The organism is Paenibacillus sp. SJS-P3 (genome assembly GCF_056711585.1).
The window spans coordinates 2,411,916-2,469,586 of the sequence record NZ_CM160043.1; the positions used below are offsets into that span (position 1 = coordinate 2,411,916).

At 51.1% G+C, this 57,671-nt stretch carries 47 protein-coding genes and 1 pseudogene (1 of these 48 only partly in view); 36 read left to right on the forward strand and 12 right to left on the reverse strand.

Annotated elements, in window-relative coordinates; translation table 11 throughout:
- Positions 1-581: 581 nt before the first annotated feature.
- The 4 genes from AC06G8_RS11095 (at position 582) to AC06G8_RS11110 (ending at position 5,402) form a co-directional block, all read left to right on the forward strand.
- Positions 582-1,190, forward strand: a complete 609-nt coding sequence (locus tag AC06G8_RS11095) for an SDR family oxidoreductase (RefSeq protein WP_447664011.1) — start codon at positions 582-584, stop codon at positions 1,188-1,190.
- 18 nt (positions 1,191-1,208) lie between these two features.
- On the forward strand, positions 1,209-2,213 hold the full coding sequence (locus AC06G8_RS11100) for a glycosyltransferase family 61 protein (RefSeq protein ID WP_447664012.1): 1,005 nt from the start codon (positions 1,209-1,211) through the stop codon (positions 2,211-2,213).
- A gap of 32 nt (positions 2,214-2,245) precedes the next feature.
- Entirely contained in the window at positions 2,246-3,490 is a 1,245-nt protein-coding gene (locus AC06G8_RS11105; protein ID WP_447664013.1) for a glycosyltransferase family 4 protein, read from the forward strand.
- Between the two features lie 280 nt (positions 3,491-3,770).
- Positions 3,771-5,402: a glycosyltransferase gene (locus tag AC06G8_RS11110; protein WP_480285305.1), complete on the forward strand. Its 1,632-nt coding sequence runs from the start codon at positions 3,771-3,773 to the stop codon at positions 5,400-5,402.
- 446 nt (positions 5,403-5,848) lie between these two features.
- On the opposite strand, the gene AC06G8_RS11115 is transcribed toward AC06G8_RS11110, so the two are convergent.
- Positions 5,849-7,033 carry a glycosyltransferase family 4 protein gene (locus AC06G8_RS11115; RefSeq protein ID WP_480285306.1) on the reverse strand — a complete coding sequence of 395 codons (1,185 nt, stop codon included), beginning with the start codon at positions 7,031-7,033 and terminating at the stop codon, positions 5,849-5,851.
- A gap of 249 nt (positions 7,034-7,282) precedes the next feature.
- Here AC06G8_RS11115 and AC06G8_RS11120 point away from each other — a divergent pair, with 249 nt between their 5' ends.
- From AC06G8_RS11120 to AC06G8_RS11185, 14 genes are all read left to right on the forward strand, one after another.
- A complete protein-coding gene (locus AC06G8_RS11120; protein ID WP_480285307.1) occupies positions 7,283-8,560 on the forward strand; it encodes a nucleotide sugar dehydrogenase in 1,278 nt (425 codons plus the stop codon).
- Positions 8,561-8,588: 28 nt separating this feature from the next.
- The gene (locus AC06G8_RS11125; RefSeq protein ID WP_480285308.1) at positions 8,589-9,557 is read left to right on the forward strand and encodes an NAD-dependent epimerase/dehydratase family protein; all 969 of its coding nucleotides are present in this window, start codon (positions 8,589-8,591) and stop codon (positions 9,555-9,557) included.
- Between the two features lie 42 nt (positions 9,558-9,599).
- Positions 9,600-10,766 (forward strand): glycosyltransferase family 2 protein, encoded by a 1,167-nt coding sequence (locus tag AC06G8_RS11130; RefSeq protein ID WP_480285309.1) that lies wholly within the window; start codon positions 9,600-9,602, stop codon positions 10,764-10,766.
- A 13-nt stretch (positions 10,767-10,779) separates the two neighbouring features.
- The gene (locus AC06G8_RS11135; protein WP_480285310.1) at positions 10,780-11,508 is read left to right on the forward strand and encodes a GT-D fold domain-containing protein; all 729 of its coding nucleotides are present in this window, start codon (positions 10,780-10,782) and stop codon (positions 11,506-11,508) included.
- A gap of 6 nt (positions 11,509-11,514) precedes the next feature.
- Positions 11,515-12,309 (forward strand): glycosyltransferase family 2 protein, encoded by a 795-nt coding sequence (locus AC06G8_RS11140; protein ID WP_447664019.1) that lies wholly within the window; start codon positions 11,515-11,517, stop codon positions 12,307-12,309.
- 20 nt (positions 12,310-12,329) lie between these two features.
- Positions 12,330-13,343 carry a UDP-glucose 4-epimerase GalE gene (gene galE / locus AC06G8_RS11145; RefSeq protein ID WP_480285311.1) on the forward strand — a complete coding sequence of 338 codons (1,014 nt, stop codon included), beginning with the start codon at positions 12,330-12,332 and terminating at the stop codon, positions 13,341-13,343.
- 13 nt (positions 13,344-13,356) lie between these two features.
- A complete protein-coding gene (locus AC06G8_RS11150; RefSeq protein WP_480285312.1) occupies positions 13,357-14,124 on the forward strand; it encodes a GT-D fold domain-containing glycosyltransferase in 768 nt (255 codons plus the stop codon).
- Between the two features lie 528 nt (positions 14,125-14,652).
- Entirely contained in the window at positions 14,653-15,642 is a 990-nt protein-coding gene (locus AC06G8_RS11155) for an aldo/keto reductase (RefSeq protein WP_480285313.1), read from the forward strand.
- 46 nt (positions 15,643-15,688) lie between these two features.
- The gene (locus tag AC06G8_RS11160; protein WP_447664023.1) at positions 15,689-16,087 is read left to right on the forward strand and encodes a MerR family transcriptional regulator; all 399 of its coding nucleotides are present in this window, start codon (positions 15,689-15,691) and stop codon (positions 16,085-16,087) included.
- 259 nt (positions 16,088-16,346) lie between these two features.
- Complete coding sequence (locus tag AC06G8_RS11165) at positions 16,347-17,198, forward strand: aldo/keto reductase (RefSeq protein ID WP_480285314.1); 852 nt, start codon at positions 16,347-16,349, stop codon at positions 17,196-17,198.
- Positions 17,199-17,412: 214 nt separating this feature from the next.
- A complete protein-coding gene (locus AC06G8_RS11170; protein ID WP_480285315.1) occupies positions 17,413-17,895 on the forward strand; it encodes a nuclear transport factor 2 family protein in 483 nt (160 codons plus the stop codon).
- Between the two features lie 12 nt (positions 17,896-17,907).
- Positions 17,908-18,246 carry a hypothetical protein gene (locus AC06G8_RS11175; RefSeq protein ID WP_480285316.1) on the forward strand — a complete coding sequence of 113 codons (339 nt, stop codon included), beginning with the start codon at positions 17,908-17,910 and terminating at the stop codon, positions 18,244-18,246.
- Between the two features lie 15 nt (positions 18,247-18,261).
- Positions 18,262-19,101, forward strand: coding sequence for an SDR family oxidoreductase (locus AC06G8_RS11180; RefSeq protein ID WP_480285317.1), 840 nt, complete (start codon positions 18,262-18,264; stop codon positions 19,099-19,101).
- Positions 19,102-19,774: 673 nt separating this feature from the next.
- Positions 19,775-20,476 (forward strand): hypothetical protein, encoded by a 702-nt coding sequence (locus AC06G8_RS11185; protein WP_480285318.1) that lies wholly within the window; start codon positions 19,775-19,777, stop codon positions 20,474-20,476.
- A gap of 1,029 nt (positions 20,477-21,505) precedes the next feature.
- Here AC06G8_RS11185 and AC06G8_RS11190 read toward each other — a convergent pair.
- Positions 21,506-22,777 carry an IS110 family RNA-guided transposase gene (locus tag AC06G8_RS11190; RefSeq protein WP_480285319.1) on the reverse strand — a complete coding sequence of 424 codons (1,272 nt, stop codon included), beginning with the start codon at positions 22,775-22,777 and terminating at the stop codon, positions 21,506-21,508.
- Positions 22,778-24,195: 1,418 nt separating this feature from the next.
- On the opposite strand from AC06G8_RS11190, the gene AC06G8_RS11195 reads away from it, so the two are divergent.
- The 3 genes from AC06G8_RS11195 to AC06G8_RS11205 all read left to right on the forward strand — a co-directional run bounded on the left by AC06G8_RS11195 (position 24,196) and on the right by AC06G8_RS11205 (position 29,864).
- A complete protein-coding gene (locus AC06G8_RS11195; protein WP_480285320.1) occupies positions 24,196-25,626 on the forward strand; it encodes an ApeA N-terminal domain 1-containing protein in 1,431 nt (476 codons plus the stop codon).
- A 381-nt stretch (positions 25,627-26,007) separates the two neighbouring features.
- Positions 26,008-28,011: an AAA family ATPase gene (locus AC06G8_RS11200; RefSeq protein ID WP_480285321.1), complete on the forward strand. Its 2,004-nt coding sequence runs from the start codon at positions 26,008-26,010 to the stop codon at positions 28,009-28,011.
- A gap of 146 nt (positions 28,012-28,157) precedes the next feature.
- The gene (locus AC06G8_RS11205; protein ID WP_480285322.1) at positions 28,158-29,864 is read left to right on the forward strand and encodes a hypothetical protein; all 1,707 of its coding nucleotides are present in this window, start codon (positions 28,158-28,160) and stop codon (positions 29,862-29,864) included.
- Between the two features lie 949 nt (positions 29,865-30,813).
- Here the strand turns inward: AC06G8_RS11205 and AC06G8_RS11210 are convergent.
- Entirely contained in the window at positions 30,814-31,356 is a 543-nt protein-coding gene (locus AC06G8_RS11210) for a GNAT family N-acetyltransferase (protein WP_447664030.1), read from the reverse strand.
- 76 nt (positions 31,357-31,432) lie between these two features.
- Positions 31,433-31,816 (reverse strand): VOC family protein, encoded by a 384-nt coding sequence (locus tag AC06G8_RS11215; protein ID WP_447664031.1) that lies wholly within the window; start codon positions 31,814-31,816, stop codon positions 31,433-31,435.
- A gap of 310 nt (positions 31,817-32,126) precedes the next feature.
- On the opposite strand from AC06G8_RS11215, the gene AC06G8_RS11220 reads away from it, so the two are divergent.
- Positions 32,127-32,309, forward strand: a complete 183-nt coding sequence (locus AC06G8_RS11220; RefSeq protein ID WP_480285323.1) for a hypothetical protein — start codon at positions 32,127-32,129, stop codon at positions 32,307-32,309.
- Between the two features lie 202 nt (positions 32,310-32,511).
- Here AC06G8_RS11220 and AC06G8_RS11225 read toward each other — a convergent pair.
- Positions 32,512-33,184: pseudogene (locus AC06G8_RS11225) on the reverse strand (SDR family NAD(P)-dependent oxidoreductase).
- Between the two features lie 379 nt (positions 33,185-33,563).
- Between AC06G8_RS11225 and AC06G8_RS11230 the strand changes: the two are divergent.
- Positions 33,564-34,376 (forward strand): serine/threonine protein kinase, encoded by an 813-nt coding sequence (locus AC06G8_RS11230; RefSeq protein ID WP_480285324.1) that lies wholly within the window; start codon positions 33,564-33,566, stop codon positions 34,374-34,376.
- Between the two features lie 471 nt (positions 34,377-34,847).
- On the opposite strand, the gene AC06G8_RS11235 is transcribed toward AC06G8_RS11230, so the two are convergent.
- Positions 34,848-35,624, reverse strand: a complete 777-nt coding sequence (locus tag AC06G8_RS11235) for a phytanoyl-CoA dioxygenase family protein (protein ID WP_480285325.1) — start codon at positions 35,622-35,624, stop codon at positions 34,848-34,850.
- 139 nt (positions 35,625-35,763) lie between these two features.
- Here AC06G8_RS11235 and AC06G8_RS11240 point away from each other — a divergent pair, with 139 nt between their 5' ends.
- Positions 35,764-36,651, forward strand: coding sequence for a helix-turn-helix domain-containing protein (locus AC06G8_RS11240; RefSeq protein ID WP_480285326.1), 888 nt, complete (start codon positions 35,764-35,766; stop codon positions 36,649-36,651).
- A gap of 79 nt (positions 36,652-36,730) precedes the next feature.
- Here the strand turns inward: AC06G8_RS11240 and AC06G8_RS11245 are convergent, their stop codons facing one another.
- The gene (locus AC06G8_RS11245) at positions 36,731-37,612 is read right to left on the reverse strand and encodes a helix-turn-helix domain-containing protein (protein WP_480285327.1); all 882 of its coding nucleotides are present in this window, start codon (positions 37,610-37,612) and stop codon (positions 36,731-36,733) included.
- A 145-nt stretch (positions 37,613-37,757) separates the two neighbouring features.
- On the opposite strand from AC06G8_RS11245, the gene AC06G8_RS11250 reads away from it, so the two are divergent.
- The 5 genes from AC06G8_RS11250 (at position 37,758) to AC06G8_RS11270 (ending at position 44,331) form a co-directional block, all read left to right on the forward strand.
- The gene (locus AC06G8_RS11250) at positions 37,758-40,679 is read left to right on the forward strand and encodes a family 78 glycoside hydrolase catalytic domain (RefSeq protein WP_480285328.1); all 2,922 of its coding nucleotides are present in this window, start codon (positions 37,758-37,760) and stop codon (positions 40,677-40,679) included.
- Positions 40,680-41,392: 713 nt separating this feature from the next.
- On the forward strand, positions 41,393-42,268 hold the full coding sequence (locus tag AC06G8_RS11255) for an ABC transporter permease subunit (RefSeq protein ID WP_480285329.1): 876 nt from the start codon (positions 41,393-41,395) through the stop codon (positions 42,266-42,268).
- A complete protein-coding gene (locus AC06G8_RS11260) occupies positions 42,265-43,185 on the forward strand; it encodes an ABC transporter permease (RefSeq protein WP_480285330.1) in 921 nt (306 codons plus the stop codon). Before AC06G8_RS11255 ends, AC06G8_RS11260 begins: the two co-directional genes overlap by 4 nt.
- 231 nt (positions 43,186-43,416) lie before the next feature.
- On the forward strand, positions 43,417-44,070 hold the full coding sequence (locus AC06G8_RS11265; protein WP_480285331.1) for a C40 family peptidase: 654 nt from the start codon (positions 43,417-43,419) through the stop codon (positions 44,068-44,070).
- Positions 44,071-44,145: 75 nt separating this feature from the next.
- A complete protein-coding gene (locus tag AC06G8_RS11270; protein WP_480285332.1) occupies positions 44,146-44,331 on the forward strand; it encodes an alanine racemase C-terminal domain-containing protein in 186 nt (61 codons plus the stop codon).
- A gap of 11 nt (positions 44,332-44,342) precedes the next feature.
- Here the strand turns inward: AC06G8_RS11270 and AC06G8_RS11275 are convergent, their stop codons facing one another.
- Together AC06G8_RS11275 and AC06G8_RS11280 are read right to left on the reverse strand one after the other, a co-directional pair.
- Positions 44,343-44,843, reverse strand: coding sequence for a DinB family protein (locus tag AC06G8_RS11275; protein ID WP_480285333.1), 501 nt, complete (start codon positions 44,841-44,843; stop codon positions 44,343-44,345).
- A gap of 167 nt (positions 44,844-45,010) precedes the next feature.
- Positions 45,011-46,420: a HEAT repeat domain-containing protein gene (locus tag AC06G8_RS11280; RefSeq protein WP_480285334.1), complete on the reverse strand. Its 1,410-nt coding sequence runs from the start codon at positions 46,418-46,420 to the stop codon at positions 45,011-45,013.
- 112 nt (positions 46,421-46,532) lie between these two features.
- On the opposite strand from AC06G8_RS11280, the gene AC06G8_RS11285 reads away from it, so the two are divergent.
- The gene (locus tag AC06G8_RS11285) at positions 46,533-47,363 is read left to right on the forward strand and encodes an AraC family transcriptional regulator (protein ID WP_480285335.1); all 831 of its coding nucleotides are present in this window, start codon (positions 46,533-46,535) and stop codon (positions 47,361-47,363) included.
- 77 nt (positions 47,364-47,440) lie between these two features.
- On the opposite strand, the gene pepF is transcribed toward AC06G8_RS11285, so the two are convergent.
- A complete protein-coding gene (pepF, locus tag AC06G8_RS11290) occupies positions 47,441-49,240 on the reverse strand; it encodes an oligoendopeptidase F (RefSeq protein ID WP_480285336.1) in 1,800 nt (599 codons plus the stop codon).
- Positions 49,241-49,414: 174 nt separating this feature from the next.
- Between pepF and AC06G8_RS11295 the strand changes: the two genes are divergently transcribed.
- Both AC06G8_RS11295 and AC06G8_RS11300 read left to right on the forward strand, forming a co-directional pair.
- Entirely contained in the window at positions 49,415-50,068 is a 654-nt protein-coding gene (locus AC06G8_RS11295; RefSeq protein WP_480285337.1) for a TetR/AcrR family transcriptional regulator, read from the forward strand.
- Positions 50,065-51,342, forward strand: coding sequence for an MFS transporter (locus tag AC06G8_RS11300; protein WP_480285338.1), 1,278 nt, complete (start codon positions 50,065-50,067; stop codon positions 51,340-51,342). The genes AC06G8_RS11295 and AC06G8_RS11300 overlap by 4 nt, the downstream gene beginning before the upstream one ends.
- A 218-nt stretch (positions 51,343-51,560) precedes the next feature.
- On the opposite strand, the gene AC06G8_RS11305 is transcribed toward AC06G8_RS11300, so the two are convergent.
- Positions 51,561-53,423 carry a beta-L-arabinofuranosidase domain-containing protein gene (locus AC06G8_RS11305; RefSeq protein ID WP_480285339.1) on the reverse strand — a complete coding sequence of 621 codons (1,863 nt, stop codon included), beginning with the start codon at positions 53,421-53,423 and terminating at the stop codon, positions 51,561-51,563.
- A 176-nt stretch (positions 53,424-53,599) separates the two neighbouring features.
- On the opposite strand from AC06G8_RS11305, the gene AC06G8_RS11310 reads away from it, so the two are divergent.
- Positions 53,600-54,475 (forward strand): helix-turn-helix transcriptional regulator, encoded by an 876-nt coding sequence (locus AC06G8_RS11310; protein WP_480285340.1) that lies wholly within the window; start codon positions 53,600-53,602, stop codon positions 54,473-54,475.
- A gap of 92 nt (positions 54,476-54,567) precedes the next feature.
- Here the strand turns inward: AC06G8_RS11310 and AC06G8_RS11315 are convergent, their stop codons facing one another.
- On the reverse strand, positions 54,568-55,362 hold the full coding sequence (locus tag AC06G8_RS11315; RefSeq protein ID WP_480285341.1) for a helix-turn-helix domain-containing protein: 795 nt from the start codon (positions 55,360-55,362) through the stop codon (positions 54,568-54,570).
- 134 nt (positions 55,363-55,496) lie between these two features.
- On the opposite strand from AC06G8_RS11315, the gene AC06G8_RS11320 reads away from it, so the two are divergent.
- The 3 genes from AC06G8_RS11320 to AC06G8_RS11330 all read left to right on the forward strand — a co-directional run.
- Positions 55,497-55,853 carry a DUF6171 family protein gene (locus tag AC06G8_RS11320; RefSeq protein ID WP_480285342.1) on the forward strand — a complete coding sequence of 119 codons (357 nt, stop codon included), beginning with the start codon at positions 55,497-55,499 and terminating at the stop codon, positions 55,851-55,853.
- A 13-nt stretch (positions 55,854-55,866) separates the two neighbouring features.
- On the forward strand, positions 55,867-57,351 hold the full coding sequence (locus tag AC06G8_RS11325) for an alpha-N-arabinofuranosidase (RefSeq protein WP_480285343.1): 1,485 nt from the start codon (positions 55,867-55,869) through the stop codon (positions 57,349-57,351).
- Positions 57,352-57,474: 123 nt separating this feature from the next.
- Positions 57,475-57,671, forward strand: the 5' end (the start) of a protein-coding gene (locus tag AC06G8_RS11330; protein ID WP_480285344.1) for a hypothetical protein. The gene runs 280 nt beyond the window's last position; the window shows 197 of its 477 coding nt (coding positions 1-197); its start codon is at positions 57,475-57,477; its stop codon lies off the right edge, out of view.

Below are 57,671 nucleotides of genomic sequence, written 5' to 3' on the forward strand. Positions count from 1 at the left end.
CAAAACGAGCTGAAGCAGGAGGCGCCGCTGATCGATTCGTTCAATCTGTACCGGTACAGCGAGCTCTGCTGCACGCTGCTCCACGTACCTCCGGAGGCTTTCACTCCCATTTCTCGACGGGTCAATGCCCTTTCATTCCTTCGTTACGCCAACAGCAGCTCGACGATTGGGCAAAAACAAAAAAGTAATCCCATAATAGAGGGTGCCCTCGCCATTTTCATGGCTTCTGGGACACCCTCTTTTCGTGCGTTACCGGTACGGGTAAAAGCCAATTTTTAACGGTGAAGGTAATCGTCCACTACTCAACCGAAATGGATGCATATCATAGTAGCATGGTATTATCTGAGATCCTATCTCGAGAGAGAAGGAGTTAGGCAATGAAAGGCATCATCTTAGCTTAAAATGTCCGATGCCGGCATCCATGATATATACTCGTCACCGGCAAAGGACGGCTGGGATATAGAGTACTTACGGGATGGTGGACCGACGCTAGAACGCAGCTGTCGCTGCTTGATGACGGACTTCGGCTGTCAGGGAATGTGAAAGTGTAATAGCTTCCGAGTGAAGGAGGAAAGGGACGAATGAACATCTTTATTACGGGTGCCGGCGGGCATCTCGGACGAGATCTGCTCCGTGTTCTCGAACCAACGTTTGCGTGTACGGCTTTTAGCTGGCAGGAACTCGACATCTGCGACCTGCGGGCAGTGCAGAAGATGGTTGGTGATGTGAAGCCCGACGTTGTTATTAATGCGATGACCTACTCCAATGTGGATCAGGCCGAGGAGGCTGTTGAGGAGGCTTACCGGATCAATGCGCTCGCAGTCAGCAATTTGGCAATTGCCGCGGAGTCAGCTGGTGCGAAGCTGGTGCATGTCAGTACGGATTATAGGTTTGACGGTACCAAGGGAGTGCTAAATAGCGATATGGATCGGACCAATCTCAATATTTATGGCAAATCGAATCTGCTAGGGGAGCAGTTCGTGAAGGCGGTTTGTCCCCGGCATTTCATTGTACGCTCACTCGCCGAGAATCAGGAGACGATTAAGGCGGTTGATGATCAAGTCGGCCACCTGGCGTATACGGTTGGCTTAGCGGAGTACATCGGAAGGTTAATCACGACGGAGCGGTATGGAACCTACCAAGTTTCCAACAGCGGCATTCTCGAACGTACGGGATTCGTCCAAGTCTGAGAGGGGGTATTCCGTTTGATGAACAGGCCAACGGATTATTATTATTGGATGAAAGATTGGGCAGTCAGCTCGGGCTACGCTTTATCGGATGTATACTGCGAGGTCGCTGTGAATGCCCAGTTCCCAACCTTTGTAGCTGCGATTCCCCGGGGCAGGGTGTACGGTAACAGCGGAACCGTGATTTCTCCTAATAATGTGTTGATTTGGGAGGTCTCCTATGATTGGAGCAATGATCCTCACAAACATCCGGTGTTTCTCACTCAAACGTTACCGCCGGTCGAATATATGCAGGGGAATATTGCAGTCCTTACGAAAATCGGCTCATCCAACTACTATCACTGGATGCATGACGTCTTGCCCCGGATCTATCTGCTGTCCTGCAGCAGGATACCCGTAGATAAATACATCGTGAGTAAAGATTTGCAGCCCTTCCAGTATGAAACGCTCGGGATGCTTGGCATCACGGCTGACCGCTTGATTTACAGCGATAATCAATTTCATATCGAAGCGGAACGGTTAATTGTGCCATCAATCGGATTCGGACAGAAATGGGTCAATCATTTCTTAAGAAGCGAATTTCTCTCTCAGGAGCCAAGGCCTTCAAGAAGATTGTATATAAGCCGCGGACACTCGGTCGGAAGAACCTTAACGAATGAAGACGAGGTCATTCAGGTCCTGCAATCCTATGGGTTTGAGACCATCTATCCGGAGGACTTGCCGGTCAAAGAACAAATCAAGCTGTTCTCGGAAGCCGAATACGTCATTTCGCCTACCGGAAGCGCGTTGACGAATCTCACCTTCTGCAGCTCACAAACCAAGGTGCTTGAATTTTTTTCTCCCAATTTCATTGTCCATGATATTAAGCGAATATGCGATTACGGTGGGCTGCAGCATGTTGCCTATACCGGAATCGGCTCCCGGCCTCCCAGCTATGAAGGGATTCCGTGGTATTGGGCGGGTCTTGACAACATATACGTTTCGATCCCTGACCTTAACCACTTATGTAAACAGATGGGCTTATAGAGAATCGCACCGGAAAGGAAGAAAAGAAAGCCATGAAAATACTGCTGGCCACCTTTTGGGGTTTGCCTCATGTTGGGGGAGTGGATCTCTATATTCGGCAGCTGAAGCTGGGGCTGGAACAACGCGGCCACCAGGTGGATATTCTGTGCAGGTATCCTGATGGCAGCGGCTATTCCATCTTGAACAAACGTCGGCATTTACCGAGAAAATCAGTAAAATCCTTAGTGGAGTCGAACGTGAAGGCGTATTTCCAGGAGAGCCTGTCCGGTTTGGATCCGATCATTCTGGATGCGGAGACGGAGAAGTATTGCTATGAGCTGGGGGCGGCTTATTTAGGCGTGGATTCTTATGACCTCATCCATGCGCAGGATGTCATCTCCGCACGGGCATTGTTTCGGATCAAGAGTCCGCAAACCGCGTTGGTTACCACCATCCACGGGCATCTGGCAGGCGAATGGTTTCTTACGTTGCTCAGACAGGGGGACCTGGAGAACCCGGAACGCAAGGAGCGGCTGTGGCAATATGCCGTCATGCGCGAACAGCTCGGTTTGAATGCAGACGCGGCTACTCTGCCGACACAGTGGATGAAACAGATGTTGGTTGACGAATTTGCCATTCCCCGGGATCGGTTAACGGTCGTTCCTAACGGTATCGATATTCGAGGCTTCACGGACCAGCTGCACGGCGAAAGCGATATGCGTCCTGCTTCAGGGAAAAAGGTCATCATTTGTCCAGCACGCTTTGATGTCATCAAAGGTCATAAGTATCTGATACGGGCGCTCGCCAAATTAAGACGGGAGAGAGATGACTGGGTATGCTGGCTTGTTGGCAGCGGCGGGCTGGAATTCAATTTCCGCGAGCTCGTGAAGTTGCATGGCATCGAGGCAGACGTTGCGTTTCTGGGGACGCGCAGAGATGTTCCGGCACTGCTTCGGCAATCCGATATATTTGTCCTTCCAAGCTTGCAGGATAATCACCCGTACGCGGTCATGGAAGCACAAGTGGCGGGAAAAGCAGTCATCGTGTCCGATGCAGGGGGCATGCCCGAAATGGTCGCTCACGGAGAAACGGGTTTGGTATTTCCGGTAGGCAATGATGAACAGCTGTATCAATATTTGCGTACGCTCTTGAACGATGAACAGCTGCGCCATCATCTTTCTTCACAGGCGAGGCATGCCGGGAACGAACGATGGTCGCTAGATCTCATGATGTCCCGAATGGATGCGGTTTACGAAATGGCGCTGACTCGGAAACGAGAAAGGATTAGTGGCCTATGAGCATGAGTTCAAGAATGGGCAATTTTGTCATACAGCGATCATCGAGCAATAAGCCGATCAAACCTGCCCCGAAAAGAACAACGACTGCCAAGAGTCCATGCAAAGATATCGGTGATCTGTATACGAAGTTGTTTCAAAAGCCCCGAATCAAGAAGGCGATTGACATCGACCCTAGAGTGTGGAAAAAAATTATTGCGTCGGTACCGAGCGGCTACCAAATCCCAGATACTGAAGCGCTGAACAAACTTCTTGCGGCTAGCCGGCATCAGGAGCTGGACTCATGAGAAGAAAAATGGCGGCGAGTAGAATCGGAAGGCGCAAGCGTAGAAGGAAAACCGCAAATAAGAGCCATTTCCCCATCCTTAATCATCCGGCAATAAAAGCCGGAGGAGCTCGCTTGAAGGTTATGCTATTCTCGCACATCTGCGGACAACGATTCATTACCGGCGCGGAAAAATATTTGTCTTTGCTTGCGAAGGAGCTCTCTCCTTACACAGAATGCACCTTGGTCGTGCCCGAGGATGGCATCTTGAAGAGGGAAGCCGAGGCAAACGGAATCCGAACCGTGATCGAACCGTTTGATTTGCTATGGTCAATCTATCGCCCTGATGGTGAGCTCGAGGTGACGGAAGCCTCTGTCTTAGCAGAAGGAAAGCATGCCATGCTTATTCAGCCGCTCCAGGTTTACAGACCCGACATCGTCATTGTGAACAGCTGCGTGAACGCACTTCCCGCCATGGCGGCTAAATCGTTGGGTATACCGGTTGTTTGGATGATCAATGAAATCATTCAAGAGCATGCAGCAGCCTTGCAATCCGTTCATTTTATCAATCGATATGCCGACTTTATCGCAGGTGTATCCAATCATTCACTCGCCCTGTTCCGTGAAATAGTGCCGGATGAGAAGCTTATGCTTCTTCCTCCGTTCTCTCCGGTTTGTGAGGCGAGCTCTCTGCCTCGGGTCCAACCGAATGAGGAGTTGAAGAAGAGATTCCGATTCCCTGAGCACAAACATCTGATCGGTTATATCTCGGCAGGGATGCAGAGGGAGAAGGGATTAGAGCACTTTCTGCTCATGGCCTTCAAGCTTTGTGCAGAGCGGCAGGATCTTTGTTTCCTATGTATCGCAAGTCCTGCCGGCGATGCCGACTATGAACGACACTGCCGGACACTGGTAGAACAGTCTGAATTCCGAGACCGTTTCTGGCTGCTGGGCTTTCAGCCCGACATCGAGAGCATGTACCCCCTGATGGATCTAGTCGTGGTTCCGAGCTTAATCGATGAGGGGTTCGGCATGATCGCTCTTGAGGCTTTGTTATTCGGAAAAAAAACGGTTGCCTATCGTTCGGGAGGATTGGAAGAAGTTTTAACGACGGTAGGCCAGGAGAGCATGCTGGTGGATAAGGAGGATATCAACGGGCTCTCGGGCAAAGTAAAAGAAGGACTTCATTCGCAGTCCGCAGATGTGGATGTCGACCGGGTAAAGCAGAGCTTCGGTACGGAAGCCTATCGGGTCAGATTGGCGTCTTTTATGAGCACGCTCCGTCTATTGGAGGCAAGGGCAGGCATGCAAAGAGCTGCCGCACATGTAAAGCTTTTGAAACCAGGCCGATTATATCGGGGCAATCTAACCCCGACCGTGTATCTGCTGGAACTGGGAACAAAACGGCCTTTCTCTTCGCCGAAAGCCTTCAGGCGCTACGGCTTCCGACTGTCCGATGTATTTGTTGTGTCGGAGCGAAGGCTCTACGCATACCCCGTCGGGTTGGAAATCCGGCACGAGCGCCGATCCTATCCCCCTTTGAGCCGAGTACTAAGAAAGAGGCTCGGGAAGAGAAGGGGGAAAAAGATCCACAAAGGGAAACCGATACGAAGATTCAAAACGCGCAAAAGGCTCCGAAAATCCGTCTAGTCTTGCACCCTCCTATTACTAGGGGGGCCCAGGACAGATGATGATGCAAAATGGACAAGCCTGCGAATAAAAACTGACCGGCTCCGAATAGTATGCGAGGATCGCAACCGGGACCGACCAGGGAGATTTAGAGACTGGGAGAATACTGCTTCATATGCTGCACGAAATCAATATCAGGCGCCAGGTAGGACGGGGGGAGTTCGGCAGCGATACGATCCCAAATTCGGCGTTCCACTTTTAAACGAATCGTTCGGTGGGGGGGAGAAAAAAACGGTTATATCTGTTAGCGGAGACGAGGGAAACGAAGCGGCGCTTCCTCCTCAGCTTCTTCCTTCCGAGACGCAAGGTACGCCGGTTTTTTCTGTTCGTGCTCTTACGTCGTCGTCCTCGGGATACCCTTATATTCGATTTCCCGGGTTTTATTTTTTTCCGCACGGCCATGATGGTTACCTCCATCTCTTTTGGAGTGCTCTATCGTAGATCGCTAAGGTTCTCTCGGTCATCGGTGGAAGAGACCAGTGCTGCAAGCCAAACGCTTTAGACTGTTCTCCGAGCCGGCGCCTAAGATCGTCTTCGCTGAGAACGGCAAGGAGATTATCGAATAGATCCTGATCGTTCCCTGCAGGATAGATCAGGCCGGTCTTCTCATGTGCCACCATTTCCGGTATGCCGCCGGCATTCGAAACGACCACCGCTTTCCCGGCAACATGAGCTTCCATAATGGCGTAGGGGTGATTGTCCTGCAAGCTCGGAAGCACGAAAATATCCGACTTATTTAAAAGAGCCGGAATGTCCTCGCGGTTTCCCAGGAATACGACTTCGTTATGAAGTCCGTAGGTTGCAGCTTGCTCTCTTATCCTTCCTTCCAATTGCCCATTTCCCGCCAGCCAGCACACCCAGTCGTTTCTGGCCTGCTTTAAGCGGACTAAAGCCCGAAGTAAATGAATATGCCCTTTGACCGGGTCGAAGCGGGCTGAGCATAAAATGACCTTCTTCCCGCCGGCGTCGGGCATAATGGCGGGTTCGTTCATTTTAAGCAAGAACTCCTCAATATCCATTCCGTTCGGGATCGTTGTCATCCGATCATCCGGGACGCGAAACTCCCGGTTCATGATCGATTTAAGCCACTCTGTCGGCATAATGGTTTCATGGTTCTGCATAATACCGAAGTGCTCAATTAGACCGTAGTAATACCAGAGCGGAGTTTTACGAAAAACGTCGATCATAACACCTTCCGCTTGATGTCTGGCAAGACTTTCGGTCGAGAGGCATCCGTGGATCGTAGAAACGAGTGCTGTATGTGCGTGGCGGATCCGAGCGAATGCCCTGGCGGAAATCACGTCCTGCGTATGGATAATGTCATAGGTTGCCGGGCGGAAATAAGCTGCGGCAGCCTCATAGCAATATTTATCGATTTCCATAGATTCGACTTCGTGATCAAGCCCGGTGAGGTGTTTCGCGAAGTAAGTATTTGCTTTGGCCGAAATCAGGGGCCGAATGCAGCTTTTAGCCAACCTCCAGCCCTTGTTTAGAATATGAAAACCGGAGTCATCAGGCATTCTGCAGAAAATATCCACTTCATGTCCCCTTGCTTCCAATCCCCTCTTCAGCTGCAGCACATATTTCTCCAATCCTCCCACAGAAGGAAGCCCCCAATAGGTAGCTAGCAGAACGCGCATAGGTAACCTGCCTTTCTGGTCTCATGTCCTTACATGTGTATGTGTAATCTTGGCTTCCCGAAAGGGACAAAAACCCGTTTCAAAAATATTAGACCTGGGACAATTTCCTATTTTCATAAAAAGAGGCAGCTATCCAGCGCTTTGCTAGACCAAGATGCGTACGATGATGGCAGGAGTATTCTAGCTGGGAGGGACTTATTCATGCAGCCTAGTGAACGCTATAAGATCGCCATCATCGGGCTCGGATACGTTGGGCTGCCGCTGGCCAGGCTTTTTTTGGAAAAAGGCCACACCGTCATAGGCGTTGATACAGATCAGAGTAAAATCAAGCAACTTCAGATGATGCAGCCCTACTTATCCGATTTAACCAGCAAGGAACTCAAAGAAATGTTTGCCGGCGGACGTTTTCATGTAGGCGTTTCATACGAAGCCATTGCTGAGGCTGACTGTATCATTCTCTGCGTGCCGACTCCAACCAATGAAGCGGCGATGCCCGACTTGTCCTATGTGTTTCAAGCCATGAGACAGGCGGTACCCCATTTGCGTCCGGGACATTTATTGCTACTGGAAAGCTCCACCTATCCAGGCACGACGGAGGAGGAGCTGAAACCATTTATTGAACAAAGAGGGTTTCGAGTCGGTTTCGATGTGTTCCTGGCCTATTCCCCGGAACGAATCGACCCTGGCCGGAAGCGATCAGCTTTACAATCGATTCCCAAAGTGGTTGGAGGCGTAACTGCTGCCTGCACCCAATATGCGGCGCGGATTTACGGAAAGGTGTTTGATGAAGTGGTCACCGTTTCTAACGCAAGAACGGCAGAGATGACGAAGCTGGTTGAAAACTGTCAGCGTTTCGTGAATATCTCATTTATGAACGATCTGGTAAAGTTATGCGAGGCCATGGATATCAGCATATGGGAGGTTATTAGAGCAGCAAGCACCAAGCCTTATGGCTTTATGCCGTATTACCCTGGCCCAGGGGTAGGAGGACACTGCATCCCCGTTGATCCCATGTATTTACTTTGGAAAGCAAAGCAATATGACATCCCTTTGCCTTTCATCGAGTTAAGTCATCAGGTGAATGAAGAAATGCCCGGCTATATAATGGCCCGGACGGCGAAGAGCCTTTACCCGCTTACGCTGGACCAGTGCAGCATCATGGTGGTTGGCGTAACGTACAAGAAAGATGTCAACGACCTTCGCGAATCCATGGCATTGAAAGTGTTTGAGCTGCTGATGAAGCAGGGGGCCCAAATGAGCTTCTACGACCCTTATATAGCCGAGCTTCATATTGCGGAAACAACATTCGTACGGACTCCGCTTACGGCTCGAAATGTGAAGCGGATGGACTGTCTGCTGATTCTAACGGATCATTCTTCGATTCGATACGACGAGCTCGCCAAGCACGCCAAGTTAATCGTAGATACGCGAAATGCGACGGAAGGCGTGAGAGACAAATCGAAGATCGTCTTACTCTGAAAACGGAGACGGGAGATGAGTTCCATCCATGAATATTCTTGTAACCGGAGGTGCGGGGTTCATAGGATCCCATCTGGTGCAGGCTTTGCTGCTGCAGGGACACAAGGTTATCACGCTTGATGATCTGTCGGCAGGCAGGGAGGCGTTTCTGCAGGAAGTACTTACTCATGAGAACCATACCTTCATCCAGGGGTCCGTTCTGAATCGCCGTGTGATCAAGCAATGCATAGATCAAGTGGAAGCGGTGTTCCATTTGGCGGCAATCCTTGGCGTGAAAAATACGGTAGAAGACCCCATAAAGGTCATCGAAGGAAATATAGACGGAACGAGGCATGTCTTAGAGTCGGCCTTTAGAAGAGGAATCAAGGTCATTTTTGCTTCTACGTCGGAAATATACGGCAAGAATACAAGTCTCCCGTTCTCGGAAACCTCGGATCGGGTGTATGGAGCGCCGTCCATTCATCGGTGGTGCTATGCGACGGCCAAATCCATTGACGAGCACTTATGCTTTGCTCACGCCGATAAGGGATTGCCCGTTACCGTACTTCGATACTTTAACGCTTATGGCCCCAGGCAAACGATTTCGCAGTACGGAATGGTCATCCCCCGATTCATTCACGCCGCGCTTAGAGGGGAGCCTCTCCTCGTCTATGGAGACGGATCACAATCCCGCTGCTTCACCTATGTGGACGATATGGTGAGAGGGACCATAAGTGCTCTTGGCCGGCAGGCGGATGGACTCGCTTTCAATATCGGATCGAATCGACCGACTACGGTGCTCCAATTGGCACGCATGATCGTTGAAATGACGAACTCGGAATCGCCCATTCAATTCATATCCTATGAAGAAGCCTATGGGAAGGGCTACGAAGACATGCCGGCCCGGATCCCGGATTTAACACGTTCAGGCTCTGTCTTGGGATTCTCTTCGTTCGTCTCCTTGGAAGAGGGGCTCGAGCGTACGATTCGCTGGTCCCAGGGGCACGGAAGCGAATAATCATCACAAGCCATCTGTCCAAAGGGAGGTTTTACTGCAGCCATGCCTGATGATCCGCTCATAAGCGTCGTCATTCCATGTTATAACTACGGACAATTTTTGGGAGAAACGATTGATTCTGTATTGAATTCGACGTTCCAAGACGTTGAAATCATTGTTGTCGATGACGGTTCGACCGATCCGGCAACGATTGCCATGTTAGCTGCCTTAACGAAGCCGAAAACCCGTGTAATCAAGAAGAAGAATCAAGGAGTGGCTGCAGCTAGAAATAGTGGGATTTTAGAAGCGAGAGGCACTTATATTTTGCCGCTTGATTCAGACGATTTGATTCACCCGACGTTCTTGGAGAAGGCATTCTGGATTATGGAGCTCTTTCCGAAGGTCGGTTTTGTATCCCCGTGGGTTAAGGCTTTCGGTACGGAGAATTGGGTCCATGACGCCCCTCAATATAATTTCTATACCCAGCTGTCTCACAATATCACGTGCGGAACGTCATTGTTTCGTAAAGAAGCCTGTATTCAAGCAGGCGGTTATAAATCCGGGTTTGTGGTCATGGGTTACGAGGACTGGGATTTCTGGATCTCGCTAGGCGAAAAGGGTTGGCACGGTTATCAAATTTTTGAAAGGCTCTTCTTGTATCGAAGGCATGGACGGTCCATGGTCCATGAAGCGATCGATCACCATGAACAGCTGGTCGAGCAAATCAAGGCACGTCATCCGATGCTGTATCAAGAGGATTATTTAAAGGAGTTGAAGCGGAAGTGGGAGCTCTCACCACTGCTGGATATGAGCCCGCGCATCTTGAAGGGAAGCGCCTGGCATAATTATTCGACCAAACCGATGTCCACAAAGTTGCCGAAGTGGATGCTAATCGTGCCTCAGACACGAAGGGACCGCCTGTCCCCCCGATGCTTGAATTTTATAGATGGTCTGCATTCCGACTACTACTCGGTCACCATGGTTGCTACCGAATATATAACGGATTCGGATGTGGATGAGTTTAGCTGGTTGACGAGCGATATATTTCATCTTTCGCTGTATGTTCCCAAAATTGAACTGAAGCTTGACATCATGGAGAGATTAATCTCCAAACTTATCGTTACTCGTGGGATAGACCGCATTTTTCTGCTCGGATCACGTCAAGGTCATTACTTATTGCCCTATATACTAAACGGGTTCCCGAGCATTCCAATCGAAGTCATTGAGTGAAAGGAAGATGGTCTTGGAGTACAGGGATAACCGATATTTTACGAATGATTTCAGCTATGAACGTTACCTCCTTACGACGGAAGAAATAATGGGCTGCATCGATGACGCGGTAAGGGATGGCAAACCGTATTCGCTGTCCCGTTTCGGTCACGCCGAAATTTCCGAGCTGCGGATTTTTCCTGATTTTTATAATGGCATGACCTATTATCGCAGGTATAACGGCCTTGCCGGCCAGAATATTCGCGCGGAGCTGATTAAGGCTTTTACTTCCGCAACGACAGTAGGCATTCTGTCGACCTGGGAGGACGCCTCAGGTGCGGAATATTCAAAGAAGGCGTTTCTGGATCTTAGCCTGGGCTTCTATACCATTTGCTCGGCCTGGGTTACGCATCATATGACGAGGCTGCCCAATTTCTGGCAGTGGATGCGGCAGTACCGTGTCATACTGGCAGGCCGCAGAGCCGCAGAGGCTGCGCCAGTTTTTCAAAGGAACGGCGTGACGGTTGTCGATACTGTGAACCTGGAAGGCTACGAACAGTTGGAGACGGCATATGAGCAGCTGCGCGGCAACAAGGAGTGGCAGGTCTCACTTATCGCGGCAGGTATTCCTGCGACGCTTCTGGCTCCGCGTTTGGCAAACGATACCGGCAGGGTAGCGCTGGATTTCGGCCATGCGCTGGATTTGCTTATCGACGGCCAAGACGGATTTGATTTCGAAGCTTTAGTCAGGAACCTGAGGTGAATGCGGATGGAGTCGGAAGTGACGATAATCATCCCTACGTATAATGCAGGAGGTTTCTTGAAGGAAGCGATTGAAACCGTATTTAAACAAACCTACGAGCATTGGAAGCTCATTGTGGTTGATGATGCATCAACGGATGAAAGCATTGTTCTTGCTAAGCCTTATCTCGCGGATTCTCGCGTAACATACATGTGCAACGAACGAAACATCGGTCAATCGAAGACGATGAATGCCGGTTTGGCTGCCGTCACAACACCTTATGTCATCCAGCTGGATGCGGACGACTGGTTCTTTCCATACACGCTTGAGGTTTTGCTCGCCGAAGCTCGTAATCAGCCTGAGCATGTCGGATTGATCAGCGGAAACATCAACTCCATCTCGATTAATCCGAGTGGCGGCTTATTTTTTAATATCGTAACGAAGAATCGTTCATTCCGGGATAAGTACGATTTTCTGCTATCCAATATGTCGCAATGGCCCCGGTTTTACCGGACTTCCACGTTGAAAGCAATAGGCGGCTGGCCAACGGATGACCCTTATGAAGGCAGGTATATGGAAGACAAGCGGGTGCTGATGCGTTTGATCGAGGTTAGTCATTTCCATTGGATCGACGTTCCGCTTTACATCCACCGCCGGCATCACCACAATCAAACGAATTTGGTTGATATCTACTGCGAGATTACCGAATGGAATATACGTGATGCCCTGAAGCGCTGGGGAGATGAGTTTGAGCCCGTGTTCGTGAAGGATAGCGGTTGGATCAAAATCGTCGACCTGCAGCCCAAATCGTCAAGCAGTTGAAAGGGAAAGGAGAGGATATCATGTCGATCCTTCTGACCGGGGGAGCAGGCTTTATCGGGAGCCACACTTGTGTGGAGCTTTTGCAGGCAGGCTACGACGTCATTGTGGTTGACAACTTGTCCAATAGTAATCCGGAGTCTCTAAACCGTGTACAGGAAATTGCAGGCAAGCCGCTGCGATTTTACAATGTCGATTTATTGGACAGTGACCGGCTAGAGAAAGTGTTCACCGAGCATGTAATTGAAGCCGTGATCCATTTTGCCGGGTTTAAGTCCGTGGAAGAATCTATAAGGCATCCACTGAACTATTACCAAAACAATATTACCGGTACGCTGATTCTTACGGATACCATGCTGAAGTACAATGTCAAGAAATTAGTATTCAGTTCTTCGGCTACCGTGTATGGGTATCCGGAGCATGTACCGATCAGAGAGGAAGAGTGTCTTAAGGCTATCAACCCTTACGGGCGGACCAAGCAGATGATTGAAGTCATATTAAGGGATCTTACGGCTGCCGACCCGTCGTGGAGTATCTCTTTGCTTCGTTATTTTAATCCGGTAGGAGCTCACCCAAGCGGGCATATAGGAGAGGATCCAAAAGGCGTACCTAATAATATCATGCCGTATCTTACCCAAGTTGCGGTGGGCAAGCTTCAAACACTGCACGTGTTCGGCAGCGATTATCCGACGGCGGACGGCACGGGGGTCAGGGATTATATCCATGTGGTTGATCTTGCCCGGGGCCATTTGAAAGCTTTAGAACGTTCGCTGCATACGGAAGGAATAGCAGCGTATAACCTGGGGACGGGAACAGGGTATAGCGTGCTCCAGCTTGTGCATGCGTTTGAGAAGATTGCAGGCTGCAATGTGCCTTATCAGTTGGTGGACCGTCGGCCTGGCGATGTGGCCGTCAGTTATGCAGACCCGCGGAAGGCCGAACAAGAACTCGGCTGGAAGGCTGAAAAGGATTTGGAGGCGATGTGTGCAGACGCTTGGCGCTGGCAGTTGCACAATCCTGGAGGATATGCATTGTGAGGGGGGCGCATGATTGGCGTATCAAGAACTGACTACCGGGCAAGTCTTGGATCGAATCCTATATTCACTTGACCGGCGTTTGCCGCTCTCCGTGATATCCGTAGGGGTGACCGAAACGCATGTCCTGGCTCAATATGAGGTTTATTCGGAAGAGCAATTTATGAACCATCCGGAAGCACATGTTGCGAATTATTCTAAAGTAAAAAGAGGACATCAGCATCGCGGGATTACGTTTCCAAACATTGAGGCTCGCGATGCTACGTTAGAAGCGGTGCGAAATGCGGATATCGTCGGAATCAACATTCGGGTATCGAGGTCAGGGGAGTTCACCAGAAAAGTATTCGATTTCTATGGCATAGCTCCGAAGTTCGTATTTGAGGCTTATACTAGACGAGTCATGATGATTTCTCAACAACAGAAATTCCATGACATGTTAACAAACAGAAAGATCGCCATCGTGTGCGGCTACGCGGACGAGGTAAAGAAAGCCTTGGAAAACCAACTGCAGGCTGCGCTAAATTTCCAAATTACGGGTACGATCAAAATCGAGAGCTATGAGGATATTCCTAGGGTAAAGCAGGAAATAAGGGAATGCGAATTTGACTTGTGTTTACTGGCTGCAGGAACAAACGCTGTCATTCTTGCTCCGCATATCGCCAGAGATTTAGGGAAAGTCGCTTTGGATCTCGGTCAGGGCATTGAAACGTTAATCACCGGCAAAATCGAAGGGGAAGAGTGGCTCACCGGACAAATCGAGCTAGCTAAACTCATGGAAATGTAACAGCTGTCGGCCGGCACCAGTCTATATTCGGTTGCCGGTTGTTTTATTCCATAGACGGAACGTTCTCAAGATTGAATTGAGGACGGCGAATTGGAGTCATGTTAAGTTTTTGTCTTGAGTATTCTATACGGGATGGATAGGCAATCAATTAGAACTTCATATGTGGGAAGATAAAAAAACAACCTGCCCATTTCATTCTGTTTAGAAGGAGACCATGATTTATTATGGTCTCCTTTAAAATTAGGAATGCACATATCTTGCTGATCTGTACAGTGATGGGATGCTGGTTCCTGATTCGCCTAATTTTACGTATATTCATGTCTCAAAAAAGGCTCTTGATACCCACCATAGGTGGATCGTCTCCAGATGAATCACGAAATTGATTTGCGGGCGGCATGCCGCCGCCGAGATACATGGCAAGACCTGCACATAGAACAATTCTCCACAGATGCTTGACTTGGAGTTAACTCCATATGGGATAATATCGCCGTATGGTATAGGCACCCAATTGAGAGAGGAATGATGGATTTGGAATACGTAAAATTGGGCAATACCGGCTTGGACGTATCCAGACTTTGTCTTGGCTGTATGAGCTTCGGCGATGTGAGCCGGTGGACACATCCATGGATTCTCGACGAGGAACGCAGCCGTCCGATCATTAGAAAGGCCCTTGATCTCGGCATTAATTTTTTCGATACGGCCAATGTATATTCGACTGGCGCGAGCGAGGAAATCGTAGGCAGAGCTTTGAGGGATTACGCAAAACGAGATGAGGTCGTCATTGCAACAAAGGTTCATTTCCGCATGCATGAAGGACCTAACGGCGCCGGCCTTTCCCGAAAGGCCATCTTGAGCGAAATCGATAAGAGCCTCAAGCGACTCGGAACGGATTATGTGGATCTGTATCAAATTCACCGCTGGGACTATGACACTCCTATCGAAGAAACAATGGAAGCATTGCACGATGTGGTGAAGGCAGGGAAAGCACGGTACATAGGCGCTTCCGCGATGTTCGCTTGGCAGTTCCTCAAAGCGCTGCATGTTGCGGATCGGCATGGCTGGACTCGGTTCGTGTCTATGCAGAACCATTACAATCTTCAATATCGCGAGGAGGAGCGTGAAATGCTCCCACTCTGCAAAGAAGAGAAGATCGGCGTAATTCCATACAGCCCAATGGCATCCGGAAGGCTGCTGCGCGATCCAGGAGAAACGACGCCTCGATCTGAAACCGATCAAGCGCAGAAATGGAAGTATGATGCGATGATGACGGCCGACCGGCCGATCGTGGAACGTGTCGCAGCCATCGCAGCGCAGCACTGCGTTCCCCGCGTTCAAGTCGCGCTCGCCTGGATGCTGCAAAAGGAGACTGTAACCTCACCGATCATCGGCGTGACGAGCTTATCCCAGCTCGAAGAAGCGGTACCGTCACTGTCCGTCAAGCTGAAGCCGGAAGAAATCGCATTGCTCGAAGAACCCTATGTGCCGCATCCTGTCGTCGGTGCGTTGACATCACGTTGATTATCATGATAGCGGAGTCGACATGAATAAGAAGGTGGGCTGCAATATGACGATGACGATCGCGGCAGTGAGCGAGAAGTTTGGGCTTTCTCAGGATACGCTTCGGTATTATGAACGCATCGGATTAATCCCGCCCGTTACCCGAAACAGAAGCGGAAACAGGGAGTATACCGAGGAAGATATCAAGTGGGTTGATTTTATCAAATGTATGAGGCAAAGCGCAGGGCTTCCCGTCGAAGCATTGATCGAGTATGTGGATCTCTTTCAACAGGGAGACGACACGCTCGTCATCCGCAAAGAACTGCTGATTGAGCAGCGCGACCGGCTTGCCGCCAAAATCGAGGAAATGACGAGCACGTTCGTACGTCTCAATGATAAAATTGCTCGCTATGAACAGACGATTGTGATGAAAGAGAAAACTTTACACAAAAAAGTTAAAAGCTGACGTAATCTTTACCAAAAGCTCGAAACAGGATTCCCTAGCATGCGGTTGCCACAAGCAACTAAGTCTTTGAAGGGGAAGCGTATGGCAGCTCGTGCAAGTATTTTGGCGTATAGCGCCAGTTACTGAGGGTCAGGGTTTATGTAGTATGAAAATGGTGGTTACTCTCCGCTCAATGGAGGATGCACTTGATCCACCAATGGAGAAATTGACTCCATTTTAGTACGGGCAACTTTAAATTTAATCACACTGGAGGGATTGTATGCAGCACGTAATTTTAAACAACGGCGTGAAGATGCCGATTCTGGGCTTTGGCGTATACCAAATCCCGGACGGTCAGCAATGTGAGGCAAGCGTTTATGACGCTCTTATGACTGGCTATCGGTTGATCGACACAGCAGCTTCGTACCGTAATGAGGAGGCGGTCGGCCGTGCCATAAAGCGGAGCGGCGTGGCGAGAGAGGAGCTTTTTGTTACAACCAAGCTTTGGATTCAGGATACCGGTTATGAACGGACAAAGAAAGCATTTGAAAAGTCTCTGGCCAATCTGCAACTCGATTATCTGGATTTGTACTTGATCCATCAGCCGTTCGGCGATGTTTACGGTTCTTGGCGAGCGATGGAAGATCTTTATCGAGAAGGAAAGATCAGAGCCATCGGTGTCAGCAATTTTCAGTTAGACCGCCTAATCGATCTGATCATTCATAATGAAGTGACACCGGCCGTCAACCAGGTTGAGACCCATCCGTTCTGCCAGCAAATTGAAGGTGCCCAATTCATGCAGGAGAACAAGGTACAGATAGAGTCTTGGGGTCCGTTTGCGGAAGGACGCAATAATCTGTTCCACAATGACGTGCTGCTCTCCATCGCCGGGAAGTACAACAAATCCGTTGCTCAGGTTGTTCTCCGCTGGTTGACGCAAAGAGGGGTCGTGGCCATCCCGAAATCGGTTCATAAAGATCGAATTATCGAGAACTTCAACATCTTCGACTTTGCTTTAAGCCAAGAGGATATGGATGCGATTCAAACGCTGGATTCGAAGAAAAGCTTGTTCCTGTCCCATAACGACCCGGAGATTGTGAAATCCCTCAGCAGCTATAAATTTGAGGCATAATCCATCCGAAACTGTCGGCGTTTCCGTCAGTTTCTTTTTTTTAAGTCGATCTCGCCCAACAAATAAAACTGCACAGTTGGAAATCATAAGCGGCATCATCAATTGGCATGTCGCGCTAGAACCTTGGCGTGTGCCGCTAGTCAAAAAGGAGATTCAAAGGGGTAAATGATTATCGTTGAGAGTGCCGGACTATTAAACACAAGGAGGAAACAAAATGACCAATGCAAATGAGCAGGAATCGCAATCTCGCCTTTATGAGAGAATCGTTGAACTCGAACAAGTAAGAGCCATAAGAGAGCTCGTCGACACGTTTTCTATACTGGCTGATCGGAAAGAAACACAAAAGCAGACTACGCTTTTCACCGCGAACGCAACCGTGGACTCTATTGTAGATGGAAATGTGGTTTCAAGCTTGCGAGGAACGGAAGAAATCGGGACTGCATTTGAAAGCTTCTTGAAAAATTTCGATATCGTCTATCACTTCAATGGCCAGCACACCGTGTCGATCAGCGGAAATACAGCAAAAGGAACGCTTTATTGCCTGGTCGACCTTATCGCTACGGTGGACGGCAAGAAGATCAACATCAAAAGCGGCGTTCACTATGATGACGAATATGTTAATGAAAATGGCCATTGGCTAATCGCAAAACGAACCTCGACCTTTGCATGGCAAGACCGTCAGGAAATGAATTCATGATAAAAGTAGTCGGTGAATGAAGCTGTCTTTTTAAAGGGTTGGCGGCAGTTGCCTCCACAACTGTATCCGCATGGCACGGCCGTCATGAATACGGTGCAGCAAGTAACAGGCTCGATTGCAACGGCTGTTTCAATTAGTATTCTTTCAACCGGTATGGAACATTATCTGCAAACTTCCGCAGCCCCTAAACAGCCGAACGAGTTGGCAAATGCGATGACGATGGGATCGCAGCATGTGTTCTGGTTTGCGGCAATCGTTGCGGTAATCGGTCTTGTCATTTCATTGTTCATCCGGCGTGTCGTCGTGGGTAAGGCTGCAGGGGTAACATCGCCACATAAACCTTTTTCATGAAATGGAGGCAGACAAATGCGTAATACAAATGATCAAGTATGGTTAATTACAGGTTCCAATAAAGGTATCGGTGCGGCAATCGCCAAGGAAGCGTTGAATCAAGGCTATAAAGTCGTTGCTGCGGCCCGGAAAACGGAAGGGATGAAAACGAAGCTTGGCGATTCGCCGAACCTTCTTATCACCCAGCTTGATATAACGAATGAGAATCAGGTACAAGCTGTTGTTCAAGCGGCAATGGAGCAATTTGGGCGAATCGATGTGCTGGTCAACAACGCCGGATACGGACAGCTTGGTTACTTCGAGGAGATTTCGGAGGAGCAGCTCCGTCAGCAAATGGAAACCAATGTATTCGGGACGATGAGACTGACCCGTGCCGTACTGCCGATCATGCGTAAACAACGTTCGGGAACCGTCATGGTATTCAGCTCCATGATGGGGTTGATGTCGATTCCGGGAGGATCGGTGTACAGCGCCTCCAAGTTCGCGTTGGAAGGGTGGGCAGAGGGGTTGAATACCGAACTGAAGCCTTTCGGCATTCAGGTCCTGCTCGTGGAGCCCGGACCATTCCGCACGGACTTCACCAATAAACAGTCATCGGCCAAGTTTTCCGACCTCCAGATCGACGACTATTCGACCCAGAGAAATTCGATGCATGACTTCTACTTTGAAGGAGAACAATTCGGTGATCCTGCAAAGCTTGCAAAGGCGCTCATGAGGGTCGCAGGCGATGCCAATCCGCCTTTCCGCTGGCTTGCGGGCAAAGGCATGGTAGATGCCGTCATTCAGCATTATCAGCGGCGTCTGGCTGAGTACGAATCTTGGCGCGTAGTGTCCGATAATACGAATTTTGATTGAGCTTGAATTCGCAGACACAATCCGTACGAAGTTTGTATACACAGTCTAATCGACCGGAAACCATTCAGTGGCTTGCTGACCGAAAGATTGATCTTTAAGATAACGATTAGGGTTGGGGAAAAGCGAGCTCCCTGACCCGTTTTTTATTCATTCTTATGTATTTCCATTCAAGAGATGGAACAGTCGGACGGCTCATTAAGAAGAACCTTCGTATACTACAGTAAGACGCAGTTCTTTAATTGACACAAAAGTATCCTTTCGAGAAACCTTATTTTATAAGGTTTTTTTGTATTTTGAGAGGAGTATTGTGTCATAAATTTGTGACACAATACTCCCCTTTTAGTTGGAGATTGACACAAATGTCCCTCTATAGTAAACGATAAACAGAAGCAGTGACACAAATCTCCCCTTATAATGTGCGGAGTAATACAAAATAAGCCTAGTGAAAAGCAATTGTTCATTAATCTTAATTCCCGAAAAGAATTAAGATCAATTAAATTTTTAATTTAGTACGGTTACTATTTCATTACGAAATCAATAGTTAGATGAAAACTCCCCTAAGAGTGAACTTTTTTTGGATAGAAAATACAGGTCATTCCCATTGAATTTCCTTTTAGCTGTAACCTTATGAAAAAAAACGCGTTTAAAGGGTAAAGAGGAAAGGAGAGAAAATATGAAAAAAAAGCTACTTCTGCTGGTAATGATGTCTGTACTGCTCGTGCTAGCTGCCTGCAGCAATACAGCCAATGAGGAGCCGAATAACGCGCCAGAACAGGAAGAACAGCCACAGCCGCCGAAGAATGAGAAGCCGGAGGAAAGCGAGCCAAAGGATACACCAGCAGAAGAGGAGGCGCCCGAGGAAGGTACACCACCGACAGCCCTCGAGTCTGCCAAGACCGTCATAACTGCGCTTGAGAGAGGCGACATGAGCACAGTTGCAAACTGGGTTAGCAGGGACAAGGGTCTGCGTTTCTCCCCTTATGCAAATGTAGATCTGAAGAAGGACGTACACTTTTCTAAGGATGAGGTTGCAGGCTTGATGGAAGATACGACTTCTTATGTATGGAGAACGTTCCCTGGCAATGGTGAGCTTATTGAAATGCCTTATTCTGAATATCATAAAAAATTTGTATATGATGCCGATTTTATAAACAAGGGTGAGATTTCACTTAACACGGTGCTTGATGAGAGCACTACACCCAGCAATTTGAATGAGGTATATCCACAGGAAAGCTTTGCCTTCGTCGAATACCATATCAGTGGCATCGACCCGGCTGTAAAGGGAATGGACTGGCGAAGTCTTCGTCTAGTGTTCGAGAAGATTGGTCAGGATCACGCACTGGTTGGAATTGTTCACGATCAATGGACACCATAAAATGATGAAAATCAAATCACCGCATGCAGTCAGCATGCGGTGATTTACCTGGAAGCTCTAATAGAAAAACCTACAGATAAAGATGCCATCGCGTTAATGGACCGAACAAACAAAGAAATAGAGCGAATATAAAAATCAGATGAACTTAAGATCAAATGGGCATCATTCCCCTTAACGAAACATAACTAGTACTAAACCAATGGAAGTGAGACCATTTCTTGTATCTAATCTGGGTACTCATTGACGGTGGACTTATTGGATGGTTAAGCGGCAATCTGATTGGGCGGGACGTACCGGGAGGCGTGCATGGAATTATCATTGCCGGCTTTTTTGGATCGTGGTTAGGGTCGGAACTGTTGGGGCCGAGGGGACCGGTGGTGGGTTTCACATCATCCCCGCGATCGTTGGGTCATTTATTGCGCTGTTGATTTTCTTTGCTCTGGCGCGCGGCAGAGCGTTCCGAAGACGTTAACAAGCGGAGACGGGAACCTGTTATTACGGTTGAATATGGAATAATCCGATTGGAGTCACCCAGGCATCGGTTATCGTTAAAGAAATACACGATATCAAAACGGATAACTTAGCTTGTGCCAGGTAGTGTTTGATCCAACTGACATATATATAAAGTGAAATATCACAAATTTTGATTCAACTCCCTCGGTAAAATGTAGTTTTCTCACGAATGCTCGCTTATTCGCAGGATCTCCCCAAAGGATAAATCGCTGTCCGGATAGAAGAGGGGATGTACCGTCCAATTCGGCAACCGAAGCGCATGCGGGAACAGAAGGGGCGAGTTTTCGCTCCTTTTTTACTGCTCTGTTGCACGCTGCTCCACGTACCTCCGGAGGCTCTCACTCCCATTTCTCGACGGGTCGATGCCCTTTCATTCCTTCGTTACGCCTATCCGGTGGGTGGAGGCCGGTTATCCTAACGGTACGGGTCTGTGCCCTTTTGTTGAACGCAATCCGGTACTCCGTGCAGTCTTGAGATCCCGCGAATAAGCCAGTATTCGTGCTAATTGAGAAGCGATTAAGCAGCTTGTTTCATAGGATGAGCACGATCCGGTTCGTAAGCTTCACCGCTCTGTGCCATGGCAACTATAAGGCGAGCTAGCTTGCCGCAAAGCTTCATCACTGAGCGCATTGGCTTCATGCTTTTCGTCTTCACATTCACTTCATGCTGTCGTTTAAACGATACATCGTTCATGATGAGGGCCATGGTTGCCATGAACAGGGCATGCCGAAGCCTTGGTCGGCCACGTTTGCTGATGGACATCTGGCCCTTCCATTTGCCAGAGCTCGCTTCAGCTAGGTTGAGGCCGGCATGCCGCAGCAACGCATTGCCATGTGCATAGCCGCTGAGGTCGCCAGCTTCACCCAGAATGCCGGCGACAGACAAGATGCTCATGCCCTTAATGGCCAGCAGCGGCTTGGCCAGTGGGATCCGGGCCAGCGCAGCCGCCACTTCATCCTCGATTACCTGCAGCTGCTCCGTAGCCAGATCGTATTCGGCCAGCAGCTGTTGCAGATGAAGCTTGTAGGCTTTCTCGGCATGCTTGGCGCCGACTGAGCGCGCTGCCAGAGCCAGTAGTTCGCCAGCTCTTCGTTCACCACTGTGCCGCTTCATGACCGTTTTCCAGCCGTCGACTACCTGGCGAACGGTGAGCTTTTGAAGATCGGCAGGCGTAGGAAAGAGACGCAGGGTTGCAAGCGATCCGGAGCCAATGAGGTGTTTGTATACCTGCCGCAGCTCGGGGAACACAATGTCGACCCAGCGGTGGATCTGGTTCTTGACGCTGACGAGACGATGGACGATTGTCTCCCGGTTTGCCATGAGAACGCGCAGTTCCATGAATACTTCGCTGGATTCTTTGATAAATATGTAGTAGCCGTTTTTCACCATGTCGGCGATAACGAAGGCATCCTTGATGTCGCTTTTAGATGGTGTATTGTCGCGGTTTTCCTTGTTCTTTTTGACGAGATGAGGATTCACCAACACGACCTCGAGGCTGCGGTCTTTGAGCCAGGCCGCGAGGCTGAGCCAGTAGTGGCCGGTTGGTTCCATGCCGATTATGGTGTCGTTTAGTTGGTGCGTTTCCTGCAAATCTTTCATCCACTGCAGCAGTAAGCTGAAGCCGGCGGCGTCGTTGGAGAAGTGAAGCGTAGTGCCGAGCAGAATTCCACGGAAGTTGACGGCGCGTGCAACGTGGGTTTGCTGGGCAATGTCGATACCGACGACAAGGTGCTGGGTTGAAATGCGTTCGAGCAGTTGATTTTGTTTGGTTTGCGCTTTAAACTTCAAGATAGAGCGACCTCCTTATGATGGCTAAAGGGCTATGACCCGTGACTACCCCATCGTACCGGAGTCGCTCGTTTTTGTGCAAAGTGCAAAATTAACGCTCTACAGGAATCCTAACGGGGAAGGTTAGTTCAATAAACCAGCGGCAGTCCAGGACTTATTTCAGGTCCTAGAACAGCCGCTGGTTTTATATTTGAACAATCTAGAACTAATTATTCCGAGTCTGACGATTTAGCAATTCAAAATCAGCGTAGGACCAACAAATCCTGTCTAAATCTTTATTTTCATCGGACAGTAGAATCGCATATTAAACTGTTGAAGGGAGGTGCAGCCGTGAATGCACCGCAGGCAATGCTGCTGAGTAAGCGTGAGGAGCCAGGGATGATGATCGATACCTGTTCGAGCCGAAGATCGACGGACACCGTAGCGATCTAGATACATTTAAGCACATAAAGCAAGACCGTGATCTAGACAGGGTCAGAAAGCGTTACATGCAGCTAACTAAGCCGGAGTTGGATAGTCTACTAATTCGTATGGAACAGTATATTTCTCAACAAAATAATCAATGGTTGAAAACCGAGTTTGAAAAGTTCCCAATAGAATGATCCTTCTGAAAAAAGCTCGATGCTCCCATTTGAGGCGGTATCGAGCTATTTTATTCTGTTTTATACATGAATAATCATTTTTATTAGTTTTTTCTTAAAAGAGGTGTGATATCAAAGAATGTCGAATCCATTAAAAAGGGAATCGAGTACTATGGGCTTGATGAGGAACCAACATTTGAGCGAAAATATCCAAAACTAATTGAATCTTTAAGGGACGATTTTTTATCAAGCGTGGACAACCGGCTTAAAAGAACAAATGTAACAGAGGTAGTACGTCGAATAGTTTATTGTCTACCTGGGAAGGATAGGGATCGTACGCGCACGTTTATAGCTATGTTGACCCTCACTATAATCAAACCATTGCATTAAAGCGTGCCAAGAGGATTTGACAGAAAAAGAATTAATCCGTTTCAAAAATGAATACGCTCGTCAAACTAGATTCGCCTGTAAAGGTTTATCGATACAATGAAGAAAAAGTCGAGTACACGATGGAAGTTGTGGAATTAACTTCACACAAATATCGACATTTTCGAAAGGGCGTGGCAGGGCAGATGGAAGCTGGATCATTGGAACGCCGCTTCGGTTGTGGGAGAGGCACGGCTTTACGTGAAATGAGAACCGTACTCCACAAGCAGTCTCAATGCAGGTGTATGAAGATCCCAATGATCTAAATAAAGAGCTCCAGAAATTTGTTAGAACGAAAAGTCAAAGTCCCATCCGCGCGCAACCAACGGTTCGTACTGGCGCGGAGCTGTGATGCGGACTTCAGAATACTTGGATATCTTTAGAAACCTTTAGTACGACAGGAGGGGTTGAATGGCTAATACGGAATTTTCAATATATAACGATTTTGAAGTACAAGGAACATGGTGGGTAGCAGGAAACGAGGATTTGAAGTTGTCTGGGATATTGAAAAATTCTAATGAAGGGCTACGGCTAGAGCTTATTGGCTCGTTTGAATTTCCATCAGACTTGATGTTAAGAAAAGAAAGTAAAGTCTATGACATTATTGTCGGGAATACACTTGCTGGAGCAGTATCTCTTATTAAATGCTTTGAAATATATACGACTACAACTAGTTTTTTTGATCTAGACAAAGGCGAGACTTACACGAGATTTAGCGTTGGAAAAGTTGTGAAAGGAGGACATTACGAGTCAATAAGCAACATCCTCTTGCCACAGTTGACTGTAGAATTCACGAATTTGAAAGCATGGCTTGGGTATCGACCTTTTAATACTACGCATGATCCGATAGGAATACAATGTAATAAAGATATTGAAACTTTTGAATCATATGTTGATAGTGAACGATTGAAGATTTCGTCAGCAGTTAGCTTTTCAAATTCAACATCACGGTTTAAAAGCGAACTATTCTACAAACCAGCAATAGTTTTTGAACCAGATGAACCGCGGAGTATTGAGTGGTATGAAGAAAAAATCAGAAGTTTTCAAATGCTGTTGTGTGTATTAACTAATACAAAGGTTTTTGTAGAATCGATGAGATATTCTAGCTTTTGTATTGATAAGAGGGATATCACTATAGTAACACCACAGGCAGCAGATTACACTAATAAAGAACTGCCAATTGGAAATACGTTTTTAGTCGGAGTTCAGGAGCTAGGACAAAGCATTTCGACTGTTATACAGAAGTGGTATTCCTGTCAAATTGAATCTTGTGTGTTGCTTTATGTAAACGTAATTATACGCGGATTAAACATGAACATAGAGGACAAGTTTCTTAGTTTTGCAAAGGCGATGGAGAGTGCACATAGGGACTCTAACGTTTCTGAGAACAAATTTATGGACGATGAAGATTATAAGAGAATTGTCCATAAAATGGTTGATTCAGTTAAAGATGAGCTTAACCCCAATTTTAAGAATAAACTTGAAGGAGTACTGAAGTACGCAAATGAATATGGGTTTCAAAGGCGAATCAAAGAAATTATTAAAATCATATCAGCGGATCTTCGAACACATTTATTGCTAGGGTATTCTGTACAAGATTTCGCAGATATCATTAGGATAAATCGTGATTATTACACTCATTTCGGAGATTTTTCAGATAAAATGTTCACTTCACAGCAACTCTTATACGTGAATATTAGTTTGAAATTGATTGTGCTTTGGCAGATATTTAGAGAAATCGGAATACTTGAGGAAGTACTAGTCAATGCGATTGAATGTGAAGCTTTTGACCTGTTATCCCTGCAAAAGGGAATATCATTGTTCGAAGGCGCTGAAAAGTAAGAATCGAAACAAATATACCGTTAAAGATGACCTCTCACTTTGATTGAATTAACAGAGAACGATGACACAATAAATTCCATATGAGGCTGCCGGCATAAAATCGGCAGCCTTCGTTACGCAAAGGTGTATGAAGACCGGGACACGATAGCGGAAGAGCTTGCAGTGATGCTTCTCTTCTTTTCTTATTGAAGTAACGGACAGGTTAGTTGAAGATTATTCGCGGTGAACCGTACCATAAGTAGGACGGAATTCTAATATAAGATTACTTAAGATAAACAAGCCTGGAGGGATATTGTGCCTTACTAGATTCAAGGAATAAAATGAATATATTTGGTACATTCTGTATGATATAATTTGAAAAAGATGAATAGGGGGAGCTCATTGAGACTTGTAGAGGCACGTGTACAAAATTACAGAAGCATAATAGATACAGGCTGGTTTTCTGTTGAAGAAAACAAGCTTATTTTAGTTGGCCCCAATGAAGCAGGAAAGACAGCAATCTTACAAGCACTTCAACAATTGAGTCCTCCTGATGGTGTAAAAGGGCTAGATGAGCTTAGGGATTATCCAAGGTCAAAATATAATGATATTAGCACAAAAAAAGTCCAATCAAGCAATATCACTGTAGTAGAAGGCAAGTTTAAAATTGAAGAAACTGATAATATTGACCTCCCAGAAAGATTTGAGGACTGCCTCTATGTGCTTGAGAAAAGAATGGATAATAAGTTATACCATCGCCTAGAAAATAATCCCCCTAAAGTCGTGTATGCAGATATCTCTAAGGACCTAAAAAGGTTAGCAGACCATGTTGACAAGTCAGTTGATAATGAGCTAGTTGAGGAAACGGTATCCTTTCAGCATAAATTAACTGAAATTACAGGAGACTGGGTTGGAATAACTACAATTAATGAGACCAGAGCACTTTTGTTAGACGAGTGGTTAGAGCTTGCTTTTAAGCGCATTGATGAATCTAATGTCACAGAAGAAGAAAGATTTGATAGGCTTAAGACTAGCGTTAACTCCTATAAAATAGAACAACAGCTATTAAAGGTACTAGTAGAACTCGTACCAACTTTTGTATATTTTAATAACTATGCTAGAGTAAAGCCCCTTATTCACCTCGAACATCTAGCTCAGAGAGTCGAAAGTAACATTCTGGACGATTTCTATTACGATTATGGTAACCTTTGTCTACTTAAATTACTTGGGTTCGAAGCAAGATACCTTTCTGATTTAGGAAAAGCCGCAGCAAATAACTTAGATGAAGAAAGTTGGCAAAAATATAGGGACCAACTCGATAAAAGGCAGTATCAGCTTAATGCTGCGAGTATAAAATTGACAACAGAAATAAATAGAGTATGGATGCCGGATGAAAATCGCGCTGAAGCGTCTCGACTTAGAATTATAGTTGACGGTCAGTACTTAAAAGTTGTTGTGGAAGATGGAATGGGTGTTGAGATTGAATTAGATCAAAGATCTGAAGGATATCAATGGCTTGTATCCTTCTTTGTTATATTTTTTGCTGAAGCTGAGGGGAAATATAAAAATGCTATCTTGCTCTTGGATGAACCAGGGTTAAATCTACATGCACTAAAGCAAGCAGAGTTTAGAAAAACAATTTCTAGACTTGGAGAAGCTAACCAGACTGTTTATACTACCCATTCCCCTTTCATGGTAGGGGCTAATGAGCTGGACATTGTGCGAGTAGTTGAGATGGTAAGCAGAGAGAAGGGGACAAAAGTCCATACTACGGTAACCGCCTCAGACTCAAATGCTATCTTGCCATTGCAAGAGGCCCTTGGCTATGATTTAGCTCAGAGTTTATTCACACAACAAAGAAATCTTGTTTTCGAAGGTCTTACGGACTACTGGTATATAGAAGCAATTTCTGAAATGCTACGTAGCGATAACGTTGTTAGCTTCAATGATAAAATTGCCCTTATTCCTGCGGGAACAGCTAGCAAAGTTATTTTTTATGCAACTATTCTAAAGTCTCATAATCTAAAAGTAGCAGCTTTGTTTGACTCTGATCCTGAGGGGGAGCAAGCCGCAAAGCAAGATAATCTAATAGTTTTGTTGAAGAATACTAATATATTTCAGGTCAAGGATTTCTATCAAGGTAGTGCTAAAAAAGTAGAAGTAGAGGATCTGCTAAGAGATACACTAGTAGATGTTGCAAAGGAAGAGCTTGGTTGGGATGTAACGGATATAGCAAGTTCTCAAGCGTCAAGACCAATAGCAGATGTGTTTTCTTCGCAAATTCAAGACTTCTCAAAATACAAGTTGGCCAAAGCGTTTCTCAGATGGGCTCGTAATAATAATGCGGGCGCGTTAACTCGGGTCGAACACAGAACAGTGGAAAGCTTTTATAGAGAAAGTGAATAAAGCTCTAAGATAAGCATTTGGAATTACTAAGAAGCTTAATAGCTTTCAATGATCCGAGAATTTGGCAAATTTTATAGAAGAAATATGAATTGTCCACTTAATTGGAGGTTGAGTTTTAATCATTCAAAGAAATGGGGGAATTATTTTTGATTCGTTTTCTAGTTGTAAAACCAAAGCAACCAATAGAAGATTCCTACATAACTAATTTAATAGATATCTTAAATAAACCAACCAGTTCTATTGAATGTGTAATATATGATAATAAAGAAGCTAATTGGAAAGTGAAAATAGATAGTGCCATTAATAGTGGTACTTTCTTCGCCAATTTCTCTTTAAACACATACGATGGGGTTGCGCAGCTTATAGTATTCATAGAACCTCAACGAGTTGAGTCCAACTTTAATAATGAATTACATCGTATTAAGGTACTAATAAAGGATAATTTGCTAAAAAAATGGGAAAAATGTGTTTGGTTGTACGATGAACAGTCTATACATTTTGCTGAAATACTATATGGAAGAATGTATCGAGTAGAAAATCTTTTACGAAGTGTTATAAGTAACATAATGGTTACACATATTGGTATTGAATGGTGGGAAAAGTTGGCTCCTCTTCAACTTAAAGAAACATACCAAAAGAGAGTCCGTGGTTATAAAAGTCTTACTAAAGACTTTAAAAATGTAGATGACTATCTGTTGGCAATCGATACAGATCATCTTAAGAATATAATGACACATACCACAAAAGAGTGGACTCCTTCCTATGATTCCGAGATCGAATCATTACTTGAAAGGGATAATCAAGCAGATTATGGGAGGATAATGGGCTTACTGAAAAAGCAATTGAAAAATAAACAAAATCTTTGGGATACGCTTTTTAGAAATTATTTTAAAGGAAATCCTGATTTTGAAGAAAGCATTTCTGATACTTTTGATTTTCTTGAAGCATGGGATGAATATTGTAAGTATAGAAATCATATCGCTCACAATAAGCTTTTGGACTTTCATGCATTTGAATTAATCGAGAAAAATGTAAATTTGGTAGAAAGTCTCATCATAGAAGCTGACAAACGTTTCCAATCTTCGAAGGTTTCCGACGAGCAGATGCGTGAGGCTCACGAATTGGTAATGGAATTTGAACTTGAGCAAAGAATGTATGATGCAGCAGGAGTTAAGGTTTATTCTGAAGATCGAATTCAGCAGATAATGCAAAAGTTGTTCTATCAATTTGCTGTGGATATAGAGGAAGAAATAAATAGACTGGATCTTGAATCAACTGTTGAGGATGAACCTATTTCTATTCCTGAAAAATTTAGCTCCATTCTAGAAATTGAAAGCAAAATTGACGAAAAAAAAATTATAGTCCAAGTGAAGACCGAAGAGTTATCAGGAGAGGCTGGAGAAACAAGTGTGTTTTTGGTTCAATTGGTTAATTCTGAAGGCGAGGCTATTGAAGATTGTAAGGTTGAATGGAGAAATGGAAATGCTGAATGGAGCCCAGAAGATGGTTTTTATAAACCAACTACAAAAGAATATTTAGACGATGCAGAACTTAATCTATTGAAAGAGAATATACTTGAGAATTTGGATCATTATTTCACTAATTATATCGACGAACTCGAGTCTGGCAAATATGCAAGTATAAAAGACGGAGACAAATATCCAATTTGTAATGATGCATGTGAAAATTGTGGAGAATTAACTGTAAGTATTGATGACAGCATATTATCATATGGTACATGTGCATCCTGCGGTTATGAGAATGAAATATCAACATGCATGAGATGTGACGAGGAATTCATAGGTACTTCTGATTTTTGCGAATCATGTCAAGACTATATTGATGCTGAATAAGTTAACTTGAAAGAGCCTTGAATAAAAGGCTCTTTTTTGTGGGACACAAAATATAATCCTAACGGGGAACGTAGCATTACAACTGTTCATCAATTTGTTGAGCGCATCTTAGTTCGATTGACCAACCGGGTAGTTCGATTGACAAACTGGCTGGTGAAGATACAAAAGTAAAGGTCATCTCTCCGTTTGGGTGACCTTCAGTATTCTCTTCCGGAATAAGAACGGATGTTCGTCATATAATACTCTCCATGGGTGATTTTATGGCGATGAAATGGCCGGACCCAGCGCCGTCGGAAAAAGAGCTGGGGATGATCGAGCAGGTCGCGATACTGGAGATGATGCCGGCGAGGTATGAAGAGGCATACGAGCAGATATAAGCTCTTGATCTCCGATAGTTGTGGGGACGATACGAACTTATAAATTTATAGCGCCGAAAATAAGCTATATAGTGTATGACACTAAATAAAAAGTAGTGCTACATAAGGGATTAATCAGAATTATAGACATATGTACAAAATACGAGTTTTGTGAACATCTATAACGAATGAGGCTAAACTTCAAGCTTGTTGTGCTCTAATTGGTCCGATGCACTTTGTTCCCCAATTCTCCCAAATAGCTCTTCAATATCGGTTTTAACACTACCTTTAGCGCATCCCAATCGCGGCTTAAAGCAACAAACTTACAACTCTTAAAAATAAGACAACGTCCAAACCGCGGTCGATGCTCTTAAAATCGACAACGTCCAGACCGCGATTAATGCCAGACGATTTTTCCGCTGTATCGATATTAGAGTTATTATGAAGACTGTCCGCATATTTTTATAAGGATAAAAAATAACCGCGCCAGGCGCGGTTTCATGTTGTAACATTGCAATCCTATAGGTTCCCTGGGAACAGAATTTATGAAAACGCTATCAATCTAAGCGCCATTAGATATACCCTGTTGAATCCTATACATCCCCGGAAGGATTGATAAGAGCCAGAACCTGGTGATCCTCCCACACCCCGTTGATCTTCAAGTTGCTGCGGGAAATGCCTTCTTTGTGGAAACCGGCTTTCTCAAGCACGCGAATCGATCCGGGATTCCTGGGAGAGACTTCTCCTACGATGCGGTGGAACTTCAGCTCTTCAAATGCATAACGAACCACCTGCATTACTGCCTCTGTCATAAAGCCTTTGCCATTATAAGCCTGATCCAGGCTATATCCGATCATGCAGCTCTGCAGCGATCCCCGCGCCACAAAGGCAAGCCCTACGCTGCCAATTATCCTGTCGTTCTCTTTGCGGCAGATGACAAATTCGTATTTACGATCCTCCGCTATATCCATCTTGCTCTTTCTTATCGCTTGGAGCTGATGCTCTTCCGAATAGTACTCATCCTGGTTGCTTGGAGAAAATCTCTCAAAGAACTCCCGATTACGCTTGTAAAGTTCAGACAAATCTTTGGCGTCGGCTTCCTCTGGAAACCGGACGTAAACTTGCTGCTCCAACATCTGCATCATCCCTATTCATGAAAATATATGGTTCATTATATCACGGGATGAATTCTCGTTTATACCGTCAGTCCAATCAGGAACCGTAAGCGGCACCGAACTCAATGATATTGTGGTCCGGATCAAGCACGAATATTTGAGAGAATCCCGCCAGGCTGTCTGGCCTCGCTTCGTAAGAAATTCCCTTTGCCTCCAATTCGGTGATCGTGTTCGCGAAGCTTTTCACCCAAATGGAGAAATGCCCGTCGATCGTATCGATCGGCCCCCGCCGCAGCGTCTCTCCTTGGGGATTCTCCAGCAGATGAAGCTGCTGCGAGCCGACCGCGTACCAAGCTCCCTTGGAATCGAACGGCGGCCGCTCGAGCTGCTTGAAGCCCAGGAGCCCGGAATAAAACTTGTGGGCCTGCTCCAAATTCCGGACAGAAAGGCTGACATGATGCAAAAACTCATACTCAAACATGGACTTGCCTCCTCATGGCCCCTTCCCGCTCAATTGGCGTGTCTTGGCCGATTAGTATGACAATCATTTCTCCACGGAGCCAACGATTTCCTTTTGATTATTCCTTCATGAGCATCTTGTCTATCTCGCTGTGGCCTGATCCAGGGATTGACAGTGGTCGCTTTGATGGTTGATTTGAGGTCCATACATAAAAAAACTCGCCCAGTGCTAAGGGAGAAAAAAGGTCGTTATTCTTGCGATTGGGTAGTCGCATAGGAACGCAGAACCGCACCGGCATATATTGAGAAAAATGGACTTATGGGGTGATGTTGTGGCCAAACCCAGACAAAATACCTTATTGACCAACGAACTCTCCTCCCTGGACTTAGCTAAAATCGGACTCACCTTGAATGTGATCGGAGATCTGTTTGGCTACTTCTCGATCATCAAAGCGGAAGAGGAGATGCAAAGCCTGGAAGAAGAGCGAAAAAGCCGTAAAGCCGCCGGATCCTAGCAACACTCGATAGGCCGGCTGCGGGCTGGTGCCGATTGCAGCTATGCAGCTTAAAAAGGACAGGGAGAAAGACAGAAACACGAATCTTGACATGCCTTGACCCGCATTCCATTCGATGAATGCGGGTGAAAAAAGATGCACAGGTACGGGAGTTTGATGCCGGTAGGTTCTTGGCGGGTTAAACGTTAGAGAATAGTCGGCATCATCCCCCATCCATACGGATCGGAGAGCCTTTTAAGGCGGATGCATAAGGGCTGCTTAGAAAGGCGGCCAATCTGCCGATTTCCGCCGGCCTGATAAATCGCTGAATTTCCGATTGGGGCACATTGTTCGTCATGAAGTCGATTTCTTTTTCCGCGAAAACATCTCTTCATCGGGGAAGATGCTCTCAATGATTTGATGCACCTTTTCCGATAGGGTTGGTCCCGGCATGAACGTATTGGTGCTGACTTACGCTCCTCTCGTTAATTTGGACAAGCTTTTGGACAAGGACAACAGCATGGATTTGGTCGTCGCATACTGCGGCATCTGTCCGGATGGCATGACCGCTTTTTCACTGGCACTGAAGATGATGCGGCCGAAATTGTTCTCGATCATCTTAGGCAGATAAAACTTAGATAATTCGTGTTAACCAGAATATCAGTCTCGGGATACTTTTCGAACAAGGCTTCTCTCTGTTGAACATCCACAATATCGGCCGCAGCATTTTGAGGAGAGGTCGCCGGGAACGCTGTTTTGATTTCGTTGCCCATTTTTCGACCTCTGCATAATCCCGTCCGTTTATCCGTACGTCGGCCTTCCCTGGCAAGCTCCATGGCGATTGCCCTGCAGTGTCGCCTGCAAGATCGGAAAAGGCTTGCCAAAGGGCCAAATATTCCGCGGAAGAAGTAAGTAACGGTTCCTTCCTAATGTCCAGCGGCACCGACCAACTCGCGATCATCCATTCCTAATTGCCGTATTCCTGACCCAAATCCCGGCGGCATTTTAATCCGGTTTGAGGGGTTGAAGCTCATCTATATGAGGCTCCTATAGCGGTTTCGTTCGCAAAAACTCCGATCAATCCCCGTACTGGCACAGAAGGTTTCGGAGAATCGTTTCCGTCCGCAATTTCACAGAACGGAAGCTATTTTATCCCGTATTAAAAGAAATCCCGATTGATCCGCTGAACGGATCGAGAGGCTATCGTTCCCTGTGCCAATTATCCGCTTTCAAAGAAACGTGAAAAAACTCGCATTGGTCTGTGAGGAGATGAACATGAACGTATTGAAATATCTGAGGGGATTCTATCAGGCTTGGATTGATTATCCCCTACAGGAAGGCGATGTAATTGCGGACCGATACCGCATTATCGAGCTGCTCGGCATCGGAAGCTTCGGCTTGACCTATCGATGCTTGGATCTGCATTCGGGACAAGAAGTGGCGATGAAGCAAGCCAAGCCGAGCAAGGGAGAGCTCGGCCGGGCGCTGCTGCTGCGGGAGATGAATGTGCTGGCCAAGCTGCGTCATCCGTCCATTCCGCGCGCTTGGGACTTGTTCGACTATAAGAACCAGCTCTATTTGGCTAGCGAGTTTGTCAGAGGACAGACGGTGGAGGATCTGATCTTTGAGCGAGGCCAGCTGTTTTCGGAGAGAGAAGCTTTGGATTTCATCTGCAAGCTGATGGAGATTGTCGCTTATGTCCACCAGCAAGGGTATGTGCATCTCGATATCCGCATTCCTAATGTCATTGCCAGCGGGAATCGGATTCATCTGATCGACTTCGGCTTGGCCAGGCCGATCGGCGAGGCTGCAGCATTGGAGCTGCCTTTCCGGTCGGGCACCAGGCTGTCTCAAGACGCTGATCCCGCAGCCGATCTGTTGGATATAGGCCATTTGCTGCTATTCATGCTGTATTCAAGCTATCATCCGACGAAGAAGGCCGACATGGGATGGGAGCAAGAGCTGGATTTGACTTCTGCGGCTCGGCATCTTCTTCGCAGACTTCTTCGGATTGAGGCTCCATATGAGGATATTGATGCCTTCATGCTCGATCTGAAGCAATGCCGGTATCCACATTCGGTATTATAAAAAGCCAACCGGTGGACGGTTGGCTTGGGCATGCAGGATGAATCGTGCAGGGGCAGATGCAGGTGAAGCATCAGCTGGAGCTTCTTTTACGGCTCTTGTAATAGCTGTGACCGTTATTTTTATGTCCATACGCCTGATCGGATGAGCTGAGCCGGCTGTGGCCGTAATGTTTTTTTCCGCTGCTGGAGCTGTACCGATGGCGTCCATGCTTGGAATGCTGGGCTGACCCTAACAGTTTATTGATAAAACGTCTGATCATGTCTTCATTCCTCCTTTGGATTTATCCGTACTACGCGCTTTCGGCAGCGTGGTTCCAATTTATTCGCGCGGATCCGGTCAATATGGACGAGTTTCTGTTACGCAGCACCAATGGCTGCAATCCGCCGTGATGGCAAGATCGGGCAGTTCCCTAAGAAGCGCTGACGTATTCCAAGGCGTGTCGTATCAAACAACCTTCGCGTCTTCGAGTCCCTATTCCTTGATGCTGAAATCAGGCCTCGCCTTGTCAAACCGCGGATTGCCCCCGCATACCATAAGGCCGGAGCCCCAGTCGATATGGACATTTTCCGTTGGCTCATCCGAAGCGTCCTTGTATTGGAACAGCACATTCCGTCGCGTGCGCTCGCTGCGGTTCGCATCCGAGCCGTGGATCGTCAAGTAGTTGAAGAACAGCACATCTCCTGCCTCCGCCGGGCATGGCAGTCCGTCCGATATCGGATATTCCTTGTGGTTCAAATAGTAAGAGCCGACATGCGGCAGGCTGCCCTGGGCATGCGAGCCCGGCACGACCCTCAGGCAGCCGTTCTTCTCGTCCGCCATGTCCAGGTGCACGCTCGCCGCCAGCATTGAATGGTTTTCATGAGGGAAGTAAGGATAATCCTGATGCATCGGGAAGGCAGCCCCGTTTTCCGGCGGCTTGACGAGCATTTTCGTGTGGTGAAGCTGGACGTCGGGTCCGATGAGCTGCGAGAGGATCGCGGTCATATTCGGGTGCATGACAGCCCGCGTGAAGCAGGCCTCATGGTAATGGACGTCGTGGAAGCCCTTGAGCACCAGCTTCTTCAGCTCCGCCGGAGGCAGGAAGTCGCCTTGCCAGGCGGAGTTGTCGTCCCGCTTGGCCTGGGCGGCACGCTGGATGATCCGCTCCACCGCTCCTCGCATCTCCTCCACTTCCGCCTGGCCGTAAACTCCTTTGACGAGCAGATACCCGTTTTCTTTGTAAAAATCTACATCACGCTGACTGATCATGCATGCTCCTCCTTAAAAGGAAAGATTGATTTCAAGCGGTTCTTGCTTATAATCATAGTCAAAGTCCCGATGGACGTCTTTGCGAATAGGCGTCTGGTTTTTGCACGTTGACGCCATCATTGTACTGGAGGACAAGCCGATGTACCGATACCAGGCAAGTGATGCCATGCTGAACAGCCGGATCATGGAAGCGATCCATCCGAATGCCCGCTTTGTCATCTACTATTGGGGAGTCGACGAGCGGCTGCACAGCAATCCGGTTCACAAGCATTCCTTTTTCGAGGCTTGCTATGTGCTCGGAGGGACGGGTACCTATACGGATAATGGAAGGCAATATGCATTGAGGAGCGGGACGCTGTTTCTCTCCCGTCCCGGCGTGACGCATCAAATTCTCACGAAAGACGGACTCAGCATTCTATTTGTCGCTTTTGAGCCCGATGAAGCCAAGAGTGATCCGGAGACGCTGGCCGCATTCCGCGCTCTGGCCGATGCTGACCGAGTCTGCGTAGAGGACGGCTCCCGCTCGCCGACCGCACTGCTCTGGGAATCGCTTCTGCTCCGCGATGAGGAGCGTTACAATCTACCGGGCACAGCGGTTGCGCCAGCCGCCTCCGCGCTTCTGCTGTCTTTCCTTGCGCTGTTCGGAGAGCAGGCATCCACGCCCAAGGCCGGCATTCCGCGCGACAACATGATTCTGCGCCGGGCCAAGCTATACATCCAAGACAATCTGTCGAAGCCGCTCTCGCTGCCTGAGATGGCGGCGATGCTCAATGTGTCCGAACGCCATCTGTCCAGGCTGTTCTCGGGCGGCATTCACGAGAGCTTCACCGGTTATATCCGCCGGGAGCGCTTGCGCGAAGCGGCACGCCTGCTGAACGAATCCGAGCTGCCGATCAAAGAGATTGCCGAGATGGCCGGTTTTTCTTCCGTCCACTATTTCTCCCGCACGTTCACTTCCATGATGCATGTCCCGCCGGGCGTATTCCGCCGACAGGCGCGTTTGGCCAATCCTGCGCATGCCGAATAAGCCGTTCCTTCATCGGAAGCGGCTTATCTTTCGGCGCATATCGTTATCGTTCAAGATCCACCTGCCCAACCGAACGGGGCTATCGTGGCTCCCGGTACTCCCGCGGAGTCAGCCCTGTATGCCGCCGGAACAGGACCGTGAAGAAGCTGCGATCCTGGTAACCGCATGCCTCCGCGATCTGCTCCACGCCCATTGAGGTACTCCGGAGCAAGCGGCATGCTTCACGGATGCGCAGCTCCTGCACGAAGCGGCTGAGAGGCTTGCCGGCCGCTTCGGCGAACAGCCGGTGGAAATGCCGGACACTCAGTCCCGCCTCGCCGGCAAGCTCTTCCGCCCGATACGGGTTGCAAGGATCGCTGCGCAGCTTGCGAAGAACCGCTTCGATTCCGGGGTGGCTCCCGCTCCCCCGGCAAGAGCTTTTTGCCATTCCACGGCAGTGTACCTCCAGCTCCGCCAGCAGAAGGATGAACAGAGCATGCAGCTGCGCCGTACCTCCCGGCCGCTTATCCCGGAGCACTTCCAGTCCTTCCTCCATGATGCGGCGGATAACGCCCCTGTCATCCCTCAGCCGGAACCATTCCGGAGAACCGGGCAGCAGATTGAGCGCCTTCCGGGCCGATTGCAGCTCGTCCAGGCCCGGGAAGCTGCTCAGCGCTGCCTCCGCCTGCCCGGGAACAAGGATGAAGTTGCCGATCATGAGCGGATACCTGGACGATGTCGATCTGGGCCGGAATACATGAGGGGTTCCCAGCGGCAGGACAAAGACATCCCCGGCTTGCACATCCATGGACTGCTCCCCGATATAATGCACCCCCGCTCCCTCCATCACGAGACAAATCTCCGTGAATTCATGCCGGTGCAGCTGCAGCTCGAACGACTCCGATACCCGGTTGATATAGTAAGGGCGATTGTCGTCGAAGAACAGATGCGCCGGAGTGACCGCAACCGACTGCTGCGCCATCGTAATCCCTCCTATTTGTCAGGATAACCAACAGATTTGGCCGGATCAACCCCTTTTCAACAAATGCCTGCGCTTACAATAAGAAAATGACAACGCAATCAATGCCATTTCAGTCCATCCCAGCCCGAAAGGAAGCGGAGCAATCATGACCGAACGCACTTGGCAAGCCAAATGGATATGGGGAGGCTTGGAAGCGAGTCCCCGGAACGAGTGGCGCTGCTTCCGCCACAGCTTCGACCACCCGCCCGCTGCGGAGAAGGAAGCCACTCTCCACATCAGCGCCGACTCCCGCTACGTCCTCTATGTGAACGGCGTCCTGGCCGGCCGCGGGCCGGTGAGGTCCTGGCCGGAGGAGCAGTCCTACGACAGCTACGATATCGGCCGCCTGCTGAAGCCCGGCCAGCGGAACACGATTGCCGTGCTTGTGCTCCACTTTGGCATCTCTAACTTCTGCTACCTGCGCGGGCAAGGCGGTCTCATTGCTGAGCTCCAGACGCCCCGAGGGATCAGCCTGCCTACCGGCGAGGACTGGGAAACCGCCCTGCTGGGAGGCCAGCTGCCCAGTTCGCCGCGGATGTCCTGCCAGCAGGCATTCGCCGAAGTCATCGATGCCGGCGGGCAGGACGAGGGCTGGATGACGGGAGCATCCCGACTCATGGACTGGTCGCCTGCGGCAGCCGTCTGCGCTGCTGGAGAAGGGCCATGGAAAAAGCTCGTTTCCCGCGACATCCCTTTCTTGACGGAAGAGAAACGCTATCCTTCCCGGGTTGCCAGGCTGAGCCGCGTCAAGCCTCCTGCCTTCATGGCCGCCATCGATCTGCGGACAGTCATGGTTCCGGACAGTGCCGGCCACGCCAATCCCGTCAGCTATTGCGGATTTCTGGCCTCTATTCTGCAGCTTGAGGACAAGGGCCGAGTCACGATCGGATTCCCCGGAGGAGCGCGGCCCGGGGGCATTCTCGTGGACGGCGTCTCCATCGATGCGCACCGGGGCGTCCAGCCGGAACGTTATTACGATCTGGAGCTTGCTGCCGGTCCCCATACGCTGCTCATAGACGTCACCTCCGGCGACCACGGAAGCAGCTTCCATCTCGGCGTGGATGCGGATGTGCCGTTCGCTCTGTCGGCTCCAGCGCAAGCGCCCGGAGGAGAGGCGCATTCCGCTTCTGCTGCGGGCTTACCGGATATGACCTCCCCGCGTGCTCCCTTTGCCGCAATCGGACCGTTCGACGCCGTCAAGCATGTCGATCATCAAGCCGGCAGAGAGCTGGACACGGGTCATCTCCTCTATGCGCGGCTGAAGGAAGGCAAAGTCTCGATGGACGATCCCGATCTGAAAGGCTGGCTTCGCGGCATCGATCCCCGCCTCATTACCGGGCAGGATGCCTTCGGGCTCAGCGTCTGGCATCGCGAGCACGAGCGGCTGGCCGTGCCGGTCTCGCTTCAGAACGCCGTGCTGCCTGTGCCGGAGCCTGCCGAGCTGCCGCTGTTCCCGGGCTGGGACTGCGAGCTTGTCATCGATCTCGGCGAGCAGCGTTCCGGCTTCATCGGCTTCGAGCTGGATGCTGCTGCAGGAACGGTCGTGGATATTTACGGCATCGAGCATATGCAGCATGACTTCCGGCAGCATATGTACGGTCTGGACAACACGCTGCGCTACATATGCCGCGAGGGCAGGCAGAGCTATTTGTCCCCCGTCCGCCGGGGCTGCCGCTACTTGATCCTGACGATAAGATCTGCAGCTCGTCCCGTCCTGCTGCAGGAGATTCATTTCCACCAAAGCTCTTATCCCGCAGCCGACAACGGCAGCTTCCGCTGCTCGGATGCCCTTCTGAACGAGATCTGGAGCATCAGCCGCCGGACGACGAGGCTGTGCATGGAAGACACGTTCGTCGATTGTCCCTCGTACGAGCAGGTGTTCTGGGTAGGCGACGCGCGCAACGAGGCGCTGGTCAACTACTATGTCTTCGGAGCGACAGAGATCGTGAAGCGCTGCCTGAACCTAGTTCCGGGCTCCGCCTCCGATACGCCGCTGTATCTGGACCAGGTGCCGAGCGGCTGGAGCAGCGTCATTCCCAACTGGACGTTCTTCTGGATCATCGCCTGCGAGGAGTTCGTCGAGCATACGGGAGACATCGAGTTCGCCCGCGAGATCCTGCCCCATGTCCTCCGGACGATCGAGGCCTACTCCTCCCACATTGACAGCTCCGGATTGCTGAACATGCGGGGCTGGAACCTGCTCGACTGGGCTCCGATCGACCAGCCCGGCGAAGGCATCGTCACTCATCAGAACCTGTTCATGATCAAGGCGCTTCGCCAGGCGGCCCGTCTGGCCGAGACCGCAGGCGAAGCCGGCACGGCCCATCATTGGCGGGAGCAAGCGTCGTCCCTGCAGGCGGCTGTCAACGAGAACCTTTGGGATGAGCGGCAGCAAGCATATCTGGACTGCATCCATGCCGACGGCAGGCGGTCCTCTATCTTCAGCATGCAGACTCAAGTCGCGGCCTACCTGTGCGAGGCGGCGGACGGAGAGCGCTTGACCGCTCTGGAGCAATATCTTGTGGAGCCGCCGGCTCAATGGGTCCAGATCGGAAGCCCGTTCATGAGCTTCTTCTATTATGAGGCGCTCTCCAAGCTGGGCCGCCATGAGCTTATGCTGGACGACATCCGCCTCCACTATGGCCGGATGCTGGAGCATGGCGCGACGACCTGCTGGGAGATGTATCCCGATTTCGCGGAGAACCGTGCCAATCCAGATCTGTTGACCCGCAGCCACTGCCATGCATGGTCTGCCGCTCCCGGGTATTTTCTCGGCGCGTCCATACTCGGCGTCCGCAAGCTGTCGGCAGGCTGGAGTTCCGTTGAGATCGCTCCCCAGCCTGCAGGCCTGAACTGGGCCGAAGGCATCGTGCCGCTGCCGGACGGAGGCGAGATCAGCGTCAGCTGGCGGGTTGCAGGGAGTTCGATTTCGCTTCGGGTGGAAGCTCCATCCGATATCGCCATTCAAGTGCGATGGCCGGAAGGCCATACCGGTACAGTGGAGCATTTCATGACGGCACGGATGTGAAGGTCGTTGGCCGCGCCGGCTGCATCTCGCCGCATCGCCGCTGGATATGCTCATGACCGGCCACCCTGCCGGCGATGCAGCGAGATGCTATAGGCCCATGAGTTGAAGCTCCTCTCCGCAAGGGCAGGCAAACAAAAGATCGCGTGCTCGGTTCCGGAAGCCTTGGAAGGCTTGTCCGGATCCCGATACGCGTTCTTGGTCATTCCATGAAACTCAATCGGCGATGGGTTGCAAAAACCGGCGAGTCAAAGCTTCGGTCAATTGGCCGGGCATGCTCGGAACGGCAGATCGTTTAGCGGCAGATCCGTTCAGCCGACCTTGCGCTCAAGCGTGACATATTGGGTGCAGCTTTCTTTCTCGACGCTGATCGAAGCTCCGAGGATGATGTGCAGGCTCCATTTCTTTTTATGCTGTCCAGGCCGGATTCAAGGCCGTCGCTGATGGAGTCGACAGCATTGGCGACGAGCTCCTCCTTGCCTTCTGAGGTCAAAGGCTCGCCGTTGTCATCGGTCGCTCCAAGCTCGGGATGCGCCAGCATGACATCGTACAGGGCGTTCATGGACTCATTCAGGCCGCTGCGGTCCGACGCCAATTCCGCTACAACGAAACGCTTCTCGATTGGATACGAAACAAATCTAGACTTTTCAAGGTTTTAAAAGATATACTTAATGGAATTTCCAAAGGAAGGGAATCCAGAGATAGCGATGTCAAAAATGAACCGATTTGTTTTAAGCATTCCTATGGTCTTCATCCTCGTCTTGATCATGGCCGCGCTGCCCCTCTTGCTCCAGCCCGACGGGAGCCACTCCATCCGGCTCGATTGGCCTCAGAGCGCGGCAAGCATGAAGGATTATTTTTCCGGCATCCGCACCGGCGATTCCTTCCGGTTTCTATCCGGACAGAACACGCTTTCCTTCTGGGAGCAGGTCGGAAGCTATTTCCTCATTTCATTCGGTTATCTCGCCTGCGGAGCTCTGATCGGCACGACGATAGGCGTCCTGATCGGAGTTTATTTCTCGTTATCCCGCGCGGAATGGCTGAAGCGGATCGTGGAATTTCTGGGGGCGATGCCCGACTTCGTATCCATCCTCCTCCTTCAATTTCTGGTCGTATTCGTGGCGTCGAAAACAGGAGTCGTCCTTTTTCAGATCGCGACCTTATCGGTCAAAGATCCTGCGATCGTGCTTCCCCTCGTATCGTCGATTCTCATTCCGGCCAGCTATATGATCCGAAACGTAACGATGCAGATGACGTATACGCTGGCCGAGGATTATATCGGCTTTGCCAAAGCCCGCGGATTAAGGAAGCTCTACATCGTTTTCTATCACGCTCTTCCCAATGTGCTTCCTTTCATAAGAGCGGATCTACATAAGTTTCTGGGGATTTTGATCGGGAATATCTTTATCGTGGAGTATTTGTATAATCTGCATGGCTTGACGATGCTCTTGTTCAGCAATGTCTACTCATCGAGCGGCTACCAATTCCCGCTTGTAGTGAATGGACTCCTCACGCTTCTTCTTCTTTACGCTGTTATTTATACGTTGCTGAAAACTTATCTATGGGGATGGGAAAAGGTGTTGTCTCGATGAACAAAACGCTGCTGGCAGGTTTGATCCTCACAACCGCAATTATAGGCGTGGCCATTTTCGGCACATTTTTTATCCAGCATGATTTGGACGAGCCGTTGAAAATTCAGTATGCAGTCGACAGCAGCGGAAAGGGAACAATCGTTGCGCCGCCGCTGCCTCCAGGCAAGGAATACCCGCTTGGAACCGACTTTTACGGCTACGACCTGATGACCCGCATTTTGGTTGGCGCCAAGTACACGATTTTTCTAGCCGTCTCGATCGCTTTTGCACGAGTGTTTTTCGGCGGGATCACGGGCATGCTGCTGGGCTATTTCGCCAGGAAGCCGGCAAAACGCCGACAGCCGGCGACAGCCTTGAAGCTGCTGAATGGAATTCCGATTTTTTTGGTCATTTGGCTGCTGCTGGCCGGATTGTCGATCAACTCCAGCCTCTCGCCGATCCAATTATGCGTGATAATGGGAGTTGTGCTTGCTGCCATCGGGATTCCGTCGATTGCCATCTCGATCAAGGAAAAGACGGAGCTTATTCGAGAAAAGCCATTCATCCTCGCTGCTCGATCGATCGGTACGGGTCATCGGAAAATGATCGGCGCGCATCTCTTTCCTCATTTGAAGGACAGCTTCCTGATCTTGATCGTCCAGGAAGTCGTGCTGGTCTTGACTCTGTTCGGGCAATTGGCCATCTTCCATCTGTTCGTTGGAGGTACGGTCATGACTTTCGATCCGATCGAATACAACAGCCGCACCAACGAATGGGCCGGACTGATCGCGGCTGGACGGAGCAGTCTGGACGTCTACCCTTGGATCCTGTTTGTTCCTCTCGCCGCTTACCTCGTCCTGATTCTGGGATTCCAGCTGCTCGCCAGAGGCCTTCAAACCCTGTTCAATCAAAAATACACGAAGCCCTCCCGTCTTTAACTTGCTGTACGCATGAACGTAACCTCTCCTTCTTCTTGGTATGGATCCATAGTCAATATGGCTTTGATGATTTTTTTCTCATGGTTTTCTAACAATCGGGCTCAACCGCAAGGTCGGGCAGGATTTCCGTCCACATTGGGAAGTAGTGGGGATTGGGGCTGTGTTATGGTGTTCCCAAGCGATCAAGACAGCCATTATCAACCTACTTTACCGAGCGGGAGGAACTTAACCATGCGCCTTACACCTCGCAACAATCGAGTGAGAACCAAGCTGCATGGCGTTACGCTGAGCCTGTCCATGGCATTTTCCGGAAGTATGCTTTTGGCTCCGAACACGACTCATGCTGCGATAGCGGAAGCTTCCGCAGCGGATGCTATTATTGCAACGGGAAAGCAATACTTGGGCGTGCCGTACAAATTCGGGGCAAGCTCCGGATCAACCGATGCCTTCGACTGCTCTTCGTTCATGCAATATATTTTCAAGAAAAACGGCATCGATCTGCCTCGCTCGTCCAAACAGCAAGCGGCTGTCGGCACACCGGTAGCGAAAGACAAGCTGCAGCCGGGCGATCTCGTGTTCTCGGATACGAATCGAGACGGAGTCATCAATCACGTTAGCCTCTACATCGGAAACGGCAAGCTGCTTCATACTTACCGTGTCGGCATCGGCGTCACCGTCTCGACTTTTGCCGGCAGTACTTGGGACAACACGTTCGTGACCGCTCGTCATGTCATTCCAGGCGCTAGCGGAACGATAGATCTCCCTCGATCGGACGAGCCGGCCTCCGTATCTTCTGCAAAGACGGGCAAATCGGCTGAATCGGCAAAGCCGGTCTCTTCAGAAGGCAAAAAAAGATCAAAATGGAATCCGTCCAGACATAGCTGACATGTCTGCTTCCAGAATGAATCCCATAGAAGGCTCTCTGCTTGTTGTTCAAAGCAGAGGGCTTTTTTTTGGCGGATGGATCAGATGACGGTCGACTTCACGGGGATCGAAGGAGTCAAGCAAGGAGATGCTGCCGCGCTGATCGGCCGGGACGGAGCCGAAGCCATTACGGCCGGCGACATAGCGGCGTCCGCCGGAACGATCGTGAACGAGGTGATCAGCAGGCTGGGACCTCGATTGGAGCGGATGTATCTGTCTTAAGCTGAAGCCGGTCAAGCCTTATGTCGCCTTCCACTCGGCATTTGGCCCCCGTTGGCCAATTGCCTCTTGATCGCCTGAATAGCCCCGATATGCAGCCCTTCATGAAAAATAGTCCGAATCATCACCTGCTCGATGGTATGCATCCCCATATCGATCGGAGCGAATTCTTCCTGCATCCGATTCCCGTAGCGTTCTTCAATGATGGCAGGCTGCCGCTGCAGGATGAGCGAAAGCTCGGAAAAGGAAGGCGTATCAGACGTGAACGCGGACGGGCCCGTACCGTACCCGAACCATGCAGTGAAAGTCGTCGGAACCGGCATGTCTTCCTTGGTGAGCGCACGGATCCATAAATATTGATCGATGATGATATGTCCCAAATTCCAGCGGATATTATTTTTGAAGCCAGCCGGAATTTCTTCTGCTTCCGCTTCCGATACGTCCGCGATCATGTCCATGAGCTCTCCGCGATAAGCATGCAGCTGTGCGAATAAAACCGCATTTCTGGTCTCCATTGGATTTCCTCCCTCTTTTTCTTTTACATTCAATTGGATAAAGAAGGCTGTTTTCCTCTTCATGCAAAAACACAGGAGCAGCTCAAGCCGCTCCTGAAATTCGGTTCGTTGCTTCGCTTCTTTTCAGCCGTACTGGGAAATTTTCTATGGACCTGCAGAACCTGCGGTCAGAACGTGCTGGCCTTGGTCGTATCGGAGCACCAGCGCAGGTTGAACAGCTCGCGGAACAGAACCTCCCGCGCTTCCGGGCTGTCGATGTAGCGCAGGGCTTCCGCCGCATGTCCGCGCACATAGCGGTTCGGATCCTGCAGAGCTTCCGCCAGCTCAGGCACGGCGTCCGCAGCCGCTCCCTTCAAGCGCAGCAGCGAGAGAGCAGCCATGAACCGGACTTGATTGTCCTCGTCGCGCAAGCCGCGGATGAGCGCCGGTACGATTCGTTCTGCCGGAGTGCCGATCAGTCCGAGCGAATCGACGACCTGGCGGCGAACCTCAACCGACTGCCCTGTCAGCAGTGCGGCAAGCTGCGGGACTGCAGACTCCGCAAGCTCTCTCAGCTCGCCAAGGGCGAACGCGGCATGGCAGACCGTCGCGGTGTCGGAGCTGTCAAGCGCCGCCTGCAGGCCGGCAACCGATCCGGCTCCGGCAGCCGACAGGCCGTAGGCAGCCATACGGGATATTCGGCTGTCCTCCTGTCTCAAAGCCTCCTCCAGAACAGCGATTCCCCCTTGGCCTCTGGCGGCCAGGCTGTAAGCCGCGTCAAGGGCTGACCGCTCATCCGAGCCGGCAAGAGCGCCCGCAAGCTCGGCAATGGCTTCCGCATCGTCCGGCTGAGAATCCGCCAGGCTGCCGATCCGTCCGGAGAGCCAGTTCCACGTCTCTTCCCAGATGATGGCCGCATCACATTGTCCGGCAGCCGCATCCGCTGCCGGTGCCCATACCGGATTCCGGCAGTCCCAGGATGGCGCCGACGGCGCCGTCGTGCGCATGAATTCGAACTTCAGCATATAACGGGGCTGGCCAAGCACGTTGGCAGTGGAACGATGCCAGATGTCGTAATGGATGAGGGCGAAGGTGCCGGCTCCGCCCTGCGCCGTCACCTCTTCCTTCGGGTTCTCGTCCTCGAAGATGCGGGATTCCAGCAGCTGGGTGCCCGGGAAGATTCCTGTCGGTCCCAGCTCAAGAGGCGTATCCTGCGGAAAATACATGATCATCGCCCACCAGGGATGGTGGTTCCTCATCCGGTCATAACCCCAGTAGCTGTCCTTATGCCAGCCTCCCGGCTGCGCTGAGGCGTTGAAGTGGCCGTGACGGTGAGTATGCATCAGGTAATCGGGTCCGAGCACGCTTGTGAGCGCGCCGGTCACGACCGGATGGTCGAACACCTTCTGCAGGTCCCTGATCCGCGGCAGAATGTTGTTGCCCGGATTGCCTTCTTCGTTGTAGACCTCATTCAGCTGAGAGACGAGTCCGTCGTGGAACTGCTGCGGAAAGTCGGTTTGGAGCAGCAGCACTCCGTCGCGGATAAACGTTTTCATTTGTTCGTCTGTAAGCAAGGCCGGCTTGTGGATCGTGGTCATGATCGATGTCCCTCCCGGAATCTGATACACTGATTATAGTTCGCGATTCCATGGGCGGGAATGGAAGTTCCTAAGGGAATAGGGGACAAAACTAAGCGATGGGGCTGGAGTAATGATGCTTCGACAAGAGGAATCCACGCTGCTTGAATTGCTCGGCAACCTGCAGATCCGGGTTCAGGTCGCCCACCGCACCCAGTGCACGGCGGATTGGCGGGATTTGGACTATGTGCCTGAATTCAACCGGCTTTACTTCATTATGGACGGGGAAGGCTGGCTCAAGGTAGACGGCCGGGAATGCTTCCCGAAGCCGGGCCAGCTATGCCTGATGCCGGCATTCGTCAAGCAGTCGTATTCGGCTGTTGCGGACAAGCCGCCTTTCTCCAAGTACTGGTGCCACTTCAATGCCGGCGTCGGTCCGTTCGACTTGTTCCAGTGGATCGACGCTCCGCTCTGCATCGATGCGCCCGATCCGCAGCGGATGCAGAGCCTGTTCGCCGAGCTGGCGGAGCTGAATGCCCGCCCTTCCCTCGTAACGCTGCTCCGGGAGAAGGCGGTCATGCTGGAAATTCTGTCCTCCTTCCTGGAAAGCATTCCGGTTCAGGTGCTTACCCATCGCAGCGAGGACATGCAGAGGATCCGCGTCATCCAGGATTACGTGGAATCCCATCTGCAGGAGAGCTTGAGCATCAACGATCTGGCGTCTTCCCTTCATCTTCATCCGAACTATTTCATCTCCTACTTCAAGAAGCACTTCGGGATGCCGCCGGCCAAATACATCAGCCGCAAGCGAATGGACATGGCGCGCAAGCTGCTTGCCTCCACCTCCCTCAGCGTCAAGGACATCGCGGAACGGACCGGATACCCGGATACCCACTACTTCGCCAAATGCTTCCGCAAGGAAACAGGTCACAGTCCGACGGAGTACCGTTCGGCGTATGCATAAAAAAAACCAGCTTGAGCCGATCCCGTCGGCATAAGCTGGTTTTTATCGTTTATCGTTTGCCTGCAACGCGTGGCCGGTCAGTACAAGCTTTCCAGCTCTTCGATCAGGGATCCGACGTAGGCCGCGGCGGTACGGATCGGATCCGGCTTCGACATGTCGACGCCTGCAAGCCGGATCAGCTCCAGCGGACTCATCGAGCCGCCGGCGCGGAGCACCTCGAGCCAGCGGTCGACAGCCGGCTGCCCTTCCTCCCGGATGAGCTGCGCTGCCGCAGTGGAGACGGTCAATCCAGCCGCATAGGTGTAGGGATACAGGCTCATATAATAATGCGGCTGGCGCATCCATGTCAGCTTGGCATCGTCATCGATGACGACATCCTCACCCCAGAACGAAGAGAGGATGTCTCCCTTCAGCTCGCACAGCTTCACGGCCGTGATCGGCACGTCCTTCATGGCAAGGCCGTAGACGCGGCGCTGAAGCTCGCCTTCGAGCAAGTGGGTGACGAAGTTGTGGAAATAAGTGCCGAGCAGCTGGGATATGACCCAGCGGCGCATGCGGGGATCCTCCGAGCGGGACAGCAGATGATCCGCCAGCAGCAGCTCGTTCATCGTCGATGGCGCTTCGATGAAATAAAGCGACGGCCTTGCGTTCGTCGGGCGCTGATAACGGCTTCCCAACATCAGATGGCCCGCATGCCCTACCTCGTGGGCGAGCGTGAATGCGCCTCTCATGCTGTCCGCCCAGCTGATCAGAATATAGGAGTGGACGCCGGGAATCGACATGCAGAACGCGCCGGTTCGCTTTCCGGCGTTGTCCGCATAATCGACCCACCTGTCCCGGAATGCATCCGACACGATCTCGCCGTATTCGGGCCCGAGGACGGCAAGGGCTTCCTTGATCAGCTCTCCCGCTTCCTGGAACGTAATGCCGGGACTGAAATCGGGATCGAGCGGAGCTTTCAGATCCGCGAACGTCATCTCGTCCAGCCGAAGCACCCGCTTCTTGAGCGCCGCGTACTTGCGCATATGAGGCGCCAGCTCTTCCTGCAGAATGTCCAGGATGTTGGCGTACATTTCGGCCGTCACCTGCTGCGGCGACAAGAGCATGTCCGTGACGGACTCATATCCCCGCAGACGCGACTCGATCACCTGGCGCTTCACTTCGGTGCCGTAGGCTTCGGCGAAGGTGTTGCGGTATTTGTGCAGCGTTCCGCTGAACGCTTTGAACGCATTGCGCCGCAGCTCCGTATCCGGCGACTCCACGTATTTGTTCTCATAGAGCGCAAACGAAACCGGCAGCTCTTTCCCGCTCCCGTCCTTCGCGGCCGGGAAGGTCATATCCGTCAGCTTGCCGCGTTCGTAGATGCGGTATGGCGCGCCCAGCACTTCGCCGAAGGAAGCCAGAACCTTTTCCGTCTCCGCCGTCAGCCGATGGGGCTTCGTCTGCAGCAGCAAGCCGAGGCTCCGCTCGAAATCCCGCAAAGCGGGCTGCTCGCTCATATACCTGGCGATCGTTTCGTCCGGGAGCGAGATGATTTCCGATTTGATGAAGGAAAAAGCGGAGCCGGCCTGCGAGGAAAGATCGCGGGCTTTGGCGGCGTTCATCTGATTGTCCGGATCGATGCTGTCTCCGGATTGATGCAGATGGGCATACGCGTACACCCGGCTGATCCGGCTCTGCAGCTCTTCCTGGGCGATCAGGCAGGCGAGCAGCTTGTCCGCGCCTTCGCCTAACGTGCCTTCGTATTTCGTGACGGAAGGAAGATCCTGCCGAACGGCATTCCATTCCTGCTCCCAAGCTTCCTTCGTTTCAAAAATGTCGCGCAAATCCCAAGTCGTCTCTACGTCGACCTCGGACCGGGTCAAGATTTTCGACATGATCAACACTCTCCTTCCGGATGCATCCAGGCTTGGCGCCTCCAAATATCTCCATTGTATCATGGCTGTCTATGCCGCCAATTGGTTTTGGATGGAAAATAGAGTTGAAATAGGAAACCATTCTCTTTATACTCAAAATGACATGTAGTTCATTTTGTGGGGGGGGGTACGGAAATGTCGCCTAAACTATCTGAAGAACGCAAGGAACAGCGGAGGCAACAAATCCTTGAAGCGGCCAAGCGCGTATTTGCCGAGAAAGGGTTCGGGTCTGCGACGCTCAAGGACATCATCGAAGAAGCCGGAATGAGCCGAGGATGGATATACTTGTACTTTCAGACCAAGGAAGAAATTTTCGAGGCGCTCCTGGACCATCAGGATGCCGATCACGACCGCTACCTTAAAGGGCTTGAGGCATCGTCGGCTTCGGTATGGGATGTGATTTCCGCTTCGTATTCCATGCGGCTGAATGAATGGGCGAGCTCATCGGATCGCGGCCTCATGCCCGCATTCTATGAGTATTTCCTGGTCGGCTGGAGAGATGAAGCGCGCCGCGAGCTTCTTCACCGCCGCTACGAGAAGGGCATCGCCCAATTCGCTGGCCTTCTCCAAGCCGGCATCGACCGCGGAGAATTCAATCCCGTCCTGGACGTGCTGGACATATCCCGGCTTGCCGCTTCTTTTCAAGAGGGCATCGTAACCCATACCTACGCGGTTGGAGCCGGGAAGGCGAATTCCCCGATGCAGATCGAAGCGCTTCTGGAATATTTGAAGTCTCTGCTTCAGCCTGTGACGGACAGCCGCCTGCCATCCCGGGGGGAGATCAAATGAGGACGCTGTTTCGCAATCCGACGTTCAGCAAGCTGTTCTTCGCGGCCTTCGCCTCGCAGCTGGGCAGCGTAGTCGGAAATATGGCATTCGCCTTCTATCTGGTCGACCGGTACAGCAAACAGCCATCGCTGGCGGCGACGGCTGAGCTCATGTACTCCCTCCCTACACTGGCGGTATTCTGGATCGTTGGGGTTATTGCGGATCGATTCGACCGCAAGCTCATCGCGGCGTACAGCGACTGGATTCGGGCGGGCCTTACCTCGCTCCTGCTTCTGTTCGTCCATTTCGATCTGCTGCTCGCCTGCTTCCTGGTTTTGTTTCTCCGCAGCTCGATCTCCAAATTTTTCGGTCCCGCCGAAATGGGTCTCCTTCAAGGCAGTATTCCTCAGGACGCTTATGTACAGGCATCTGGCCTCAATCAGATGGTGATGGGCATGTTCATGCTTTTCGGCATGAGTCTCGGCGCGGCTGCCTATCGTTTCATCGGAATTGAAGGCGCAATCATCGTGGACGCCATCAGCTTTCTGGTCTCCGGCCTGTTGATTTCACGGGGGGATTTCCCTTCACATGCCCGCACTCCAAATGGAAAGAGCCGCATCCGAGATCTCCGATTCTCTCTGCTTCTCAAGGACTTTTGGCATGGCCTCCGTTACTTGATGGGCAATCGTCTGTTATTGGTCCTGATCAGCGGGTTCCTGTTTTTCGGCCTCGTCAACGGCGTGTTCGCCGTGCTCCCCATCTTCGCCATGAAATACAAGCTGAGCCCCGATCAATACGTTCTCCACTCATCGCTGATTACGGTATTCCTCGGCATAGGCTTCCTCATCGGCAGCCTGCTCGGTCCATGGATGATACGCCGGCTGACGAGAGCTCCGATCCTGATCGGCGGCCTCTTTCTATCCAGCCTGCTTATTGCCGGCCTGGGCTTGGCGGATCGGATTGAACTGTATCTCATCCTTATCTTTTTTGCCGGAATCGCCATCGCTCCCATCAATATCGCGCTCGGGAGCTGGATGCCTGAGCTTGTCCCTCCGGAGAGAATGGGGCGGGTCAATGCTCTCATCGAGCCAGTCATGATGCTGGGGCATTCATTGGCTCTCGGGTGTATCGCGCTTGCTTTCCCCGCTTGGATCTCGGTCACATGGCTGCATTATTCCGTTGCCCTATGCACCGTTGCGGTCAGCGGATTTTATCTGGCCTCGCTTCCCCGGCTTGTCCGCAAGCTCCATCAAGGAGCGCGGTTGGCAGTATCAGCCGATGGCGAACAAAGCTGATGCTGCATTCAAGCCTGCCGCACAGTCGGCTGCCAACATGGATGACAGCCGACAAGCTCAACCTTCAGACATCGCCATGCCGTCAGCCGACAGAGCTCGGGCACTCGGCATGGCCATGACTTCCCGGCATTTTCACCTGCCGGACTTCAGCCAGACAGCGTTTTCTCCCTGGTGCATGCCGATGACGGCGGAATTTCAGTCCACTTTTCTTCCCCCTGCTAGCGGGATTGAATTCTCGGAAACTCTCCGATCCGAAGCTTCGCGCCTCCGTAAGGAACGAGGATGAGCTCTTGCTCCTCCTGCCCTTCCGTCGCGGGATTCAGAGGCGGAGAATCCGCATTGTTCCCGGCCATCGGCCAATTGCGCACGAGCTTGCCCTTCGTCTTCAGCTTCACGGGCGAATGCGCTGCCAGGAAGGGCTGGGAAGGAATCTCTCCGCTCGCGAATTCGAAGCCCGCATCCTCCATGAGCCCGTACCGCCATGCCGTCGTCGGATAGATCTCCCAATCGCTGAACTTCTCCCGACGGATATGCGGCAGCCAGTTCTCGCCGATCGGTAGCGCATAGACAAGAGGACCGCGTTCCACGCTGAGCGCATCCATATTGCGCGAGGCCAGCTCGACCTTCATCGGCAGGCCCAGCTCGATGACATCGCCGTCCTTCCACTCCCGCTCCACAATCGCAAAGCCATTGACGGCTTGCAGCTGAACGTGCTTGCCGTTGATGGACAGCGCTGGCTCCCCGCACCAGGCAGGAATTCGCAAATGAAGGGCGAACCTCTCCGGTCCGGCGAGCGACAATCCGATGGAGACGTTCTCCCTGAACGGGTAACCGCCGCTGACGGTCAGCTCGGCTTCGCTGCCGCTCCCGACAGCGGCTTTCACGACGCAAGGAATGTAAGAGACGGCGGCAAGCCCGCCGCGGCGGTCGGACATCCAGGCATGCGCGGCCAGCTTGGGCCAGCCTTGATGCATATTGGCCGTACAGCACCCGAAGTTCGGCTCAAGGCCGAACAGATTGGCTTCGTCGCCGTTGCTCCAGTTCCGCTTGGCTACGCTGCACATGATCTGGTTGACCTGCTGGTCATATTGATGGGAGGTCCAATCGGCCGATATCGCCGCAGGAAGCGCGTTGAAGGCGACCTTCTCCAGGATGTCGCCGAAACGTCCATCTCCGAAAATGCGGACCAGCTGCTCCAAGGTGAACATGTATTCGACGACGGCGCATAATTCAACGCCTTGGGAAGGATGCGTCCCGGACAGCCACTCATCGCCCGAGAACATCCCATGGGCTTGGCCGTGATAGGCCATCAGGCTGTCGATGCCGCAGTGGACGGCCGATCGGAGCTTCTCATCGCCCGTCAGCTCGTAGAGCAGGCCAGGCGTCTTGATTCCCATCGCCACGTTGACGACATGCGTGCGGTGATCCCAGTGCTCGACCTTCCGCCAGAACGGGAAGCGTTCCAGGATGGCTGTCCAGTCCGTCGTCTGTTCCGATACCGTCTGCGACAGCTCCAGAAGAAAAGGCTCCGGGCTCCTTCTATATGTCCAATGAAGCGCCAGCATCAGCTCCGCACCGCGCGGAACGGCCCAGTCCTTGAGCGGATGGTCTTGGATGTTCCTATGCATATACCGGAAAAATCGGATGAGGAAAGGAACGATGCGGCTGTCGCCGGTCGCTTCCTCGTACTGGATCATGACCTTCATCATGATCATGTAATGCCACCAATCCTGGCTCTTGTCTATATCCTGATTGACAGACTCGATCCGGTCCGGGCCGAAGGAGCCGTCCTCCCTCTGGCTGGCCAAAGACCATTCGATCCAGCGCCGGGCTTTGGCGATGAGGCGCTCGTCCTGGAGCAGATAGGCGAGCGGAACGAGTCCGTCCAAGTAATAGGGTCCTCGTTCCCAGCTTTCTCCGGAGCCTCCGATCCAGCCGTTGCCCGGACCGACATCGTCCCAATGCTCCTCCAGATGACCTGTCAGGCCATCCGCTTGCAGCAGCAGCTGATCCTTCATCCAGCCAAGCGGCACAATGCGGCCAAGCGGCAGCGTTTCATAAGCCGATCCGTTCAAGCTCATATCCGATTCCCCTTTCGGTTGCATTACCCAGGGAATATATCACGGCCGGCGTCATGCGGATAAGATCGAATCACGACCTGCTTTTGTCCGATCTGGACTTTAGCGCATCCATAATGTTCTAATAGAATGAGACTTCAATTCTAAGAATTGATTAAACCGTCAGGAGCCGAACCTAAATGTCGGAAATACGTTTTGTCGCGCCTCCGCTGCCCCATTACATCTTCAGCGGCGAAGATACCTACGGGTCCGGGCGCACGCATCCCGCGCGGAGGGACATCGGCGTGTTCGACCTTCTCGTCGTCACGAAGGGCTGCCTCTATGTTGCCGAGGAGCAATCGACGTTTGATGTCGGTGCCGGTCAATACTTGCTGCTGAGGCCGGATCGCGCTCACCGCTCCTATAAGCCGTGCAGCAGCGATACCCATTTCTTCTGGGTCCATCTGCATACGCTGGGTGCCTGGAGCGAGACGGCGGACAGTGCGGAGCCGCATGCCCGGACGGCCGACGATCCGTTCATCCGCATCCATCAATTCGCCTTTCAGCTTCCCCGGTTCGGCAGCATCGTCCAACCCGATTCCGTCTACAGCCTGCTGCGCCAGCTGAACCATCTGCTGGACGCGCCTTCCGTGCTCGACCGTCTGAAGCAGCAGAACCTGTTCCAGGACATGCTGCTGACGCTGCTGCAAGGCGCCGTTTTGCAGCCGCCCGCGAACCCTCGTCTTGCGATCGCGGAGCATGCGGCATCCTATCTTCGCCAACACTACCGCGAGCCGATCTCCTATGCGGATCTGGCGGAGGCGGTCCACTTCCACCCGAACTACATTTCCCGCTGCATGCGCAGCGTGTTCGGCTGCACGCCGTTGTCCTATTTGACCCGGTATCGGATCGAGCAGGCCAAGCTGCGCCTCATCCATACCGACGAGCCCATCGGCTCCATCGCCGAGGAAGCGGGCTTCGGCTCCTTCCCCTTCTTCGTGCGGACTTTCGCCAAGCATACCGGCTTTCGGCCGCGGGAATTCCGCAGGAAGCATCGGACGATCGACCATAGCTGAGCCGCAGGCGCACGCCGTTTGCCGTCCAGCAGGTAGCAGTTCTCCTCGAGCTTCTCGATTTCCCGGAGTTCAGCTGCCGGGCGCAGCAGCGGTCAAGGTCTCTTTTCGAGACTGGATACCCTGTATCCCCGCGGTGTGACGCCGATGAATTTCTTGAACTGGCGCATGAAGTGGGTGTCATTGTCGTATCCGCATATTCCCGCTATCTCCGCTACAGGCAGGCTGCTGTTCACGAGCAGATACTGGGCGTACTCCAGTCTTCCTCTGATGATGTCGGCCATGACCGACACCCCGAAAAACTGCTTGTACACATGCTGGAAGTACGATTTGCTCATATTGACGCGCGCTGCGAGCTCTTCCACGGAGACTCGCGTCTGGGGAGAATTATGGAGCTCGCTCCTCAGCTCGACAAAAGCGCCGTAGTAATGGTTCTGCCCTTCGGGAAGCGTCCATGCTTCCTTGGAATTGCAGATCTTCATGAATAGGCTTCGGAGTTCAAGATCCAGTATGGACGCTGCGAGTTGACCTCCGTGGCTGCTGATTCTCTGCAGCTCGATGATGCATCTGGAGATGAGATGGGCATCCATCGCCTTTACGGGCTCGTTGATCGGGTACTGGATGTCCCGCAGCCAGTCCTCCATCCCCGCGCCCTCGCAGTGGAGCCAATCGTTGACGAAAGGCGGCTCGATTCCGGCATAACGATGGGAAGATGCGGGATGGAACAAAATATGGGTGCCGGACGGCACGACTGTGCGGACTCCTTCAACGATGACTTCCGACTTGCTGCGGAAGAAGACGAACGCGAAATTGCCCGCTCCGCGAGGACGGTCGATGGCGAGCCCGCCTGGATGAACGTAATGGTATCCGCAGCTGACCAGATGGAACAAGGCCGGCATTCTCCTCTCTCAGCACGATTGGTCAGTTTTTTGAAGATTTTAATGGATGGATTGAAGCCGCTCGGGACCGATATAATCATACCAGAACGGTTGAGAAAGCGCATACAGAAAGGGAGGCTGGAAGCTTGTCGGAGAGCTTGTACGCCCGGGACCGAAACATCGCCCGAAAAGCCGATAGAGCAGCTGGCAGCGATAATCCGTGCAAAGGCTGCCGCGAGAGCGTCGCCGTTCCGGAATCGCAGCTGGCGAGGTTCTTGTCCAAGATTCGTCCTGAAGACAGCGTGTCCGACCGCCTGTACGAACAGCGGCTGTCGGCTTGCGGCTCATGCGAGAGCTTGTCCTACGGCACGACTTGCATGCACTGCGGCTGCCTCGTCGCCATCCGGGCCAAGCTGAAGTCCAGTCGTTGCCCGCACCCTTCGGCCGACAAGCGCGACAGCTGGGAAATTGCCGTTCAAGCAGGAGCAAACGCTCAAAATTGAGAGGAGAATCCGCATGTTGAAAGCCGTCGTACATACCGATTGGACAACAGGCACGATCAACCGCAATCTATACGGGCATTTCGCCGAGCATCTCGGACGCTGCATCTACGAAGGCCTCTGGGTCGGAGAAGACTCTCCCATCCCCAATTCGGACGGAATCCGCAACGATGTTCTGGAAGCTCTGCGGGAGCTCCATATTCCAGTGCTGAGGTGGCCCGGAGGCTGCTTCGCCGACGAATACCATTGGCGGGAATGCATCGGTCCCCGCGAGTCGCGCAAGCGGATGATCAACACCCACTGGGGCGGTGTCGTCGAGACCAATCACTTCGGGACGCATGAATTTTTCCGTCTATGCGAGCTGATCGGAGCCGAGCCATATATATGCGGCAATGTCGGCAGCGGCACGGTTCAGGAAATGTCGGAGTGGCTGGAGTACATGACGTTCGACGGCGAGTCCCCTCTCGCCAACCTGCGCAGGCAGAACGGCCGGGACAAGCCTTGGAAGCTCGCCTACTTCGGCGTCGGCAACGAGAACTGGGGCTGCGGCGGCAATATGCTGCCGGAGCATTACGCCGACCTGTACCGCCAATACCAGACGTACTGCCGCCAATACGGGGACAACAAGCTGTACAAAATAGCCGGCGGAGCGAATTCCGACGACTACCGCTGGACCGAGGTGCTGATGCAGAAAGCCGCCGGTCACATGGACGGCCTCAGTCTGCATTACTACACCGTTCCGGGGACGTGGCAGGAGAAAGGCTCGGCAACGGAGTTCGGCGCAGAGGAATACGCCCGTACTCTCGGCAGGGCCTTCCATATGGATGAGCTGCTGACGCGCCACAGCACGGTAATGGACCGATACGATCCGCAGAAGCGGGTCGGTCTGATCGTGGATGAATGGGGCGACTGGTTCGATGTGGAGCCGGGAAGCAATCCAGGCTTTCTCTTTCAACAGAATACGATGAGGGACGCTCTCGTCGCCGCCATACATTTTCACCTCTTCCATAAGCATTGCGATCGGGTCCAGATGGCCAACATCGCCCAGATGGTCAATGTGTTGCAGGCCGTCGTTCTGACCGAAGGCGAGCGCATGCTGCTGACGCCGACTTATCATGCGTTCCAGCTGTATGCCGTGCACCAGGATACCGAAGCGCTCGCCTTGCACGGAGAGTTTGGATCGTATGAGGCGGGTTCCAATCAGCCAGCGATGCCGCAGGTCGGCGCAACGGCTTCCCGCAAAGACGGCGTCATCCATGTGAGCCTGTACAATCTCCATCCGGAGAAGCAGGCGGACATTGCGCTGGAGCTGCGCGGGTCGAGCGGTCGGTACGAATGCAGCGGACAGCTTCTGGCCGGAGACTCCATCCATGCCGCCAATACGTTCGCCAATCCCGGACAGGTCGTCCCGAAGGCGCTCGACAGCATCGAACAGGATGATTCCGGCTTTGCGGTGAAGCTTCCCCCTGCATCGGTTGCGACGATCCGGTTCACGCTGTAAACTCGGAGCAGCAGCTCGTGAAGATGGAAACGCCAATAAAAAGCGAGCCGCGCCTGCGGCTCGCTTTTATTTTTGCTCGGCAGTATTCATCCTTAATCCCGACAAGCCAGGAGGTATCGAACCATGATCATCAAGATGAAATCGGAGCTGCCCATCTCCCCTGACGTCTTATGGAATCATTTAAAATCCCCTGCCACCTTTCAACTCGTCGCCTCTCCGCTCATGGGCTTCAAGCCGCTGGGCAAGGATCGGATGCCCGAACAGTGGTCGACGCGGTCATTTACGCTCCGAATGGATCTGTTCAAGCTCGTTCCGCTCGG

What these genes read in the sequence shown, in the direction of transcription:
- AC06G8_RS11325 (WP_480285343.1), top strand. Translation starts at nt 55,867, where the DNA reads ATGTTGAAAGCCGTCGTACATACCGATTGGACAACAGGCACGATCAAC.
- AC06G8_RS11105 (WP_447664013.1), top strand. Translation starts at nt 2,246, where the DNA reads ATGAAAATACTGCTGGCCACCTTTTGGGGTTTGCCTCATGTTGGGGGA.
- AC06G8_RS11170 (WP_480285315.1), top strand. Translation starts at nt 17,413, where the DNA reads ATGACCAATGCAAATGAGCAGGAATCGCAATCTCGCCTTTATGAGAGA.
- pepF (WP_480285336.1), bottom strand. Translation starts at nt 49,240, where the DNA reads ATGTCGAAAATCTTGACCCGGTCCGAGGTCGACGTAGAGACGACTTGG.
- AC06G8_RS11185 (WP_480285318.1), top strand. Translation starts at nt 19,775, where the DNA reads ATGAAAAAAAAGCTACTTCTGCTGGTAATGATGTCTGTACTGCTCGTG.
- AC06G8_RS11295 (WP_480285337.1), top strand. Translation starts at nt 49,415, where the DNA reads ATGTCGCCTAAACTATCTGAAGAACGCAAGGAACAGCGGAGGCAACAA.
- AC06G8_RS11285 (WP_480285335.1), top strand. Translation starts at nt 46,533, where the DNA reads ATGATGCTTCGACAAGAGGAATCCACGCTGCTTGAATTGCTCGGCAAC.
- AC06G8_RS11125 (WP_480285308.1), top strand. Translation starts at nt 8,589, where the DNA reads ATGAATATTCTTGTAACCGGAGGTGCGGGGTTCATAGGATCCCATCTG.
- AC06G8_RS11140 (WP_447664019.1), top strand. Translation starts at nt 11,515, where the DNA reads ATGGAGTCGGAAGTGACGATAATCATCCCTACGTATAATGCAGGAGGT.
- AC06G8_RS11305 (WP_480285339.1), bottom strand. Translation starts at nt 53,423, where the DNA reads ATGAGCTTGAACGGATCGGCTTATGAAACGCTGCCGCTTGGCCGCATT.
- AC06G8_RS11230 (WP_480285324.1), top strand. Translation starts at nt 33,564, where the DNA reads ATGAACGTATTGAAATATCTGAGGGGATTCTATCAGGCTTGGATTGAT.
- AC06G8_RS11235 (WP_480285325.1), bottom strand. Translation starts at nt 35,624, where the DNA reads ATGATCAGTCAGCGTGATGTAGATTTTTACAAAGAAAACGGGTATCTG.
- AC06G8_RS11130 (WP_480285309.1), top strand. Translation starts at nt 9,600, where the DNA reads ATGCCTGATGATCCGCTCATAAGCGTCGTCATTCCATGTTATAACTAC.
- AC06G8_RS11310 (WP_480285340.1), top strand. Translation starts at nt 53,600, where the DNA reads ATGTCGGAAATACGTTTTGTCGCGCCTCCGCTGCCCCATTACATCTTC.
- AC06G8_RS11100 (WP_447664012.1), top strand. Translation starts at nt 1,209, where the DNA reads ATGAACAGGCCAACGGATTATTATTATTGGATGAAAGATTGGGCAGTC.
- AC06G8_RS11165 (WP_480285314.1), top strand. Translation starts at nt 16,347, where the DNA reads ATGCAGCACGTAATTTTAAACAACGGCGTGAAGATGCCGATTCTGGGC.
- AC06G8_RS11195 (WP_480285320.1), top strand. Translation starts at nt 24,196, where the DNA reads ATGGCTAATACGGAATTTTCAATATATAACGATTTTGAAGTACAAGGA.
- AC06G8_RS11270 (WP_480285332.1), top strand. Translation starts at nt 44,146, where the DNA reads ATGGATCAGATGACGGTCGACTTCACGGGGATCGAAGGAGTCAAGCAA.
- AC06G8_RS11120 (WP_480285307.1), top strand. Translation starts at nt 7,283, where the DNA reads ATGCAGCCTAGTGAACGCTATAAGATCGCCATCATCGGGCTCGGATAC.
- AC06G8_RS11160 (WP_447664023.1), top strand. Translation starts at nt 15,689, where the DNA reads ATGACGATGACGATCGCGGCAGTGAGCGAGAAGTTTGGGCTTTCTCAG.
- AC06G8_RS11095 (WP_447664011.1), top strand. Translation starts at nt 582, where the DNA reads ATGAACATCTTTATTACGGGTGCCGGCGGGCATCTCGGACGAGATCTG.
- AC06G8_RS11110 (WP_480285305.1), top strand. Translation starts at nt 3,771, where the DNA reads ATGAGAAGAAAAATGGCGGCGAGTAGAATCGGAAGGCGCAAGCGTAGA.
- AC06G8_RS11240 (WP_480285326.1), top strand. Translation starts at nt 35,764, where the DNA reads ATGTACCGATACCAGGCAAGTGATGCCATGCTGAACAGCCGGATCATG.
- AC06G8_RS11215 (WP_447664031.1), bottom strand. Translation starts at nt 31,816, where the DNA reads ATGTTTGAGTATGAGTTTTTGCATCATGTCAGCCTTTCTGTCCGGAAT.
- AC06G8_RS11280 (WP_480285334.1), bottom strand. Translation starts at nt 46,420, where the DNA reads ATGACCACGATCCACAAGCCGGCCTTGCTTACAGACGAACAAATGAAA.
- AC06G8_RS11265 (WP_480285331.1), top strand. Translation starts at nt 43,417, where the DNA reads ATGCGCCTTACACCTCGCAACAATCGAGTGAGAACCAAGCTGCATGGC.
- AC06G8_RS11180 (WP_480285317.1), top strand. Translation starts at nt 18,262, where the DNA reads ATGCGTAATACAAATGATCAAGTATGGTTAATTACAGGTTCCAATAAA.
- AC06G8_RS11210 (WP_447664030.1), bottom strand. Translation starts at nt 31,356, where the DNA reads ATGTTGGAGCAGCAAGTTTACGTCCGGTTTCCAGAGGAAGCCGACGCC.
- AC06G8_RS11250 (WP_480285328.1), top strand. Translation starts at nt 37,758, where the DNA reads ATGACCGAACGCACTTGGCAAGCCAAATGGATATGGGGAGGCTTGGAA.
- AC06G8_RS11255 (WP_480285329.1), top strand. Translation starts at nt 41,393, where the DNA reads ATGAACCGATTTGTTTTAAGCATTCCTATGGTCTTCATCCTCGTCTTG.
- AC06G8_RS11275 (WP_480285333.1), bottom strand. Translation starts at nt 44,843, where the DNA reads ATGGAGACCAGAAATGCGGTTTTATTCGCACAGCTGCATGCTTATCGC.
- galE (WP_480285311.1), top strand. Translation starts at nt 12,330, where the DNA reads ATGTCGATCCTTCTGACCGGGGGAGCAGGCTTTATCGGGAGCCACACT.
- AC06G8_RS11245 (WP_480285327.1), bottom strand. Translation starts at nt 37,612, where the DNA reads ATGGCGCAGCAGTCGGTTGCGGTCACTCCGGCGCATCTGTTCTTCGAC.
- AC06G8_RS11300 (WP_480285338.1), top strand. Translation starts at nt 50,065, where the DNA reads ATGAGGACGCTGTTTCGCAATCCGACGTTCAGCAAGCTGTTCTTCGCG.
- AC06G8_RS11260 (WP_480285330.1), top strand. Translation starts at nt 42,265, where the DNA reads ATGAACAAAACGCTGCTGGCAGGTTTGATCCTCACAACCGCAATTATA.